Annotated in this window: 43 protein-coding genes and 2 pseudogenes (2 of these 45 only partly in view); 21 read left to right on the top strand and 24 right to left on the bottom strand. The window is 65.3% G+C overall.

Annotated elements, in window-relative coordinates:
• A protein-coding gene (locus ACK56M_RS16545) for an RnfABCDGE type electron transport complex subunit D (protein WP_015270657.1) crosses the window boundary here: on the top strand, window positions 1-434 show its final stretch. 517 nt of this gene lie to the left of the window's left edge; 434 of the gene's 951 nt are visible here — the last part of the coding sequence; its start codon lies off the left edge, out of view; its stop codon occupies window positions 432-434.
• Window positions 435-476: 42 nt separating this feature from the next.
• Here ACK56M_RS16545 and ACK56M_RS16550 read toward each other — a convergent pair whose 3' ends face one another.
• From ACK56M_RS16550 to ACK56M_RS16570, 5 genes are all read right to left on the bottom strand, one after another.
• Window positions 477-2,012, bottom strand: a complete 1,536-nt coding sequence (locus ACK56M_RS16550; protein WP_013972942.1) for a DHA2 family efflux MFS transporter permease subunit — start codon at window positions 2,010-2,012, stop codon at window positions 477-479.
• Entirely contained in the window at window positions 2,009-3,202 is a 1,194-nt protein-coding gene (locus ACK56M_RS16555) for an HlyD family efflux transporter periplasmic adaptor subunit (protein ID WP_039614211.1), read from the bottom strand. The genes ACK56M_RS16550 and ACK56M_RS16555 overlap by 4 nt, the downstream gene beginning before the upstream one ends.
• Window positions 3,203-3,232: 30 nt before the next feature.
• The gene (locus ACK56M_RS16560) at window positions 3,233-3,706 is read right to left on the bottom strand and encodes a MarR family winged helix-turn-helix transcriptional regulator (RefSeq protein ID WP_054573536.1); all 474 of its coding nucleotides are present in this window, start codon (window positions 3,704-3,706) and stop codon (window positions 3,233-3,235) included.
• A 243-nt stretch (window positions 3,707-3,949) separates the two neighbouring features.
• Complete coding sequence (locus ACK56M_RS16565; protein ID WP_054573537.1) at window positions 3,950-4,585, bottom strand: response regulator transcription factor; 636 nt, start codon at window positions 4,583-4,585, stop codon at window positions 3,950-3,952.
• Window positions 4,586-4,591: 6 nt separating this feature from the next.
• Entirely contained in the window at window positions 4,592-5,998 is a 1,407-nt protein-coding gene (locus tag ACK56M_RS16570; RefSeq protein ID WP_100413541.1) for a sensor histidine kinase, read from the bottom strand.
• 194 nt (window positions 5,999-6,192) lie between these two features.
• Between ACK56M_RS16570 and ACK56M_RS16575 the strand changes: the two genes are divergently transcribed.
• From ACK56M_RS16575 to ACK56M_RS16585, 3 genes are all read left to right on the top strand, one after another.
• Window positions 6,193-7,815 (top strand): acyl-CoA synthetase, encoded by a 1,623-nt coding sequence (locus ACK56M_RS16575; RefSeq protein ID WP_015270661.1) that lies wholly within the window; start codon window positions 6,193-6,195, stop codon window positions 7,813-7,815.
• 135 nt (window positions 7,816-7,950) lie between these two features.
• Window positions 7,951-9,720 (top strand): acyl-CoA dehydrogenase C-terminal domain-containing protein, encoded by a 1,770-nt coding sequence (locus ACK56M_RS16580; protein ID WP_015270662.1) that lies wholly within the window; start codon window positions 7,951-7,953, stop codon window positions 9,718-9,720.
• Between the two features lie 268 nt (window positions 9,721-9,988).
• A complete protein-coding gene (locus tag ACK56M_RS16585) occupies window positions 9,989-10,996 on the top strand; it encodes a FecR family protein (protein ID WP_217190129.1) in 1,008 nt (335 codons plus the stop codon).
• Between the two features lie 13 nt (window positions 10,997-11,009).
• Here ACK56M_RS16585 and ACK56M_RS16590 read toward each other — a convergent pair whose 3' ends face one another.
• The gene (locus ACK56M_RS16590; protein ID WP_013972950.1) at window positions 11,010-12,329 is read right to left on the bottom strand and encodes a Na+/H+ antiporter family protein; all 1,320 of its coding nucleotides are present in this window, start codon (window positions 12,327-12,329) and stop codon (window positions 11,010-11,012) included.
• Between the two features lie 833 nt (window positions 12,330-13,162).
• Between ACK56M_RS16590 and ACK56M_RS16595 the strand changes: the two are divergent.
• The 8 genes and pseudogenes from ACK56M_RS16595 to ACK56M_RS16630 all read left to right on the top strand — a co-directional run.
• Window positions 13,163-14,080: pseudogene (locus tag ACK56M_RS16595) on the top strand (chemotaxis protein); the annotation flags it as partial.
• 393 nt (window positions 14,081-14,473) lie between these two features.
• A pseudogene (locus tag ACK56M_RS16600) lies at window positions 14,474-14,986 on the top strand (methyl-accepting chemotaxis protein); the annotation flags it as partial.
• Between the two features lie 105 nt (window positions 14,987-15,091).
• Window positions 15,092-16,108: an ABC transporter substrate-binding protein gene (locus tag ACK56M_RS16605; RefSeq protein ID WP_217190130.1), complete on the top strand. Its 1,017-nt coding sequence runs from the start codon at window positions 15,092-15,094 to the stop codon at window positions 16,106-16,108.
• Window positions 16,105-16,953, top strand: a complete 849-nt coding sequence (locus tag ACK56M_RS16610; protein ID WP_015270666.1) for an ABC transporter permease — start codon at window positions 16,105-16,107, stop codon at window positions 16,951-16,953. The genes ACK56M_RS16605 and ACK56M_RS16610 overlap by 4 nt, the downstream gene beginning before the upstream one ends.
• Window positions 16,954-17,061: 108 nt before the next feature.
• Complete coding sequence (locus tag ACK56M_RS16615) at window positions 17,062-17,925, top strand: LysR family transcriptional regulator (RefSeq protein ID WP_015270667.1); 864 nt, start codon at window positions 17,062-17,064, stop codon at window positions 17,923-17,925.
• Window positions 17,926-18,176: 251 nt separating this feature from the next.
• Window positions 18,177-19,094, top strand: coding sequence for an AEC family transporter (locus ACK56M_RS16620; protein WP_191472574.1), 918 nt, complete (start codon window positions 18,177-18,179; stop codon window positions 19,092-19,094).
• A gap of 35 nt (window positions 19,095-19,129) precedes the next feature.
• Window positions 19,130-19,741 (top strand): cell wall hydrolase, encoded by a 612-nt coding sequence (locus ACK56M_RS16625; protein WP_411958796.1) that lies wholly within the window; start codon window positions 19,130-19,132, stop codon window positions 19,739-19,741.
• Window positions 19,742-19,960: 219 nt separating this feature from the next.
• Entirely contained in the window at window positions 19,961-20,812 is an 852-nt protein-coding gene (locus tag ACK56M_RS16630; RefSeq protein ID WP_015270669.1) for a CAP domain-containing protein, read from the top strand.
• A 151-nt stretch (window positions 20,813-20,963) separates the two neighbouring features.
• On the opposite strand, the gene ACK56M_RS16635 is transcribed toward ACK56M_RS16630, so the two are convergent.
• A complete protein-coding gene (locus ACK56M_RS16635; RefSeq protein ID WP_100413537.1) occupies window positions 20,964-21,938 on the bottom strand; it encodes a GlxA family transcriptional regulator in 975 nt (324 codons plus the stop codon).
• A 106-nt stretch (window positions 21,939-22,044) separates the two neighbouring features.
• Here ACK56M_RS16635 and ACK56M_RS16640 point away from each other — a divergent pair, with 106 nt between their 5' ends.
• Window positions 22,045-22,656, top strand: a complete 612-nt coding sequence (locus ACK56M_RS16640; protein ID WP_004376275.1) for a LysE family translocator — start codon at window positions 22,045-22,047, stop codon at window positions 22,654-22,656.
• A 170-nt stretch (window positions 22,657-22,826) separates the two neighbouring features.
• Here the strand turns inward: ACK56M_RS16640 and ACK56M_RS16645 are convergent, their stop codons facing one another.
• Window positions 22,827-24,026 (bottom strand): MFS transporter, encoded by a 1,200-nt coding sequence (locus ACK56M_RS16645; RefSeq protein ID WP_054573544.1) that lies wholly within the window; start codon window positions 24,024-24,026, stop codon window positions 22,827-22,829.
• A 105-nt stretch (window positions 24,027-24,131) separates the two neighbouring features.
• Window positions 24,132-25,037, bottom strand: coding sequence for a LysR family transcriptional regulator (locus ACK56M_RS16650; protein WP_054573545.1), 906 nt, complete (start codon window positions 25,035-25,037; stop codon window positions 24,132-24,134).
• 117 nt (window positions 25,038-25,154) lie between these two features.
• On the opposite strand from ACK56M_RS16650, the gene ACK56M_RS16655 reads away from it, so the two are divergent.
• The 3 genes from ACK56M_RS16655 (at window position 25,155) to ACK56M_RS16665 (ending at window position 29,561) form a co-directional block, all read left to right on the top strand.
• The gene (locus ACK56M_RS16655) at window positions 25,155-25,505 is read left to right on the top strand and encodes a cupin (protein WP_015270673.1); all 351 of its coding nucleotides are present in this window, start codon (window positions 25,155-25,157) and stop codon (window positions 25,503-25,505) included.
• A gap of 243 nt (window positions 25,506-25,748) precedes the next feature.
• Complete coding sequence (locus ACK56M_RS16660; RefSeq protein ID WP_085720661.1) at window positions 25,749-28,166, top strand: glucose/quinate/shikimate family membrane-bound PQQ-dependent dehydrogenase; 2,418 nt, start codon at window positions 25,749-25,751, stop codon at window positions 28,164-28,166.
• A 126-nt stretch (window positions 28,167-28,292) separates the two neighbouring features.
• Entirely contained in the window at window positions 28,293-29,561 is a 1,269-nt protein-coding gene (locus ACK56M_RS16665; protein ID WP_139657777.1) for a carbohydrate porin, read from the top strand.
• Between the two features lie 123 nt (window positions 29,562-29,684).
• Here ACK56M_RS16665 and argE read toward each other — a convergent pair whose 3' ends face one another.
• Together argE and ACK56M_RS16675 are read right to left on the bottom strand one after the other, a co-directional pair.
• Window positions 29,685-30,845, bottom strand: a complete 1,161-nt coding sequence (argE, locus tag ACK56M_RS16670; protein ID WP_015270676.1) for an acetylornithine deacetylase — start codon at window positions 30,843-30,845, stop codon at window positions 29,685-29,687.
• Window positions 30,838-31,515: a DUF1028 domain-containing protein gene (locus tag ACK56M_RS16675; RefSeq protein ID WP_013972966.1), complete on the bottom strand. Its 678-nt coding sequence runs from the start codon at window positions 31,513-31,515 to the stop codon at window positions 30,838-30,840. Before ACK56M_RS16675 ends, argE begins: the two co-directional genes overlap by 8 nt.
• A gap of 373 nt (window positions 31,516-31,888) precedes the next feature.
• Here ACK56M_RS16675 and ACK56M_RS16680 point away from each other — a divergent pair, with 373 nt between their 5' ends.
• Together ACK56M_RS16680 and ACK56M_RS16685 are read left to right on the top strand one after the other, a co-directional pair.
• A complete protein-coding gene (locus ACK56M_RS16680) occupies window positions 31,889-33,208 on the top strand; it encodes a flavin-containing monooxygenase (RefSeq protein WP_015270678.1) in 1,320 nt (439 codons plus the stop codon).
• Window positions 33,208-33,624 carry a RidA family protein gene (locus ACK56M_RS16685; protein WP_015270679.1) on the top strand — a complete coding sequence of 139 codons (417 nt, stop codon included), beginning with the start codon at window positions 33,208-33,210 and terminating at the stop codon, window positions 33,622-33,624. The genes ACK56M_RS16680 and ACK56M_RS16685 overlap by 1 nt, the downstream gene beginning before the upstream one ends.
• Before the next feature lie 100 nt (window positions 33,625-33,724).
• Here the strand turns inward: ACK56M_RS16685 and ACK56M_RS16690 are convergent, their stop codons facing one another.
• From ACK56M_RS16690 to pgm, 4 genes are all read right to left on the bottom strand, one after another.
• A complete protein-coding gene (locus ACK56M_RS16690) occupies window positions 33,725-36,130 on the bottom strand; it encodes a TonB-dependent siderophore receptor (protein ID WP_411958797.1) in 2,406 nt (801 codons plus the stop codon).
• 66 nt (window positions 36,131-36,196) lie between these two features.
• Window positions 36,197-37,141, bottom strand: coding sequence for a FecR domain-containing protein (locus ACK56M_RS16695; protein ID WP_024087280.1), 945 nt, complete (start codon window positions 37,139-37,141; stop codon window positions 36,197-36,199).
• A complete protein-coding gene (locus tag ACK56M_RS16700) occupies window positions 37,138-37,650 on the bottom strand; it encodes a sigma-70 family RNA polymerase sigma factor (RefSeq protein ID WP_015270682.1) in 513 nt (170 codons plus the stop codon). The genes ACK56M_RS16695 and ACK56M_RS16700 overlap by 4 nt, the downstream gene beginning before the upstream one ends.
• Window positions 37,651-37,728: 78 nt before the next feature.
• Window positions 37,729-39,366 (bottom strand): phosphoglucomutase (alpha-D-glucose-1,6-bisphosphate-dependent), encoded by a 1,638-nt coding sequence (pgm, locus tag ACK56M_RS16705; protein WP_015270683.1) that lies wholly within the window; start codon window positions 39,364-39,366, stop codon window positions 37,729-37,731.
• Between the two features lie 301 nt (window positions 39,367-39,667).
• On the opposite strand from pgm, the gene ACK56M_RS16710 reads away from it, so the two are divergent.
• Both ACK56M_RS16710 and ACK56M_RS16715 read left to right on the top strand, forming a co-directional pair.
• Window positions 39,668-40,315, top strand: a complete 648-nt coding sequence (locus ACK56M_RS16710) for a DUF1345 domain-containing protein (protein WP_280168203.1) — start codon at window positions 39,668-39,670, stop codon at window positions 40,313-40,315.
• 274 nt (window positions 40,316-40,589) lie between these two features.
• A complete protein-coding gene (locus ACK56M_RS16715) occupies window positions 40,590-40,850 on the top strand; it encodes a DUF1652 domain-containing protein (RefSeq protein WP_013972974.1) in 261 nt (86 codons plus the stop codon).
• Here the strand turns inward: ACK56M_RS16715 and ACK56M_RS16720 are convergent.
• The 9 genes from ACK56M_RS16720 to ACK56M_RS16760 form a co-directional block, all read right to left on the bottom strand.
• On the bottom strand, window positions 40,847-42,937 hold the full coding sequence (locus ACK56M_RS16720; RefSeq protein WP_100413478.1) for a putative bifunctional diguanylate cyclase/phosphodiesterase: 2,091 nt from the start codon (window positions 42,935-42,937) through the stop codon (window positions 40,847-40,849). The genes ACK56M_RS16715 and ACK56M_RS16720 overlap by 4 nt on opposite strands.
• 270 nt (window positions 42,938-43,207) lie before the next feature.
• Complete coding sequence (locus ACK56M_RS16725) at window positions 43,208-44,695, bottom strand: efflux transporter outer membrane subunit (protein ID WP_100413477.1); 1,488 nt, start codon at window positions 44,693-44,695, stop codon at window positions 43,208-43,210.
• Window positions 44,692-47,799, bottom strand: a complete 3,108-nt coding sequence (locus ACK56M_RS16730) for an efflux RND transporter permease subunit (protein ID WP_411958798.1) — start codon at window positions 47,797-47,799, stop codon at window positions 44,692-44,694. The genes ACK56M_RS16725 and ACK56M_RS16730 overlap by 4 nt, the downstream gene beginning before the upstream one ends.
• A complete protein-coding gene (locus ACK56M_RS16735; RefSeq protein WP_411958799.1) occupies window positions 47,796-50,894 on the bottom strand; it encodes an MdtB/MuxB family multidrug efflux RND transporter permease subunit in 3,099 nt (1,032 codons plus the stop codon). Before ACK56M_RS16735 ends, ACK56M_RS16730 begins: the two co-directional genes overlap by 4 nt.
• The gene (locus ACK56M_RS16740) at window positions 50,891-52,213 is read right to left on the bottom strand and encodes an MdtA/MuxA family multidrug efflux RND transporter periplasmic adaptor subunit (protein ID WP_015270688.1); all 1,323 of its coding nucleotides are present in this window, start codon (window positions 52,211-52,213) and stop codon (window positions 50,891-50,893) included. Before ACK56M_RS16740 ends, ACK56M_RS16735 begins: the two co-directional genes overlap by 4 nt.
• Before the next feature lie 463 nt (window positions 52,214-52,676).
• Window positions 52,677-53,177: a thiol peroxidase gene (gene tpx / locus ACK56M_RS16745; RefSeq protein WP_015270689.1), complete on the bottom strand. Its 501-nt coding sequence runs from the start codon at window positions 53,175-53,177 to the stop codon at window positions 52,677-52,679.
• A gap of 164 nt (window positions 53,178-53,341) precedes the next feature.
• The gene (locus ACK56M_RS16750) at window positions 53,342-54,622 is read right to left on the bottom strand and encodes a serine/threonine transporter (protein ID WP_137137557.1); all 1,281 of its coding nucleotides are present in this window, start codon (window positions 54,620-54,622) and stop codon (window positions 53,342-53,344) included.
• Window positions 54,623-54,967: 345 nt separating this feature from the next.
• Window positions 54,968-56,164: an aromatic amino acid transaminase gene (locus ACK56M_RS16755; RefSeq protein WP_015270691.1), complete on the bottom strand. Its 1,197-nt coding sequence runs from the start codon at window positions 56,162-56,164 to the stop codon at window positions 54,968-54,970.
• Window positions 56,165-56,389: 225 nt separating this feature from the next.
• A complete protein-coding gene (locus tag ACK56M_RS16760) occupies window positions 56,390-57,415 on the bottom strand; it encodes an Ldh family oxidoreductase (protein ID WP_100413475.1) in 1,026 nt (341 codons plus the stop codon).
• A gap of 143 nt (window positions 57,416-57,558) precedes the next feature.
• Here ACK56M_RS16760 and ACK56M_RS16765 point away from each other — a divergent pair, with 143 nt between their 5' ends.
• Window positions 57,559-57,671, top strand: partial view of a MurR/RpiR family transcriptional regulator gene (locus tag ACK56M_RS16765; protein ID WP_015270693.1) — the start only. The gene runs 760 nt beyond the window's last position; 113 of the gene's 873 nt are visible here — the first part of the coding sequence; its start codon is at window positions 57,559-57,561; its stop codon lies beyond the right edge, outside the window.

Here is a 57,671-nt window from a genome sequence, read left to right on the forward strand (position 1 = left end):
CTCAACTGGCGCAGAACGAGTTCACCCATATCACCCACAATCTTTCGGGGTTCGGCTACATTGCCGGCGGTTTGCTGCTGGCTTCGCTGCGGGTGATCCGTATCGAGATTCCGCTGGCGATGATCGCGAGCACAGTATTGCTGTGCATGGCTGCCGGCCACAGCCTGCAGGAAGCCGTTTACAACCTCAGCCTCGGCGGCTATCTCTTCACCGCCTTCTTCATCGCCACCGATCCGGTCACCAGCCCCGATACCCGCGCCGGTCGCATCCTCTTCGGCGTGACCGTCGGCACGCTGACCGAGCTGATTCGCGAGTTCGGGCTTTACGCCGATGGCCTCTGCTTCGCCGTGCTGGCCGGCAACCTGCTGGTGCCGCAAATCGACCGGTTGGTGCTGCGCATGCAGCGGCCCTGGTACGCAGCAGCGAGTGCCTGACATGGCATTTGGCAAAGAGCCTGGGCCTTGTTCTGGCCCGGCTCAGTGCCCTGCCGACGCCGGCCCCGCCTTGGCGGTAAAGGGCGGTTTGGCGAACCACACCAGCAGGATCAACCCGGCAAACACCCAGGTCATCAGGGTGAAGTAGTCCACCGTCGACATCATGTACGCCTGCCCGTTGAGTATCTGCTCCAGCTGCGCATAGCTCTGCGGGCTGGCCCCGCCCAGCTGCTCCAGGGTATGCCGCGTGGCCGGGTCGAACTGGCTGATGTGCTCGCTCAGGTAGGCATGGTGCTGGTCCGCCCGGCGAATCCAGATCCAGGTGGTCAGCGACGCCGCGAAACTGCCGCCCAAGGTACGCAGGAAGGTCGCCAGGCCCGAGCCATCGGCGATCTGCTGCGGTGGCAGGTCGGACAGCAGGATGCTCAAGGTCGGCATGAAGAACAGCGCAACGCCAATACCCATGAACAACTGCACCAGCGCCACATGCTGGAAGTCCACCTCGCTGGTGAACCCGGCACGCATGTAGCAGCTGCTGCCGATCGCCAGGAACGCCAGCCCGGCCAGCACACGCAGGTCGAAGCGGTGCGCGTACTTGCCCACGAACGGCGACATCAGCACCGGCAACAGGCCGATCGGCGCCACCGCCAGGCCGGCCCAGGTAGCGGTATAGCCCATCTGCGTCTGTAGCCACTGCGGCAGGATCAGGTTGATGCCGAAGAACCCGGCATAGCCCCCTACCAGCACGATGGTGCCCACGCGGAAGTTGCGGTGCGCGAACAGGCGCAGGTTGACCACCGGGTGACGGTCGGTCAGTTCCCAGATCACGAACACCGCCAGGAACACCAGCGAGACCAGGCTTCCGGCAATGATGAACGACGATTCGAACCAGTCCAGATCGTTGCCTTTGTCCAGCACCACCTGCAAGGCGCCAACGCCGATGATCAGCGTCAGCAGGCCGATGTAGTCCATCGGCTGGCGACTGGTGACCACCGGCCGGGTGCGCATCTGCTGGCGGACCACGGCGGCGGCGAACAGGCCGATGGGCACGTTGATGAAGAAGATCCACGGCCAGCTGTAGCTGTCGGTTATCCAGCCGCCGAGAATCGGTCCGGCAATCGGCGCCACCACCGTGACCATCGCCAGCAGCGCCAGGGCCATGCCGCGCTTGGCCGGGGGATAGACGGCGATCAGCAAAGTCTGGGTCATCGGGTACAACGGCCCGGCCACCACACCCTGCAACACGCGAAAACCGACCAGCTCCGGCATCGACTGGGCAATACCGCACAGGAACGAGGCCAGCACGAACAGCAGCGTGGCCCAGATGAACAGCTTCACCTCGCCAAACCGTCGGCTGAGCCAGCCGGTGAGCGGCAAGGCAATGGCGTTGCTCACCGCGAACGAGGTGATGACCCAGGTGCCCTGCTCGTAGCTCACCCCCAGGTTGCCGGAAATGGTCGGCAAGGCCACGTTGGCGATGGTGGTGTCGAGCACCTGCATGAACGTCGCCAGCGACAGGCCGATGGTGGTCAGCAGCAGGCTCGGCGGCGTGAACTGGGCAGCAGCGTTGTTGCTCATCGCTGGGCCGTCTTGCCGGTTGCGCTGTTTTCGTGGATCAGCCGGGCGATCAGGTTGTCAGCTTCGACCAGCTGGCGGTCATACACCTGGGTGGTATAGCTGGCCTGCTGCGGTGGCTGCTGGGCCAAGGTCGGGCCGCTCTGGTCGTGCAGGTCGACCTCGACCACGGTGGACAGCCCGATACGCAGCGGGTGGTCCTTGAGCTGGTCGGGGCTGAGGTGGATGCGTACCGGCACGCGCTGGACGATCTTGATCCAGTTACCGGTGGCATTCTGCGCCGGCAACAGGGCGAAGGCGCTGCCGGTGCCAGCGCCAAGGCTGTCGACCGTGCCGCTGTACCTGACCTCGCTGCCGTACAGGTCGGCGCTGATCTGCACCGGCTGGCCGATACGCATGTCGCGCAGCTGGGTTTCCTTGAAGTTGGCATCGATCCACACCTGGTCCAGCGGGATCACCGCCATGGTCGCGGTACCCGGTTGCAGGCGCTGGCCCAGCTGCACGGTACGCTTGGCAACGTAGCCGGTTACCGGTGCCACCAGGGTGGTGCGGGCATGGTCGAGGTAGGCCTGGCGCAGGTCGGCGGCGGCGGCCATCACCTCGGGGTGCGAGGACACCACGGTGTCGTCGACCAGTGCGCTGCTGGTGCTGAGCTGCTGGCGTGCACTGTTGACGGCGGCCTCGGCCACGCTCAGGTCGTCGCGGGCATGGGACAATTCTTCCGCAGCTATCGCGCCGCTGTCGGCCAGTACCTTGCGCCGGTTGAAGTCCTGGCGGGCCTTGCGCAGCTCGGCCTGGCGGGTTTCCAGCTGGGCCTTGAGCGCGTCGACGTTGCTGTACAACCCGCGCACCTGGCGCACGCTGCGCGCCAGCCTGGCTTCGGCGGCCTGCAAGGCCACTTGGCTGTCGGCCGGGTCGAATTGCAGCAATACCTGGCCGGCGTGGACCAGGTCGCCGTCATCGGCACCGATGCTGGTGACAGTGCCGGTGACCAGCGGGGTGATCTCTACCACGTTGCCGTTGACGTAGGCATCGTCGGTGCTTTCGTGCCAGCGCCCGACCAGGCTGTACCAGGCCCAGGCTCCGACGCCGGCAAGAATCAGCAGCAACACCAGGCCAAGCAGCCAGGCCTTGCGCTTGCGCGACGGTTCGGGCGCGGCGGAGGGAGTCGGGGTGTCTGCGGGAGTGGCCATGGCAATACCTTGGATAATTCGTGACAGGGATCAACGATCGCCGAAGCGGCGGATCGTCAACGGGTCGCCGGCAGCGAGCAGGACCTTGGCCAGCAGGCCTTCCAGGGTCTCGAGCTCTTCGGGTGCCAGCGCGCCGCACAGCTCGTTCATGGCCGCCGCGCCGATTTCCGGCAGGCGGTCAGCCAGGCGCTGGCCATCGGCGGTAAGCGCCAGGCGCACCTGGCGACGGTCGTCGGCGCAACGGTTGCGCACGATCAGTTCCTTCTGCTCGAGGCGGTCGAGCATGCGGGTCATCGATCCGCTGTCCAGGCCCAGGTACCGGCACAGCTCGGCCGGGGTGTCCACCTGGTACTGGGTGACGATGATCAGCACCTTGAACTGCGCGGCGGTGACGCCTTCGGATTCGAGGTGCCAGTCGAGAATGCGGTCCTTCAGGATCGCCGCCCGGCCAAGCAGCATGCCGATGGCGCAGGTCTGGAAGTTTTCGGGAGAGAAATGGGCCATCGGAGACTGCTCGGGTAATTGTGTGGAAATATTACTGCCTAGGCAGTGAATGTCAAAGCTTTGATTAGGTTGCTATGGAAAATTTCATGATTTCTGCCCCTTGCGCCCCCCTGTAGGAGCGGCCTTGTGTCGCGATGGGCCGCAAAGCGGCCCCGCAATTTCTGTTGGGGCACAAAACCTGGGGCCGCTTCGCGCCCCATCGCGACACAAGGCCGCTCCTACAGGGCCATGCGTCAAGGCCTGCTACGGTGTTCGCAGGCCCAGTGCCTCCACCGCCCCGCAGGCAATGGCCATGCCCACCAACTCCGCCAGGCTATCGGCCTGCAACCGCTTCATCACCCGCCCCCGGTACAGGTCCACCGTCTTCACGCTGACGCCCAGCCGTTCGGCAATCTCGCGGTTGTTCAACCCTTGGGCCAACGGCACGAACACGTCGCGCTCGCGCGGGGTCAGGCCATCGATGCGCGCCTGCACCCGGGCCAGCGCCTGGTCGTCCTGGCGTGCCCGCCCGGCGCTTTCCAACGCGGCCTGCACGCTGTCGAGCAGCAACTGGTCGTTGTAGGGTTTCTCGATGAAGTCGCAGGCGCCGGCCTTGAATGCCCGCACCACGATCGGCACATCGGCATGCCCGCTGACGAATATCACCGGCAAACCCAGGCCACGCTCGCGCATCGCCTGCTGCACCGCCAACCCGCCCAGCCCCGGCATGCGCACATCCAGCAGCACACAGGCCGGCCCATCGTCGACGCAGGCGTCGAGAAACGCCTGCCCGCCGGCGAACGGCAAGGCCTGCAAACCCACCGACTGCAACAACCACACCGTCGAGTCCCGCATACCCTGGTCGTCATCGACCACATACACCTTCGCTTGCACCGCCATCTCCCCTTACCCCCTGCTGACCGCCAGGCGGCAGCACAGTACCAGTCCGCCATTGTCACCGGCTCGCGCCCACAGGCTGCCGCCAAAACCTTCGATCAGGCTACGGCTCATGCTCAAGCCCAGGCCCAGGCCGTCGGCCTTGCTGGTGGTGAACGGCGTGAAGATTTCATCCAGGCGCTCGGGCGCCACGCCCGGGCCCTGGTCGGCCACCTCGACCAGCACGCCATCACCATCGCGCGCAGCGCCCAGCAGGATACGGGACGGCCGCTCGCCATGCTGCTCGCGGTTGGCATCGATGGCGTTGCGCAACAGGTTCAACAGCACCTGCTCCAGCAGTACCCGGTCGGCATACACCAAGGGCAGCTGCACGCTCATGCGCAGCTCGACCACTACCTGATCACGCGCGGCTTCCCAGGCGCACAGGCGCATGGCTTCGCCGGCCACCTCGGCCACGTCCAGCGCCTGCAGGCGGCGCGGCCCCTTGCGCAGGAAGGCGCGCAGGCGGCGGATCACTTCGGCGGCATGGGTGGCCTGTTCGCTGATGCGCTGCAGGCCCTGCCCTACCCGCTCTCGGGCCTGCGGGTCGCGCTCCAGGCCCTGCAGGTAACGCTGGCTTGCGTTGGCATAGTTGACCACCGCGGCCAACGGCTGGTTGATCTCGTGGGCAATGCCCGAAGCCAGCTCGCCCAAGGTGGCCAGCCGGGCACTGTGCGCCAGGCTTTCCTGGGCCTCGATGCGCAGGGTGATGTCGCGAGACACGCTGACCACCTCCACCACCGTGCCGGTGTAGGTTTCGCGGATGGCCCGGCTGGCGATCTCGAACCAGCGGTAGCCGCCTGCGGCCTGGCGCACTCGGCAGGTCATGGTGTGGTAGCCGTCCTGGTCCAGGGCGGCGGCGGCCTGGCGCAGCACCTGGCGGCGCTCGCGCGGGTGCAGCAGGGTATGTACGGCCATGCCGCGCAGTTGCTCGGGCCACAGGCCAAGCAGGCGGAATGCTGCCGGCGAAGCATCGAGAAAACGGCCATCGGGGCTATGCCGGGAGATCAGGTCGGTGGTGTTCTCGATGATCAGCCGGTACAGGCGCCGGGCGCGGCTGGCCTCGCGTGCGCCATGACGCTCGTCGCTGGCGTCGCGGCCACGCGCCAGCACCTGCTGGCCCTGGTCGTCAGGGATGAAGCTCCACAGCACGATGCGTTCACCGACCTGCACCTCGACATCGGCGATCGCCCGGCGCTGGCGCAGGCAGGCGCGCACCAGGGCGGCGCAGTTGCCCGGCAGCCAGCTGGCCAGTGCCGGGCCTTCATCGACCCAGGCCTGCAGCGCCGGGTTGAGTGCCAGCGGCCTGGCGTCGCCGGCCAGCATCAGGCTGGGTTGCGGGTCCTTGGCGAGCAAGGGATAGGCAGTGTTGTCCACGGTAGGCGGCTCGTTGTTATAGTAGTTTTACTATATTGCTATAGTCGATATTCCTAATACCATAGCGACTCGCGTAAAACTGCGACAAGGGGAGCGGCCCACCGTCCGCCTCCCTGCACCCTGAACAGAGCTAACAATCAGCCACCGGGGGTCAAGCGCACAGGTTGTGCCTGCCTCCTCTACAGGATTACCGCATGTCGATCTATGCCCAGGGCCTGATGCCCGCTGCCGTCAACCATGTCGCCCTCACCCCGCTGAGTTTCATCGAACGCACCGCTGCCGTATATGGCGATTATCCGGCGGTGATCCACGGTGCCATCCGCCGTAACTGGCAGCAGACCTACCAACGCTGTCGGCGCCTGGCCAGCGCCCTGGTGGGCCGGGGTATCGGCCGTGGCGACACCGTAGCGGTGATGTTGCCCAACATTCCGGCCATGCTCGAAGCCCATTTTGGCGTGCCCATGACCGGCGCCGTGCTCAATACCCTGAACGTACGCCTGGACGCCGAGGCCATCGCCTTCATGCTGCAGCATGGCGAGGCCAAGGTACTGATCACCGACCGCGAGTTCCACACGGTCATCGAGGCTGCCCTGGCCTTGCTCGAGCACCCGCCATTGGTGGTGGATGTGGATGACCCGGAGTACGGCGAAGGCCGTGCGGTCAGCGAACTGGATTATGAAGCGTTCCTCGCCGAAGGCGACCCGGACTTTGCCTGGGAATGGCCCGATGACGAGTGGCAGGCGATCTCGCTCAACTACACCTCCGGCACCACCGGCAACCCCAAGGGCGTGGTCTACCACCACCGTGGCGCTTACCTGAACGCCCTGGGCAACCAGATGGTCTGGGGCATGGGCCATCGCCCGGTGTACCTGTGGACCCTGCCGATGTTCCACTGCAATGGCTGGTGCTACCCATGGACCATCACCGCGCTGGCCGGCACCCATGTGTTCCTGCGCCGGGTCGACCCGCAGAAGATCCTGACCCTGATCCGCGAGCACCGGGTCAGCCACCTGTGCGGCGCGCCGATCGTGCTCAACGCCCTGGTCAACATGCCCGAGGCAGCCAAGGCGGCCATCGAGCACCCGGTGCAGGCCATGGTCGCCGGCGCCGCGCCACCTGCAAAGGTCATCGGCGCAGTGGAAGAGATGGGCATCCAGGTCACCCACACCTACGGCCTGACCGAAGTCTACGGCCCGGTGACCGTGTGTGCCTGGCATGACGAATGGGATGAACTGTCGCTGGAAGAGCGGGCACGGATCAAGTCCCGCCAGGGCGTGCGCTACCCGACCCTCGACGGCCTGATGGTCGCCGACCCGCAAACCCTCGAGCCGGTACCGCGCGACGGCAACACCCTGGGCGAGATCTTCATGCGGGGCAACACGGTGATGAAGGGCTACCTGAAGAACCCCGAGGCTACCGCCGAAGCCTTCCGGGGCGGCTGGTTCCATACCGGTGACCTGGCCGTGTGGCATACCGACGGCTATGTCGAGATCAAGGACCGGCTCAAGGACATCATCATTTCCGGTGGCGAGAACATTTCCACCATCGAGGTCGAGGACGCCCTGTACAAGCACCCGGCGGTACTGGAAGCCGCGGTGGTGGCGCGCCCGGATGAAAAGTGGGGGGAAACCCCGTGCGCATTCATTGCCCTCAAGCCGGGCCGCGAAGACACCCGCGAAGCCGACATCACCAGCTGGTGCCGCGAGCACCTGGCCGGGTTCAAGGTGCCGAAGACCGTGGTGTTCGGCGAACTGCCCAAGACCTCCACCGGCAAGATCCAGAAGTACGTGCTGCGCGACCGGGCCAAAGCCCTCTGATCCAGTGGTGGCCTCTTCGCGGGCATGCCCGCTCCCACAGGGACCGCACCGGCCTCGCACCCTGTGCTTTACCTGTGGGAGCGGGCATGCCCGCGAAGAGGCCAGCCCATGTTTCCATTATTCCAAGAGCCCCCGATGACTACCTACTCCGCCCCCCTGCGCGACATGCGCTTCGTCCTGCATGACGTGTTCAACGCCCCGGCCCTGTGGGCCCGCCTGCCCGCCCTGGCCGAGCGCATCGACGCCGATACCGCCGATGCCATCCTCGAGGAAGCAGCCAAAGTCACCGGCCAGCTGATTGCCCCGCTCAGCCGCAACGGTGACGAGCAAGGCGTGCGCTTCACCGCTGGTGAAGTCACTACACCCGACGGCTTCCGCGAGGCCTGGCACACCTACCGTGAAGGCGGTTGGGTCGGCCTGGGCGGCAATCCTGAACATGGCGGCATGGGCATGCCGAAAATGCTCGGTGTGCTGTTCGAAGAAATGCTCTACGCCGCCGACTGCAGCTTCAGCCTGTATTCGGCATTGAGCGCCGGCAGCTGCCTGGCGATCGATGCCCACGCCAGCGAAACACTCAAGGCCACCTACCTGCCGCCCCTGTACGAAGGCCGCTGGGCTGGCACCATGTGCCTCACCGAACCCCATGCCGGCACCGACCTTGGGCTGATCCGCAGCCGCGCCGAGCCCCAGGCCGACGGCAGCTATCGCATCAGCGGCAGCAAGATCTTCATCACCGGCGGCGAACAGGACCTGACCGAGAACATCGTCCACCTGGTGCTGGCCAAACTGCCGGATGCGCCCACCGGCGCCAAGGGCATCTCGCTGTTCCTGGTGCCCAAGTACCTGGTCGAGGCCGATGGCCGCCTGGGGGCGCGCAACGCCGCCCATTGCGGCTCGATCGAACACAAGATGGGCATCAAGGCCTCGGCCACCTGTGTGATGAACTTCGATGGTGCCGTCGGCTACCTGGTCGGCGAGCCGAACAAGGGCCTGGCGGCGATGTTCACCATGATGAACTACGAGCGCCTGTCCATCGGCATCCAGGGCATCGGCTGTGCCGAGGCGTCCTACCAGAGCGCCGCCCGCTACGCCAACGAGCGCCTGCAAAGCCGCGCCGCCAGCGGCCCGCAGGCACAGGACAAGGTTGCCGACCCGATCATCCACCATGGCGATGTGCGGCGCATGTTGCTGACCATGCGCACCCTCACCGAAGGTGGCCGGGCGTTTGCCGCCTACGTCGGCCAGCAGCTGGACCTGGCGCGCTACGCCGAAGACGCCGGCGAGCGCGAACATGCGCAGCGCCTGGTGGCGCTGCTGACGCCGGTGGCCAAGGCGTTCTTCACCGACAACGGCCTGGAAAGCTGTGTGCTCGGCCAGCAGGTGTATGGCGGCCATGGCTACATTCGCGAATGGGGCCAGGAGCAGCGTGTGCGCGATGTGCGCATCGCGCAGATCTATGAAGGCACCAACGGCATACAGGCCCTCGACCTGCTCGGGCGCAAGGTGCTGGCCGACGGTGGCCAGGCGCTGGCCGGCTTTGCCGCCGAGGTGCGGGCCTTCAGCGTGGATGCGCCGCTGCACCGTGAAGCCCTGCAAGCGAGCCTGGCGCGGCTGGAGGCGACCAGCGCCTGGCTGCGGGCGCGTGCCGGCGAGGATGCCAACCTGGTCAGCGCGGTGGCGGTGGAATACCTGCAGCTGTTCGGGCTGACTGCGTATGCCTACATGTGGGCGCGTATGGCGGCGGTGGCGTTGGCCAAGCGTGACGAGGATGCCGCGTTTCATGGGGCCAAGCTTGCGTGTGCGGAGTTCTTCTTCCAGCGGGTCTTGCCGCGCGGGTTGGGGCTGGAGGCCAGTATCCGGGCGGGTAGTGGCAGCCTTTATGGTTTGGAGGCGGCGCAGTTCTGAGAGACCATGGGGGCGCTTTGCGCCCCATCGCGACACAAGGCCGCTCCTACAGGGGAACGCGATTCCATGTAGGAGCGGCCTTGTGTCGCGATGGGCTGCAAGGCAGCCCCAACGATTTCAGCCTGAATTTACCTGCGCGAAGGGTTCTCAAACGCTGAAAAACCATCACCAATCCGACGAAAACCGGCACAACTGATAGTCATTCGCCATTACCTCGGTTCTCGGGAGCCCTCCAGCAAGGGTAGAATGCGCAAAACCCGGAGCCGCAATGAACCACGACCGCCTCAATCCCAGCCCAGACGATGCCATCACCGACGCCTCCGCGCACTGGTGCATGCGCCTGCACGCCGAAGATTGCTCGGTGGCCGAGCGCGAGGCGTTCGCCCGCTGGCTGGCGGCCGACCCGCGGCATGCCGAGGAATACCAGGCAATGCTGGAAATCTGGCAAACCGCAGACCTGCTGCCGCGCAATGCCACCGTCATCGACTTCAACCCGCCGCTGCAAAAGGCCGCGCGCCAGCGCAACTGGCGGCCGCTGGCATCCGCCGCCGCGATCGCCCTGGCAGTGCTGCCGCTGGCCGGCTGGGTGGGCTGGGAACAAGGCTGGCTGCCCAATCGCTACCAGCACTTCGAAGCTGGCGCGCACATGCAGACCGTGCAGCTGAGCGACGGCAGCACGGTGCAGCTCAACCTCAACACCGAGCTCACCTACCTCAACTACAAGGACCAGCGCCAGGTCACGCTCAAACGTGGCGAGGCGTTCTTCAAGGTGCAGCACGACAGCAGCCACCCGTTCATCGTGCATGCCGGTCGTGGCCAGACCCGCGTCACCGGCACCCAGTTCAACGTGTGGAAGTACCAGGACCAGGTCAAGGTCACCCTGGTGGAAGGTTCGGTACTGGTATCCAGCGACGGCAGCACCGGTGGCTACCGCCTGGGCCCTGGTATGCAGGCCAGCTATCACAAGGGCGACTTCGAGCCGCAACTGGAGCAGAGCGAGGACTACGGCAACAGCCTGGCCTGGCGCGACGGCAAGCTGGTGCTCGACAACCTGAGCCTGGAACAGGCCCTGCCGATAATCAACCGCTACCTCGACGCACCGCTGCTGCTGGCCGACGCCAGCACCGGCCGCATCCGCATCAGCGGTATCTACAACACCCGTGAGGTGGGGCGCCTGGTCAACAACCTGCCCAAGGTGCTGCCGGTCTACCTGACCCGCAGCAAGGACGGCAGCACCGTGCTCAACCGCATCTCGCCGCCGCCCGACAAGGGCTGACGCCCTCCCCGTCTTACAGCGTCATCGCCGCCAACCAGCCGAACGCCAGCAATGGCAGGTTGTAGTGGATGAAGGTAGGCACCACGGTGTCCCAGATATGGTGGTGCTGGCCATCCACGTTCAACCCCGAGGTCGGGCCCAGGGTCGAGTCCGAGGCAGGCGAGCCCGCGTCGCCCAGGGCACCGGCGGTACCCACGATGCAAACGGTGGCCAGCGGGTCGAAGCCCAGCTGCACGCACAGCGGCACGAAGATCGCGGCCAGGATCGGCACGGTGGAGAACGACGAGCCGATGCCCATGGTCACCAGCAGGCCCACCAGCAGCATCAGCAAGGCACCGACGCCCTTGCTGTGGTCGATCCACTGCGCCGAGGTTTCCACCAGGCTGTTCACCTCACCGGTGGCCTTCATCACGTCGGCAAAGCCTGAGGCGGCAATCATGATGAAGCCGATCATGGCCATCATCTTCATGCCTTCGGTGAACAGGTCGTCAGTGTCCTTCCAGCGCACGATGCCCGACAGCGAGAAGATCAGGAAGCCGACCATGGCGCCGATGATCATCGAGTCCAGCCACAACTGGACGATGAACGCCGAGGCAATCGCCAGCCCGGCCACCAGCAGGGTCAGCGGGTTGTACTGCACGCTCACCTGCTCCACCTGCTCGATGCGCGCCAGGTCGTAGTCACGCTTCTTGCGGTAGCTGACGAATACCGCCAGCAACAGGCCAGCCAGCATGCCAGCGGCCGGGATGGCCATGGCGTGGGTGACATTCACGCCACTCACGTCGACACCCGCGCGGGCGACGTTGGCCAGCAGGATTTCATTGAGGAAGATGTTGCCAAAGCCCACCGGCAGGAACATGTACGGGGTTATCAGGCCAAAGGTGATCACGCAGGCGATCAGCCGGCGGTCGATGCGCAGGCGGGTCAGCACGTACAGCAGCGGTGGCACCAGCAAGGGAATGAAGGCGATGTGGATAGGCAGGATGTTCTGCGACGACACTGCCACCACCAGCATCAGGCCCACCAGCAACCATTTGACCTTGCCGCCACTGGCATGGCCCTGGCGGTCGATCATGGCCAGGGCGCGGTCGGCCAAGGCATGGGCCAGGCCGGACTTGGCGATGGCCACGGCAAACGCGCCCAGCAGTGCATAGGACAGGGCTACCGTGGCCCCGCCGCCGAGGCCGCCGTTGAAGGCCTTGAGCGTACCTTCGATGCCCAGCCCCCCCACCAGCCCACCGGCCAGGGCCCCGACGATCAGGGCGATGACCACGTGCACGCGGGACAGGCTGAGTATCAGCATGATGCCGACCGCGGCGATCACTGCATTCATGGTTGGCTTACCTCATTGCGACAGAAAAAAAGCGCGCACTGTGAAGCAGTGGGCAGCAGATGTCAAAAGCGCCATGTTGCGGCGGATTACACGGAGGGCTGAAATTTAAATTGAATGTTTGAATAAAGAAAAAATGGGATGGGCCGATATGGTGGGAAGGCTGGGAGATGCCTGGCTGGAGATTTCTGTCGCCTGTGAGATCGAGCGCCGCCCGCGCGGCGCTTCGCAGCACAAGGCTGCTCCTACATCTGTTTCGGGCCAGTAACGCTTGCGCCAGCGCGTGCGACCGCCTTGTTTGTCCGACACGATATCGAGATGGACGCCAAGGGGCCGAGCGCCTCCACCTCAGGAATAACTGGCCCGAAACAGATGTAGGAGCAGCCTTGTGCTGCGAAGCGCCGCGCGGGCGGCGCTCGATCTCACAGACGACACACATCTCCAGCCAGGCACCTCTCAACCCCGCCCAGCCCCAAAGCCATAACCCTTACTGTCCAAAAAAAGGGATACGCCCCATGCCTTTGCGACAACTTTCCATCCAGTGGAAGATCACCCTGCTCGCCGGTCTCTGCCTGGCCGGCATCGTCACCCTGCTCGTCGGCCTGTCGCTGTATCGCATGGACCACAGCTCGGACCTGGTCAAGGCCAGCAGCATGCAGATGCTGACCGAATCGGCCCAGTCGCGCATCGAGTCGCAGGGCGAGGTGCAGGCGCTGAACATCCGCCGCCAGTTCATGGACGCCTACCAGTACGGCGCCGGTTTCGCCCGCCAGGTGCTGTTCCTGCGCGAGCAGGCGGAAAAGCGCTTTCTCGATGCCTTCGACCTGCGCGAGGACATGACCCGCCAGGTGCGCGCCGCCCTGCAGGCCAACCCTGAACTGCTCGGCCTGTCGCTGGTATTCGAGCCCAACGCCCTGGACAACAAGGACAGCCTGTTCGCCGGCAAGGCAGAACTGGGCAGCAACGAAACCGGGCGCTTCGCCCTGTACTGGTCGCAGCCGCGTGTCGGCCAGCTGACGGCCATGGCCCTGCCCGAACATGACATGGCCAACACCGAGATCGGCCCCAGCGGCCAGCCAGCCAATACCTGGTGGGTGTGCCCGCGCACATCCGGCAAGGTGTGCGTGGTGGAGCCCTACTTCTACGACATCGATGGCCAGCAAGTGCTGATGACCAGCATCGTCTTCCCGCTGGCAGTCGACGGCAAGGTGATCGCCACCCTGTCCATCGACATCAACCTCAACAGCCTGCAGGCCCTGAGCCGGGAGGCCAGCCGCAGCCTGTACGAAGGCCGCACCACGGTCGGCATCCTCAGCCCGGTCGGCCTGCTGGCCGGCTACAGCGCCGATGCCAGCAAGCTGGCCCAGCGCTTCGACCAGGTCGACACCGCCAAGGGTGCCGAACTGGTGCGCAAGCTGGCCGACGGCAAGATGACCATCGTGCACGACCAGCAGCGCCTGAAGGTGCTGGCCGCCTTCCAGCCGATTCCGGATGCCCAGCCCTGGGGCGTGCTGCTGGATGTGCCGGAAAACGCCCTGACCGGGCCGGCCGAAGCGCTGAAACAGGAACTGGACGCGCTGAACACCAGCGGCACCCTGCTGGAACTTGGCCTGGGCCTGGCGGCGGCGATCGCCGGCCTGCTGATGGTGTGGCTGATGGCCCGCGGCGTTACCCGGCCGATCCTCGGCGTGGCAAGCATGCTCAAGGACATTGCCAGCGGCGAAGGTGACCTGACCCGCCGCCTGACCTACCAGAAGCAGGACGAACTGGGCGAACTGGCCGGCTGGTTCAACCGCTTCCTCGACAAGCTGCAGCCGACCATCGCCGAGGTCAAACGCTCGGTGCAGGCCGCCCGTGGCACCGCCGACCAGTCTTCGGCAATTGCCACCCAGACCAGCGCCGGCATGGAGCAGCAGTACCGCCAGGTCGACCAGGTTGCCACTGCCTCGCACGAAATGAGTGCCACCGCCCAGGACGTCGCCCGCAGCGCCGCCCAGGCCGCGCAGGCCGCCCGCGATGCCGACCAGGCCACCCGCGAAGGCCTGGCGGTGATCGACCGCACCACCCACAGCATCGATGCCCTGGCCGCCGACATGAGCAACGCCATGAGCGAAGTGGAGGGCCTGGCGCAGAACAGCGAGAAGATCGGTTCGGTGCTGGAGGTGATCCGCTCGATCGCCGAACAGACCAACTTGCTGGCGCTCAACGCCGCCATCGAGGCGGCCCGCGCCGGTGAAGCCGGCCGTGGCTTTGCCGTGGTCGCGGACGAGGTGCGCAACCTGGCCCAGCGTACCCAGGAATCGGTGGAAGAAACCCGCCAGGTGATCGAGGCCTTGCAGAACGGCACCCGCGAAGTGGTCGGGGCCATGGACAACAGCCACCGCCAGGCCCAGAGCGGCGTGCAGCAGGTTGGCCAGGCAGTCACCGCGCTGCAGCGCATCGGCCAGGCAGTGACGGTGATCACCGACATGAACCTGCAGATCGCCTCGGCCGCCGAGGAGCAGAGCGCAGTGGCCGAGGAGATCAACAGCAACGTGGCGACCATCCGTGATGTCACCGAATCGCTGTCGGGGCAGGCCAACGAGTCGGCGCGGGTAAGCCAGTCGCTGAACAGCCTGGCCAACCAGCAACAGGCGCTGATGGACCAGTTCCGCGTCTGAGTCGCTTGCAGGCCGCTGCCAATCGCGTGCAGCGGCCTTCCTGCCGGGCCTGGAGCCGGTCGTCTACACTTGCGGCAACTCAGTAGCGTCACTCCAAGAGGCCCCATGAAAAAGATTCCGACGCTGCTGGCCGGCCTGCTGCTCGCCGTCGGCCTGGCCAGCACCGACAGCGCCGCCTCCGCAGAACGCACCACGCCCATCCGCTTTGGTGCCATCGGCTGGGAAAGCGGCGCACTCACCACCGAGATCCTGCGCCTGATCGTCGAGCGCGGTTATGGCTACCCCACCGACACCCTGCCCGGCAGTACGGTCAGCATGGAAGTGGCGCTCGCACGCAACGACCTGCAAGTAATCGCCGAGGAATGGGCCGGGCGCAGCCCTGCCTGGGTCAAGGCAGAACAGGCCGGCCAGGTGTTCGCCTTGGGCGACACGGTCAAGAACGCCGAAGAAGGCTGGTGGGTACCGGCCTACGTGATCGAGGGCGATGACGCGCGCAAGCTGAAAGCCGTGGCGCCGCAATTGCGCAGCGTCGAGGACCTGAAACGTTACCCGCAGGTGTTCCGCGACCCCGAGTCCCCCGGTAAAGGGCGCTTTCTGAATAGCCCCAGCGGGTGGACATCCGAAACCGTCAACACCCAGAAACTCAAGGCCTACGGGCTGAATGATCTCTATACCAACTTCCGCAGTGGCTCCGGGGCTGCAATGGATGCCGAAATCGGCTCGGCCATCCGCCGTGGCCAGCCGGTGCTGTTCTACTACTGGAACCCGACCCCTTTGATGGGGCGTTATAAGCTCATACGCCTGCAAGAGCCGCCGTTCGATGCCCAGGCCTGGGCCACCCTCACCGATGCCGGCAACCCCGAGCCCAAGGGCAGCAGCTCGCTGCCGGCCAAGTTGTCGATTGGCGTATCCAAGGCCTTTCGCGAGGGCTACCCGGAGCTGGTGAGCGTGTTCGAGCGGGTCGATCTGCCCATCGACCGACTGAACAAGGCACTGGCCGACATGAGCGAAAAGCGAACGCCGCCCCGCGACGCGGCCCTCACCTTCCTGCGCGATAACCGCGAGGTGTGGAAAGCCTGGTTGCCTGCGGACATTGCCACCAAGGTCGAGGCCAGCCTGTGAGCGGCGGCTTCCCCGAGGCCCTGCAATTCTCCTTTGCCGACAGCGTCAACCGCCTGGTCGACTGGCTGGTACTGCATTACGGCGATCACCTGCGCAGCGTCTCGGACCAGTTGCTGCAACTGCTGGTCGGCCTGGAAACCCTGCTGCGCCTGCTGCCGTGGTGGCTGCTGCTGTTGCTGATCGGCCTGCTTGCCTGGCATGCCAGCCGCAGCGTGCTGCGCAGCGCGGTACTGGTGGCGCTGCTGGCCCTGATCGGCATGCTCGGGTTGTGGGACAAACTGCTGCAGACCATGGCGTTGGTGCTGGTCAGTACCGGCCTCTGCGTGCTGGTGGGCGTGCCGCTGGGCATCCTGCTGGCTGCCCGGCCGCTGGCGAAGCGCTTGCTGTTGCCGGTACTGGATGTGATGCAGACATTGCCGGCCTTCGTTTACCTGATCCCGGTGCTGATGCTGTTCGGCCTGGGCAAGGTGCCCGCCGTGTTCGCCACACTGATCTATGCCCTGCCACCGCTGGTGCGGCTGACCGAACTGGGCCTGAGCCAGATCGACCCTTCGCTGCTGCAAGCCGCCCATGGTCTTGGCGCCAGCCGCTGGCAGCGGTTGCGGCGCATCGCCCTGCCGCTGGCGCTGCCGAGCATCATGGCCGGGCTCAACCAGTCGGTGATGATGGCCCTGTCGATGGTGGTGGTGGCTTCGATGATTGGCGCCCGCGGGCTGGGCGAGGACGTGCTGTCGGGGATCCAGACGCTGAATGTCGGCCAAGGCGTCGAGGCCGGGCTGGCGATCGTCGCCTTGGCCATGGTGATCGATCGGATCAGCCAGGCCTATGGGCGTGGTGTGCGCTGAGAAATATTGCCTCTACCAGCCTCGACTCGCTGTAGGAGCAGCCTTGTGCTGCGAAAGGGCCGGGCCTGACAATGCAGCTCTGTCAGCTTGAAACCGGACCACACCCGCATGTCCCTCAAAGCCCTGCGCACTCTGGTGACCATCGCCCGCCACGGCACCTTCGCCCGTGCCGCCGACCTGCTCAGCCTTACCCCTTCGGCGGTGAGCCTGCACATCAAGACCCTCGAAGACGAACTGCAGGTGAGCTTGTTCGACCGCAGCCGCAGGCAGGTCTCGCTGACCGAAGCCGGCCAGTTGGCGGTGGCCCGCGCCGAGACCATCCTGGCTAGCTATGACGAACTGGCCGACGCCCTGGCCAGCGGCCCGAGCCTGCGCGGCCGCCTGCGCCTGGGGGCGATCCACACGGTGCTGGCGCGGCGCCTGCCCAAAGCGCTGGTGTGGATCAAGGCGCACCATCCGCAGCTGCATGTCAGCGTGGCCTCCGGCATGTCGGCGGAACTGGCGCGACGGGTGGAAGACGGCGAGCTCGATGCGGCGATCACCACCGAGCCGGTCAGCCCCTACCCGCAAAGCCTGGACTTCACGCCGTTGTTCGAAGACCGCTTCTGGGCGATCGCCAGCCCCGACCTGGCCGGGCTAAGCGTGCCGCAGTTGCTGGCCAGCCAGCCGTTCCTGCGCTTCGACAAGCGTGCCTGGGCCGGGCGGCAGATCGAGCAGGAGCTGCGCCGCCAGCATCTGCAGGTGAGCGAGCAGATGGAACTGGACAGCCAGGAAGCGCTGGCGCGCATGGCGGTGATGGGCCTGGGCGTGGCAATCATCCCCATGGCCGATGACGACCTGCAACGCTTGCCACCGGCTACCTGCCTGCCATTTGGCGAACCACAGCTGACCCGGCGCGTGGTGTTGCTGGAGCATGAGAAGAGCCAGCGGCGGCATTTGAGCGCGGTGCTGAAGACTGCGCTGGAGGCGTGAAGGTTCGCAGGGCCTTGTAGGAGCGGCCTTGTGTCGCGAAAGGGCCGCAAAGCGGCCCCGGCAATTTTGTGGCGATGCCGATATCCTGGGGGCGCTTCGCTCCCCTTTCGCGACACAAGGCCGCTCCTACAAGAGCCAGTGTCGACTTCAACCATGCATTTTTCCTCAATGGTCAGTGCAGAAAACAACGTTTTTACAGATCGATCCGCACCCGTAGTCTGTGCTCCGTACCCGACCACGGAACGTCGATCATGCTCCACCTGCTGCTGACTACCCTGCTGCCGATCATCCTGCTGATTGCCCTGGGCACTTTCCTGCGCCTGCGCGGCTTTCTCGCCGATAACTTCTGGCCCGGCGCCGAGCGCCTGAGCTATTACGTACTGCTGCCGTCGCTGTTTTTCCATGGCCTGGCCACCGCCAACCTCGATGGCGTGCCGGTGCTGGGCATGGTTGGCGTGCTGATGCTCTCGACCCTGGCCGGGGCCGTGCTGCTGGTGCTGTACCAGGGCGCCATGAACCACGACGGTGCCGACTTCACCTCGGTGTTCCAGGGCGGCATCCGCTTCAACAACTACATCGGCGCCACCCTTGCAGCGGGTATCTACGGCAGCGCCGGCATTGCCCTGGCAGCGGTGGCCAACGCCGCCATCGTGCCACTGGTCAACCTGCTTTGTGTGCTGGTTTTCGCCCGCTTCAGCGCCCGCCATAGCTCACCGGCCACGGTGTTGCGGGCCATCTTCGCCAACCCCTTGATCGTCGGTTGCGCCGGCGGATTGCTGCTGCGCGCCAGTGGGCTGGGCTTGCCAGCGGGTATCGAACCCACGGTCAAGGCCCTGGGCCAGGCCGCCCTGCCGCTGGGCCTGCTGTGCGTCGGCGCAGCCCTGGGTGGCGCCCGCCTGGGCCAGCAGGTGCGCCCGCTGATGGCGGCGTCGGCATTCAAGTTCCTGGTCATGCCGTTGACCACCTGGGGCTTGTGCCGCCTGCTTGGCCTGGGTGGCCAGGCAGCGGTGGTGGCGGTGCTGTTCCAGGCACTGCCGACCGCGTCATCTTCCTATGTGATGGCCCGGCAAATGGGCGGTAACGCACCGCTGATGGCCACCATCATCGCCCTGCAGACCGTGTTGGCTGCCGCCACCCTGCCTTTGGTGCTGATGCTTGCGCTTGGCTAGACTGTGAACCAGCCCACAGTTCGGGAGCTTGCATCATGCGCCTTTCGTGGATGGTGATCGGCCTGGTTTCGGCCCTGCTCGCAGGCCCCTTGCACGCGGCCGACCCGGCCAAGGCTGCCGTCGCCGAGGACAAGGCCGAGGTACTCGAGGAAAAAGTGGTGAATGACACACCCCCCCCGAAAAAGGCCGAGACCCTCACACCCGGCGAAGCGCAAGCAGTGGACCCGGCCGGCCGGGCGCCGCTGGATGACAGCATCACCTGCCTGGCCCGCACCATCTACTGGGAAGCCAAGGGTGCCGACGCAGAAGACATGGCCGCCGTGGCCAACGTCGTGCTCAACCGCCTGGGCCACGATGGCTTCCCGGATACCATCTGCGGCGTGGTCAAGCAGGGGGTGGAAAGCAAGGCCTGCCAGTTCTCCTGGTGGTGCGACGGGCGCCCGGACCAGGTCGAAGAAGCGCAACGCTACGACATTGCCAAGGAAATCGCGCGCAAGGCGCTCAACCAGCAATTGAGAGACCGCACCGGGGGTGCCTTGTACTTCCATGACCGCAACGTGCGCCCGGACTGGGCCAAAGCCTACCGCCGGACGGCGCAGACCAGGCATTTTCTGTTCTACAAACCGAACCAGGCGGTGGCGCGCTGATAGCCGCCGGGCGCCAGCAAACCGGCAGACAGCGTGGTTCGATAGGAATGATTACCAACTATTCGCACTTTTCAGATGAACAGTGGTCTACTCCCTCTTTTGCCGCCAGCAAAGAATGTTGGCGTTTTCATTGCTTCGCACGAGCCCGGGCCAAAAGCCCCGGGCTTGTGTAGGATGAGCAGCGCGAACCACGACGCTGCCAGTCATAGGGAGATCCACATGCGCGTCCTGTCATCCGTTGCCGCCTTGTCGCTGGGCCTGGTCGTCTCGGCCGGGGCCATGGCTGCCACCGGCGAAGAAGCGCAACTGATCGATTCGATCAATGCCTACCGCAGCAAGGCCCAGCCCTGCGGTGGCGAAGCGTCGTTGGAACTGCCGCCGCTCAACAGCGATACCCGCCTGGCACTGTCGCCAGAGGGCACCCGCGACCTGCAGCAAGCCATGACCCGCGCCGCCTACCCGATGGTCAACGTGCAGGCCATCAGCCTGTCGGGGCCACGTGATGCGCGCGCTGCCATGCATGCCATCGAAGAGAGCTTCTGCCAGGTGGTGCTCGACCCGCAGTTCGTCGATATCGGCGTCAGCCAGGAAGGCCGCGACTGGCGCATCGTGCTGGCCCGGCCGCTGCTCAGTGGTCGCCTGGGCGACTGGCAGGCCGAGGGACAGAAGGTGCTGCAGGAGATCAATGCCGCGCGCAAGGTACCGCGCCAATGCGGTGGCCAGCCCTTCGCCGCCGCCCCTGCGTTGAGCTGGAGCACGGTGCTGGCCGGGGTTGCCGCCAACCACACCCGGGCCATGGCCAACCAGAATTTCTTCGACCACATCGACAAGGATGGCCGCACCCCCGGGGACCGGGCAGAGTTGGCCGGTTACCTGTACCAGCAGATCGGCGAAAACATCGCCGCCGGGCGTGACACCGCGCGCAAGGTGGTCGATGGCTGGCTGGATAGCCCGGGGCATTGCGCGACGCTGATGAACCCGGACTTCCGCGAGCTGGGCGCTGCGTATGCAGTGGACCCGAAGAGTGATGCGGGGATTTACTGGACGGGGTTGTTCGGGACGCCGCAGTAAGCCCGGCTGACGCGCTTTATGTAGGAGCGGCCTTGTGTCGCGAAAGGGGTGCGAAGCGCCCCCAGGATATCGGCATCGCCACAAAATTGCCGGGGCCGCTTTGCGGCCCTTTCGCGACACAAGGCCGCTCCTACAGAGTGCGCGCCGGGCTTCAGGGCGAGATATTGCGGTCACGCAACGCTTGGGCCGTGCAACCAAACCGTCGCCGCACGCACTTGCCCAGGTAACTGGCATCGCCCAGGCCCACTTCATCGGCAATCTGCGCCAGGCTGTGGCTGGAATTGAGCAAACGCCAGCGCGCCTGTTGCAGGCGCATCTCCAGCCACCAGGCCTTGGCGCTCATGCCATGGCTGGCGTGAAACTGCCGGTCCAGCTGGCGCCGGCTGATGCCCAGCTCAGCCGCCAACTGCTCCGCGGTCAACGGCGTACCCAGGTGATGACGCATCAACGCCTGCGCACGCTGCACCTGCCGCCCCTGCCCGGCCCCCAGCTCCAACGAGCGCAAGGCATGGCGGCTATCGCGGGTTTCATCCACCAGCATGTCGGCCAGGCCCTTCAGCGCCCTGGCCCTCCCGCAGGCGCGTGACAACAGCGCGACGGCCAGGTCGATGGCCGCGGTGCCGCCGGCGCAGGTGATGCGGCTACCGTCGATGCAATACAGCTGCTCACTCAGCACCTGCAAATGCGGGAAGGCCGCACGGAATTCGGCTTCGTGTCGCCAGTGCACCACCACCTTGTGCCCCTGCAGCAACCCGCAGGCGGCCAACAGGAAGGCGCCATTGTCGACCCCAACCAGCTTGACGCCAGCCTTGCCAGCCTGCCTCAGCAAGGCCCGGTAGCGAGGCGCCAGCGCGGCAGTGGCCATCGCGTTGCGCCCGCCGAACACCACCAGGTAGTCGAAACTGGCCAGCTCGAGCTGGCCAGCGACGGCCTCGACCTGCACCACCGCGCCACTGCTCGAAGGCACCGGGTCGAGTGTCAGCCCTGCCACGGTCCAGCTGCAGTAGCGCTGCTGGCTGTAGTCCTCGTCGTCGGCGCTGAAACGCAACTTGTCGAGAAAGGCGCCGAACGGCAGCAGGGCAAAATCCGGTAACGGCAAGATCAGCAAGCGGATGTCGGGCAGCATTGGCATCGCGTCCAGAAACGACCATTCAATGTCCGGATCATACCCTTGCCGGCCAAGGTCGGCGCCATAGACTGGCGCCCTCTCCATCAACAAGGCATTCCCCACCATGGCACTCGACACCTGGCTCATCTACCTGCTGGCGAGCATCGGCCTGTCGCTGACCCCAGGCCCCAACAGCCTGCTGGCCCTGACCCACGGCGCCCTGTATGGCGCACGCCGGACGTTGTTCACCATCATCGGCGGGGTGTTTGGCTTCAGCGCCCTGATTGCCTTGGCCATGTTCGGCCTCAGCGCATTGCTGCAGGCCTCGGCCTCGGTGCTGAGCGTGCTCAAGTGGGTGGGTGGCGCCTATCTGGTCTGGCTGGGTATCCAGCTGTGGCGCAGCCCGGGCCTGCACCTGGAACTGACCGCGCAAAGTGCGCGGCTGGGCAATGCCGGCCTGTTCCGCCAGGGCCTGCTGTCGGCCATGGCCAACCCCAAGGTGCTGCTGTTCTACGGCGCTTTCCTGCCGCAGTTCATCGACCCGCAGCGTGGGTTGCTGCTGCAGTTCGTGGTGATGGCGGCGACCTTTGCCAGTGTCGAGTTCCTGGTCGAATACCTGTTGGCACGCCTGGCGTTTCGCATCCGGCCATGGCTGGCCAAGGGCGGCAAGGGCTTCAACCGCTGCTGCGGCAGCCTGTTTGCCTTGATTGGTGTGGCGTTGCCGCTTGGGCGGTAGCACTACGCAAAGGCTGTCGCGATCCCTGTAGGAGCGGCCTTGTGTCGCGAAAGGGCTGCAACGCAGCCCCGGCAATATCAGCAGCGAAGCCGATATCCCGGGGCCGCTGCGCGCCCCATCGCGACACAAGGCCGCTCCTACAGGGATCGCGACAACCTGTGGGCTCGCATTCAACCCCGGCGCGCTTTGGCCAGGAAGATGATCAAGGCCACGCCCGGCAACCCCGCCCCCACCAGCGCCACACCCTGCCAGCCGAACTGGCTGAACACCGCACTGGCCACCGCCGAACCCAGCGCCCCACCCAGGAAGATGCTGGTCATGTACACCGCGTTCAGCCGCCCGCGGCTGGCCGGGTCCAGCGCGTACACTTCACGCTGGCCGATGACCATGTTCATCTGCACCGCAAAATCCAGCAGCACGCCAGTCAGCCCCAGGCCGATCACGCTGTAGCCCGGCACGGTCAGCCCCAGCAACAGTGCCACCGGTGCCAGTAACAACGCCAACAGCGAACCGGCCCGGGCATGCCCGGCATCGGCCAGGCGGCCGGCCATGGGTGCGGCGACGGCGCCTACCGCGCCCACCAGGGCGAATACCGCGATCTGGCTCTGCGACAGGCCATGCTCGGTTGCCAGGGCCATCGGCGCCGCCGTCCAGTACAGGCTGAACGCCGCGAACATCAACGCCTGGTACAGCGAGCGCTGGCGCAGCAAGGGATAACGGCGCAGCAGCGTGAGCAGCGACAGCATCAGCCCGGCATAGCTGGCCTTGTGCTCGGGCACCCGCCGCGGCAAGGTCAGGGCCAGCAGCAGGATGATCGCCAGCATCACCCCGGCAGCGCCAATGAACACCGCACGCCAGCCGAAGTAGTCGGCCACCAGGCTGGACAACGGCCGCGCCAGCAGGATACCCAGCAGCAGGCCGCCCATGATGTTGCCGACCACCCGCCCACGCTGCTGCTCCGGCGCCAGGTGCGCCGCCAGCGGAATGAGCATCTGCACCGCCACGGAACTGAAACCGATCAGCAGTGCATAGCCGAGGAACAGCTGGCCCTGGCCGCTGCTGCTGGTGCCCGCCAGCAGCAGGCTGACGCAGGCCAGCACGGCGGTAGCCACCATCAAGCGGCGGTTTTCCAACAGGTCGGCCAGCGGTACCAGCAACAGCAGGCCCAAGGCATAGCCAAGCTGCGTGAGCGAAACGATGAGGCTGGCATGCTCGGTGGACAGCCCCAGGTCCGGGGCGATCAGGCCGACGATGGGCTGGGCGTAGTAGATATTGGCGACGATCGCGCCGCAGCAGAACGCCAGCAGGGCGACCAGGGCCCGGCTGAGGCCGGTGGCGGCAGGCTGCGCGGCGGCAAGGGAGGGATTCATGCGAGTGTCCTCGGCGATGGCTGGAATATGCCGGCCACCTTACCCAGACGCACTCCTGGCGAGAATCCAGCGCTGGCGCAACAGGGCTTTGCGCACTGCGCAACACTAGGTGCTGCGCTGCAGCAAATTTTCGCAAAAGTCGATAAAGGCGTTCACCCGCCGCGAACCACGATGGTTGGGCAGGTACAGGGCGTTGATGCTGTCATTGGCCGCGCCAGGGCTGGCCTGCCAATCGGGGAACAGCCGCTGCAGGCGCCCGGCCGCCACATCCTCACGCACCAGCCAGTCGGCCAGCAGCGCGATGCCGCTGCCCGCCAGCGCGGTTTCGCGCAGCATGTCGGCATTGGCGCTGCGCAACGGCCCGCTCACGTCCAGTTCCAGACTGTCCTGCCCACGGGCCAGGCGCCAGGGGCGGCCTTTCTGCCCGTAGCGAAAGCGCAGGCAGGCGTGCTCGAGCAGCTGCCGCGGATGCTCCAGCGGGTCACGCCCGGCCAGGTAGCCCGGGCTGGCCACCAGCCAACGCTGGAAGCGACCCAGCTGGCGGCATACCAGCTCGTCATTGGGCGAGGGGTCGCCCAGGCGGATCGACAGGTCATAGCGCCCGTCAAGCAGGTCATCCAGGCGGTCGCTGAGGTCGATGTCCAGCTCCAGAGCCGGATGTTGCGCCAGGAACGGCCCCAGGTGCGGGGCGATGACCCGCCTGCCGAACTCCACCGGCAAGCACAGGCGCAGCACACCGACAGGCTCCTCGCCCCGGTCGGCGACACTGGCATCGGCCTCGTCCAGGGCCTCGAAAATACCCCGCGCGCGCTCGTAATAACGGGCGCCGGCCTCGGTCAGGCTGACCTGGCGCGTGGAGCGGTTGAGCAAGGTGGCGCCCAACGCCGCTTCCAGGGCATCGACCAGGCGCGTCACCGACGATGTCGCCAGCCCAAGCTGGCGTGCGGCGGCAGAAAAGCCTTGGGCATCGACGGTGGCCACGAACATTTTCATCGCCAGGAGTTTGTCCATTTGTTGCCCGTCTTCCAAATCCCGGAAAGTTCTTACAAACAGCGGGGCCGGTCAAGAAGCGCGGCGCGCGGCAATTGCGTCCATAGTGGAACTACCCCCTTCCAAGCGAGGTTTTCCATGATCCCGACCAACCTGCTGACTGCCCTGCCCCCTTGCGACCCAACCAGCTCCGAACGGGTCGACCAACTGCTCAGCCGCCCGGGTGTGCGTGTTGAGCGTATCGTTTCCAGCGGCCAGGCCAGCCCGCCCGGTTTCTGGTACGACCAGGCCGAGGGCGAATGGATCGTGCTGCTCAGTGGCGCCGCCGGCCTGCGCTTCGAGCACGAGAGCCATACCCGCCTGCTGGCGCCGGGCGATTGCCTGGACATCCCGCCGCATTACCGCCACCGCGTGGAATGGACCGCCCCCGGCACCGCCACCATCTGGCTCGCGGTGTTCTACAGCAGCGGCACTCCGTGGCCGACATGAAACGGTGGCCGCCTGTAGGAGCACACCGCCGACCTTCAGACTCAAGCAAAGCCTGAGTGCCCGCTCCATGAATCAGCACGAACACCTCGTAGAATGCAATTTTAATCGCATGATCTAGACTTTTAGCCACACCTTGCAGAGTTCAGCACTGCGACAATCCGCCCCACAAAATTATGTACCAACTTGTTAATTAGCAAGCTAAGAGATTACACTGCGCGCATTCCACCTGCTGAGATCCCTGGCATGAAAGAAACACCGCGCGCCTCTGGCGCCACAAACATCATCCTGGTCGGCCTGGGCGTGATCATCGCCCTGCTCGGCCTCCTCCTGGCTGCGGGCGGCGTCAAGCTGGCCGGCCTGGGCGGTTCCTGGTACTTCCTGATCGGCGGCCTGGCCATGGCCATCGCCGGCGTTCTCATCGCTCGCCGCAAGCCGGCTGGCGCCTGGCTGTACGCGGCGTTCCTGGTCGGCACTGCCATCTGGGCGCTGATCGACGCAGGCCTGGTGTTCTGGCCGCTGTTCTCGCGCCTGTTCATGTTCGGCGCAATCGGCATGGTGGTGGCACTGGTCTACCCGCTGCTGGCCCGTGCCAATGGCACCAGCGCCGGCCGCGGTGCCTATGGCGTTGCCGGGGTGTTGGCCGTGCTGCTGGTGATCGCCGCCGGCAACATGTTCGTCGCCCACCCAAGCGTCGCCCCCACCGGCAAAGGCCCGGGCATGACCCCGGTCGAGGCCGGCAAGGCGCAGAAGGACTGGGCTCACTACGGCAACACCGAAGGTGGCAGCCGCTTCGCCGCGCTGGACCAGATCAACCGCGACAACGTCAACAAGCTGAAAGTGGCCTGGACCTACCGCACCGGTGACGTGGCGCTCAGCGACGGCAACGGCGCCGAAGACCAGCTGACCCCGCTGCAGGTCGGCAACAAGGTGTTCATCTGCACCCCGCACAACAACCTGATCGCCCTTGATGCCGACACCGGCAAAGAGCTGTGGAAGAACGCGATCAACGCCCAGTCCAAGGTCTGGCAGCGTTGCCGTGGCATGGCCTACTTCGACGCCACTGCCGCCATCGCCCAGCCGACCCAGCCGAACAGCTCGCCAATCACCGCGGCCAGCGTACCGGCCGGTGCCAACTGCCAGCGTCGCCTGCTGACCAACACCATCGATGGCCGCCTGATTGCCGTCGACGCCGACACCGGCGAGTTCTGCCAGGGCTTCGGCAACAACGGCCAGGTCGACCTCAAGGCCGGCCTGGGCGATGTGCCGGACTCCTACTACCAGCTGTCCTCGGCCCCACTGATGGCCGGTACCACCGTGGTGGTCGGCGGCCGCGTCGCCGACAACGTCCAGACCGACATGCCAGGCGGCGTGATCCGTGGTTTCGACGTGATCACGGGTGAAATGCGCTGGGCCTTCGACCCCGGCAACCCGGAAGATCGCCAGGCACCGCAGGGCGACAGCACCTATGTGCGCAGCACCCCCAACAGCTGGGCCCCGATGTCCTACGACCCGGCGATGAATACCGTGTTCCTGCCGATGGGCTCGTCGTCCACCGACATCTACGGTGTCGAACGCAGCAAGCTGGACCACACCTATGGCGCTTCGGTACTGGCGCTGGACGCCACCACCGGCAACCAGAAGTGGGTGTTCCAGACCGTGCACAACGACCTGTGGGACTTCGACCTGCCGATGCAGCCGAGCCTGATCGATTTCACCAAGGACGACGGCCAGTCGGTACCTGCAGTGGTAATCGGCACCAAGGCCGGGCAGATCTACGTGCTCGACCGCGCCACCGGCAAGCCGCTGACCCAGGTCGACGAAGTACCGGTCAAGCCAAGCAACATTCCCAACGAGCCGTACTCGCCAACCCAGCCGAAGTCGGTGGGCATGCCGCAGATCGGCGCGCAGACCCTGACCGAATCGGACATGTGGGGCGCAACCCCGTACGACCAGCTGCTGTGCCGCATCGACTTCAAGAAAATGCGCTACGACGGCCTGTACACCGCCCCGGGCACCGACCTGTCGCTGAGCTTCCCGGGTTCGCTGGGTGGCATGAACTGGGGCAGCATTTCCACCGACCCGGTACATGGGTTCATCTTCGTCAACGACATGCGCCTGGGCCTGTGGATCCAGATGATCCCGTCGCAGAACAAGGGCGGTGCCGCTTCCGGTGGCGAAGCGCTGAACACCGGCATGGGTGCAGTACCGCTCAAGGGCACCCCGTATGCAGTGAACAAGAACCGCTTCCTGTCGGTGGCCGGCATCCCGTGCCAAGCGCCGCCATTCGGCACCCTGACCGCCATCGACATGAAGACCCGCCAGGTGGCGTGGCAGGTACCTGTGGGTACTGTCGAGGACACCGGCCCGCTCGGCATCCGCATGCACCTGCCGATCAAGATCGGCCTGCCGACCCTCGGCGGCACCCTGTCGACCCAGGGTGGCCTGGTGTTCATCGCCGGCACCCAGGACTTCTACCTGCGCGCCTACGACAGCAGCAACGGCAACGAAATCTGGAAGGCTCGCCTGCCAGTGGGCAGCCAGGGCGGCCCGATGACCTACGTTTCGCCGAAAACCGGCAAGCAGTACGTGGTGGTCACGGCTGGCGGCGCGCGCCAGTCGACTGACCGTGGCGACTACGTGATTTCTTACGCTCTGCCGTAAGACCGCGTCGCCTTCATCGCCGGCAAGCCAGCTCCCACAGGATCGTGCCACCTGCAAAGGCAGCGCAGACCTGTGGGAGCTGGCTTGCCGGCGATGAGCCCCTGAAAAACAACCTGAGATTCAGCAATGCCATCCGTAATTCGCATCACCCCCACCCTGCTGCTGGCCCTCGCCAGCAGCACCGCCCTGGCCGACGGCGACCTGATGACACGCAGCACCATGACCGGTGACTGGGGCGGCCTGCGTCACCAGCTGGAAGAAGACGGCGTCAGGTTCACCGGCGACTACAGCGGCGAAACCGCCTACAACGCCCACGGTGGTCTGCACCGCTCGGCGCGCTACTCGCAAAACCTGAAACTGGGCGTGCAGTTCGACCTGTCGAAACTGTATGGCCTGGACAACGGCGGCAAGGTCCAGCTGACCATCAACGACCGCCGCGGCAACAGCGCCTCGGAAGACCTGGTGGGCAACCGCCTGCCGATCCAGGAAAACTTCGGTGGCCTGTACACCCGCCTGACCGAGCTGAGCTACGAGCGTACCCTGTTCACCCCGGCGCTCAACGTCAAGCTCGGCTACATGGCCATGGGCAACGACCTCGGCGGCCTGGACAGTGGCATCCTGTGCAACTTCATGAACGCCGGCTTCTGCGGTCACCCGCTGAACATGTCTGGCGGCAGTGGCTGGACCAATTACCCCAATGCCCACCTGGGCGTACGGGTGAAGTACGACCTGTCGCCATCCTGGCAACTGCGTGTGGCGGCGTTCAACGTCGACCCGGAAAGCAACGGCAACTCCAGCCGCGCCTGGCACCTGGGCCCCAAGCACACCACCGGCACCGTGGTACCGGTAGAGCTGGTCTATAAGCTGCAGGGCGAGCTGCCTGGCGAGTACAAACTGGGCTACTACTACGACAGCTCCGACGTGAAGCGCATCGGCAGCGACGAGGAAGTGTCCGGCCGTGGCGGCCACTACCTGCTGGTCGACCAGGCGGTGTGGAACGACCAGGGCTTGCCGGGCCGCAGCCTGCATGCCTTCGGCCAGTACTCGGCGTCGAGCAAGGCCGCCTCGCCATTCACCAAGTGGTATGGCGCCGGCGTGGTGCTGTACAAGCCGTTCGCTGGTCGCCCGAAGGATACTGTGGCCCTGGGCTATGGCCGTGCCGTACCCAACCCGCGTAGCCGCGACGTGCTGGAAGATGCCGCGTTCGATGCCGGGCAGCAGTTCCCCGATATCGACAGCGCCGAGCAGCTGGTCGAGCTGAGCTATGGCTACCAGGCCACGCCGTGGCTGAACCTGCGCCCGGATGTGCAGTACATCATCGAGCCGGGCGCGTTCTCCGGGAAGGACATCGACAACGCGCTGGTGGTTGGCCTGCAGGTCAAGGCTACCTTCTGAAACCTTGATTGGGGCTGCTCTGCAGCCCTTCGCGGGCACGCCCGCTCCCACAGGTGTATCACCGGCTGGCCTGGCGGTGCTGTACCTGTGGGAGCGGGCGTGCCCGCGAAGAGGCCAGCGCAATCAACCCTGCCTGAGGTAATCCACCAACCTCAGCAACATGGCATCACACCCCCGCAACTGCTCGACACTGACGAACTCATCCGGCTTGTGCCCCTGGTTCATGCTCCCAGGCCCGCACACCACAGTCGGGATGCCCGCCTGGTCGAACAGCCCACCTTCGGTACCAAACGCCACGGTACCGAACTCATCCGAACCACTGAGCAACGCCACCAGGCGAGCCGCCTCGCTATCCGCTGGCGTGGCCAGCCCCGGATATGCACTCAACGGCTGCAGGCGAATGGCGCTGGCGGCATTGACCTTGCGCATGCGCGGCAGCAGTTCGGCCTCGGCATAGGTTTGCAACTGGTCGGCCACTGCCTGCGCCTCGAACCCAGGCAAGGCCCGCACTTCGAAATCGAATTCGCATTCCGCCGGCACGATGTTCAGCGCCCTGCCCCCTTTGATCACACCGGTCTGCACAGTGGAGAACGGTGGGTCGAAGCGCTCGTCGTGATGCTCCGGCAACGCCAGGGCATCACCGATATCACCCAGCTTGCCGATCAGCTTCGCCGCATACTCGATGGCATTCACCCCATACGGCGCGTACGCCGAGTGGCAGGCCGCGCCATGTACCTGGCAACGCATCGCCAGCTTGCCCTTGTGCCCCAGCACCGGCTTGAGTTCGGTGGGTTCGCCAATCAGGCACAACCGTGGCTTGTGCGGGCGCTGCTCGAGCGCGGCCAGCATCGAGCGCACCCCCAGGCAGCCGACTTCCTCGTCGTAGGAGAACGCCAGGTGCACCGGCATGCGCAACGGCTGGGCGAGAAACGCGGGTACAGCCGCCAGCACCGAAGCGATGAAACCCTTCATGTCGGCCGTGCCGCGGCCGTACAGGCGCCCGTCGCGTTCACTCAGGGCAAACGGCTCGACTGTCCAGGCCTGGCCGTCCACCGGCACCACATCGGTATGCCCGGACAACACCACGCCGCCAACATCCCGGGGGCCGATGGTGGCGAACAGGTTGGCCTTGGTACCTTCCGGGTTATGGAACAGTTCGCTTTCCACCCCCAGCTCGGCCAGGTAGTCGCGGATGAAGCTGATCAGTTCGAGATTGGAATCCCGGCTGACCGTGGCAAAGCCGATCAGCCTGGCCAGCAGCGCGCGACTGGCAAATTCACTCATCGCCCGGCACCCCGTAGCTTGGCGCGGCAGTCGGGTTGAGGGCGCGGGTGACGTAGTCCTGCATCTGCGGCCGATATGCCTGCCACAGGCCATCGAGCACACCGATCGGGTCTGCTTCGGCCCAGTCCACACGCAGGTCAACCAGTGGCCAGGTCAGTTCGCCGGCAATCTTCAACGCCGCCGAGTGCACAGGCCCCGCCTCGCCACCTGCGGCCATCGCCGCGTGCATGGCCGCCAGCAGGCGGTCGGCCAGATGCCCGCCGGCTTGTTCAAAGGCCTGCACCATCGCCTCGATCACCTGGGTCGAGGCCAACAGGTTGCCTGCCGCCGCACATTGTTCACCGGCCACGGCGTGGTGGGTGCCCAGGGCTTCCTTGCCAGTGAACAGCGCGACCTGGCCATGGCTGTCGATCACCGTGAGCTGGCGATACTCGCTCCAGCCGTTGGCGCTCAGCACCCGGTCCAGCGCAGCGGCAGGCGGCAACTGGCCCTGTTCCAGGGCATCGAGAATCTGCGGGCCCAGCGCTGGCAAGGTGATGTTCTGGGTGGCGACCGCGCCCACACCGGCACGTACCCACGGGCAGCGGGCGCCCACGGCGATGCTCGAAGAGCTGATGGCGATACCGACCTGGCCGGTTTCCTGGCAACGACCGATGATGGAAAAAGTCATGTCATGGTTCCTGTTGTGCTGTGCGATACACGGCATTCTGGGTTGAACCTTTCGGCCGGCGAAACGACCTTTTTCCGAGGGGTTAGGCAGGAAAAAACTTTGCTCTGGCTGAGATCGAGCGCCGCCCGCGCGGCGCTTCGCAGCACAAGGCTGCTCCTACATCTGTTTCGGGCCAATTATTCCTGTCGGCACAGCGCGCGCGGTCCCTTGGCGTCCAACTCGCAAGCCACAGAATCCAGGGCCTTCGCCGTTTTATCGGCAAGCCCCAGCTAAATACTATTTTCGCCATTTCCACGGCATCCCTAGTCTGGCCCCAGGCAACGGCGGTCCTCCAAACCGACCTGACAAAAACCGCCTGAACAAGGGCTCGGACATGACACTGAACAACCTCGAAATCGACACCCTCGTCGTCGGCGCCGGCCAGGCCGGCGTGGCCATGAGCGAACACCTGAGCAAGCTTGGCGTGCCGCACCTGGTGCTGGAGCGCAAGCGTATCGCCGAGGCCTGGCGCACCGGTCGCTGGGACTCGCTGGTGGCCAACGGCCCGGTCTGGCACGACCGCTTCCCGGGGCTGGAATTCAACCTCGACGCCGACGCCTTCGCCGGCAAGGACCAGGTGGCCGACTACTTCGAGCAGTACGTACGCAAGTACAACCTGCCCGTACGCACCGGCATCGAAGTGAAGAAAGTGCTGCGCAACAGCGACCGCCCCGGTTTTACCATCGAAACCAATGAAGGCGTGATTCGCGCCAACCGCGTGGTCGCCGCCACCGGCCCGTTCCAGAAACCGGTAATCCCGGCCATCGCGCCGAAAGACAGCAACCTGCACCAGATCCACTCCGCGGCCTATTACAACCCCGAGCAGTTGCCAGAAGGCGCTGTGCTGGTGGTCGGCGCCGGCTCCTCCGGCGTGCAGATCGCCGAAGAACTGATGCGTGCCGGGCGCCAGGTGTACCTCTCGGTCGGCGCCCACGATCGCCCGCCACGCGCTTACCGCAACCGCGACTTCTGCTGGTGGCTGGGCGTGCTGGGTGAGTGGGATGCGGAAATCGCCAAGCCTGGCCGCGAGCACGTGACCATTGCCGTCAGTGGCGCCCGTGGCGGCCACACCGTGGACTTCCGCGCCCTCGCCCACCAGGGCATGACCCTGGTCGGCCTGACCCAGTCGTTCGAGAACGGCGTGGCGCGCTTCCAGGACAACCTGGTCGAGAACATCAACCGCGGCGACGAAAACTACCTGGCCCTGCTGGATGCCGCCGATGCCTACATCGAACGCAACGGCCTGGACCTGCCGGAAGAGCCCGAAGCCCGCAAACGCCTGGCCGACCCTGAGTGCATGCGCAACCCGCTGCAGCAACTGGACCTGGCCAAGGCCGGCGTCACCAGCATCATCTGGGCCACCGGTTACGGTGTCGACTTCAGCTGGCTGCAGGTAGACACCTTCGACGCCAACGGCAAGCCCCAGCACCAACGCGGCGTGGCCCGCGAGCCGGGTGTGTACTTCCTTGGCCTGCCGTGGCTGTCGCGTCGTGGCTCGTCGTTCATCTGGGGCGTGTGGCACGACGCCAAGCACGTCGCCGGCCACATCGCCACGCAACGCACCTATGCCGCCTACCGCGACCGCGAACAACGCGCAGCGGATGAGCAGCAGCAACCCAAGATCAGCAACGTCAGCACCCTCGGAGCCCACTGATGCCTACTCATACCCGCATCCGCATGTTCAACACCAAGGCCACCTACCCCAACCAGACCCTGGACAACGACCTGTGCCAGGCGGTGCGCGCCGGCAACACCATCTACGTGCGCGGCCAGGTCGGCACCGACTTCGAAGGCAACCTGGTGGGCCTGGGTGACCCACGGGCGCAGGCCGAACAGGCAATGAAGAACGTCAAGCAACTGCTCGAAGAAGCCGGCTCGGACCTGTCGCACATCGTCAAGACCACCACCTACATCACCGACCCGCGCTTCCGCGAGCCGGTGTACAAGGAGGTAGGCAAGTGGCTCAAGGGCGTGTTCCCGATTTCCACCGGGCTAGTGGTGGCCGGGTTGGCCCAGGCCGAGTGGCTGATGGAGATCGATGTGATCGCCGTGGTGCCTGATTCGGTCTGACCGATCGGTTCAACCTGTAGGAGCGGCCTTGTGTCGCGAAAGGGCCGCAACGCGGCCCCAGGATTGATGCGCAACGGAACGCACCCACTTTTAAAATGGGCTAGAAACCCACTGTCGCCGACAGCAGGTAGGTACGCGGCGTAGACAGCGTCAGCCCCGGCTCGCTGTCATCCGAGGCCCCGGCCGAACTCCAGTAGCGGTCGTCCAGCACGTTCTCGACACTGGCACGCAAGGTAACCTGGGCGGAATTCACCTTGAACGCATAACGCGCACCCACGTCGTAACGCTCCCAGCCTTCGATCTGCTTGCTGTTGTTCTGGTCCAGGTACTGCGAGCTCGAGTGGATGCCCCGCGCCGTCAGGGTCAGGCCGTTCACCCCAGGCACATCCCATTCTGCGCCGAGGTTGACGTTGTACTCGGGCGTGGCCGGCGCGCGGTTGCCATCGTAGGCGCCACCGATGGTGTCGGTCAGTTCGCTGTCGATATACATCACCCCGCCCAGCACACGCACGCCTTGCACGGGCTCGCCGAACACGCTCAGTTCGATACCGCGGTTGTCGCGCTTGCCATTGGGGCCGAACACCCGCGATATGGGGTTGGTTTCATAGGCGGGCTGGCGGATGCGGAAGGCACTGGCGGTAAAGGCGACCTTGCCCAGGTCGTACTTGGCCCCCACCTCGACCTGGCGGCTGGTGAACGGCGGGAAGATCTGGTCTTCGTTGACCGATGTCGACGGCGCAATCTTGCCCTGGCTCAGGCCCTCCATGTAGTTGGCATACAACGACAGCTGGTCGGTAACCTTGAGCAGCACGCCGCCCGAGGGCGACACCTTCTCTTCATCGTAGGCGGTATCCCCCTTGATGCCGTCGCTCCAGTCATCCACCTGCACCCGCTGCCAGCGCGCCCCAAGGGTCAGCAGCAGGCGGTCGTCGAAGAAGCCCAGGGTGTCGGCCAGGGCCACGCCGGAAAAGCGGTTTTCCGTGTACACCTCAGGATCGATGCGGGTTGGCGTGCCCGGTGTCGGCGTGGCCACCGGGTGGTAGAGGTTGCTGGGCGCCGAGGCATAGCGGGCGCCGCCGTTGGTGAAGTCCATGTAGAAGTAGGTGGCGGCCAGGTTCAGCTCGTGGCTGACCGGCCCGGTATGGAACCAGTTGCGCACGCCGGCCATGGCGGTACGCACGGTTTCATCCCGGGTGAAGTCGCGCGGCTGCACGGTGAAGTCGCCGGCATCGTTGCTGATCGACACGTTGTGGCGCAGGAAGTCATGGTTGCTCTTGCGCGCGCCGACCGCGCCATAGGCCAGCAGCGACTCGCTGATATCGTACTCGGCATGCAGCGCACCGAAGGTGTCGTTGGTGCGCGCCTTGCTCCAGGCCTGGGCGTAATTGTGGCGTACGTCGTTGGCATCCGGCACCTTGGCATTGGCACCGACCAGCACCCGCTCCTGCGGTGCATCGGTATCGCGCTCGGTATGGCCAAGGTCCGCCGAAAGCCGCAGGCGCTCGCCACGAAAGTCCAGGCCCAACACCGCCATTTCACGTTCGACTCGCTGGTGGTCCCATTCGGTATCGCCCGCCTGTTTCACGCCATTGAAGCGCACGCCGAACTGCTGGCCTTCGCCAAAGCGCCGACCAACGTCCACCGCACCGCCTGCCTGGCCGGCCGAGGCATAGCTGCCGGTAAACTCGGTGAGCGGCTGGTCGCCGGCTCGCTTGGGCTGCACATTGATGCCGCCGCCGACACTGCCTCGCGGCGAAATGCCGTTGATCAGCTGGCTGGGGCCTTTGATGATGTCGACCCGGTCAGCCATTTCCATGTCGATCGAGTAGGTCGGCAGGATGCCGTACAGGCCGTTGTAGGCCACATCACTGTTGAACAGGCTGAAGCCGCGAATGGTGAACTGCTCGAAGCGCCCACCCGCCGGGTTGGTGGCGCGTACCGATGGGTCGCTGGCGATCAGCTCGCCCAAGGTTCGCGCCTGCTGGTTCTTCACCAGTTCGCTGGTGTAGCTGGTGATGCTGAACGGGGTTTCCATGAAGTCGCGCGTGCCGAGCAGGCCCTGTGAACCCTGACGGGCCACCTGGCCACCGGCATAAGGTTGCGTTTCGTTGCCTGCGGCCAGGCCACCGACGATGCTGGTCGGGGCGATTTCAAGCGCACCACCCGCCTGGGGTGCCGGCATCAATGTGAAAGCGCCCTCGCCCACCGGCAGCAACTGCAGGCCGCTGCCGCGTAGCAGCTGGGTGAAGCCTTCGTCGACGCTGTAGCTGCCGGACAGGCCATTGCTCTGCCGGCCGTTGACCAGCGCCGGGTCCAGCGACAGGCTGACCCCGGCCTGGTCGGCAAACTGGGTAAGTGCCGCACCCAGGCTGGCGGCTGGCACCTGATAGCTGCGCCGGGCAGGTTCATCGGCCCAGGCCGGTGTACACAACAACAGGCTCATGGCGAACAACGGATGTGCCGCACGCGCCAGTGGACGCAGGCGGCTGGACATGACAACAGGCATTGAACAAGGCTCCCCTTTATTTGCTCCTACCGGTAATGACCGGTGAGCGAAAAAAAGGGGACAGCCTCATGCGCGATTTTCCCGCGCGGCCAGGCTCACCCAGTAACGCGTGCGCGTGTGCACCTGCAACGGCAGGCTGGCGGCGAGCAAGGCCAGCACCCGGTCGGTGTCGTCGAGGCGGAACGTACCGGTCACGCGCAGGGCCTCCAGTTCGGGCGCCCAGCGCAGCACGCCGGGGCGGTACCTGCGCAGCTCGTGCAGCAGCTCGCCCAAGGGGCGATCCTCCAGCCGCAGTACCCCTTCGCGCCAGCCCAGCAGCCATGCGTCCAGGCCGGTGACAGGGCCAACCCCGGCCACTTGCAGGCTGGCCTGCTGCCCGGCCTGCAGCAGCAGCGCCGGGCCTTGCCGCGGCTGCAGGTTGGCCGTGCCCTTGAGCACCGATACCCGGCAAGCCTGATCGACCAGGCGCAAGCACACCTCACCAGCATCCAGCGCGACCTGGCCATAGGGCACCTGCAACGTCAGGCTCAGGTTGCCGGGCAACCTGACTGCCACTTCGCCACGCAGCAATGTCAGGCGACGCGCGCCCAGGTCGATATCCACCGCACTGTCGGTGTTCAACTGCACGAATGTACCATCGCTCAGCAGCACCTGCCGGCGCTCCCCGACTGCGGTGCGCATGTCGGCGGCCCAGGCCTCCAGCGGCAGTTCGCGGCTTGCCAGCCAGGCCGCCGGCAACAATGCAGCCACGCCCAGGGCCTGCTTGAGCAGCGCCCGACGGCCGCTATCCGGGCGGTCCAGGGTGGCCATGGCCAATGCGCCGGGTAGCGCGGAAAAGCGCTGGCGCAACAGCAGTGCCTTTTGCCAGGCGTGTTCGTGCAAGGTGCTGCTGGTGCGCCATTGTTCCAGGCGCTGCAGGTCACCCTCGCTGGCAGCGCCAGAGTCCACCAGTGCCAGCCAGCGCGCGGCGGCCTGCAGTGCCTCGCGGGTTTCGGGGGAATGGCTGGTCATTGCAGTTCGGCCAGCAGGCAATGCTCGTAGGCCTGCGCCATGTAGCGTTTGACCGAGCGCTCGCAAACGCCCAGGCGCTTGCCGATCTCGGCATAGCCCAGGCCCTCCAGCTGGCTCCAGAGAAAGGCCTTGCGTACCGGCACCTTGAGGCCGTCGAGCAACTCGTCGAGGGCTTGCAGGGTTTCCAGCAGTACCCAACGCTGCTCTGGCGAGGGCACATGCTGCTCGGGCAACTGCGCCAGTGCATCGAGGTAGGCTTGTTCCAGGCTACGCCGCTGGTGGAAGTTGCTCAGCAGGCGCTTGCCCACGGTCAGCAGGTAGGCACGCGGTTCGCGAATGTCTGCCAGCGGCTGGGCGCTGGCCAGGATACGCAGGAAGGTATCCTGGCTGAGGTCGGCGGCATCCCAGGCATTGCCCATGCGCCGCCGCAGCCAGGTTTCCAGCCAGCCGCGGTGTTCCCGGTACAGGGCAGGCAGGCTATGCTCCGGTGGCGGCGCGGCGTCGATCATGGGGAAGGCCCTGCGGTGGTGTAAATAAGATTAATTCTAATTTACAGCGCACCACAGAACCAAGCGGTTTGTTACCAGTCAGGCAATCGCCGCATCCACCAGCACTTGCGCTTCCTGCACCAGGCGCTGCAGGTGCGCCTCGTCGATGAAGCTTTCGGCGTAGATCTTGTAGATATCCTCGGTGCCCGACGGGCGTGCGGCGAACCAGCCATTGGCGGTCATCACCTTCAGCCCGCCGATCGCCTGGCCGTTGCCCGGCGCATGGCTGAGGATCTGCACGATCGGCTCACCCGCCAGCTCGGTCGACTTCACCTGCTCCGGCGCCAGCTTGCTCAGCAAAGCCTTCTGCCGGGCATCGGCCTTGGCTTCGACACGGGTGGCGAACGGCTTGCCCAGCGCCTCGGTCAGGTCGGCGTAGGCCTGGCTCGGGTTGCGCCCGGTGCGGGCGGTCATCTCGGCAGCCAGCAAGGCCGGGATCAGCCCGTCCTTGTCGGTGGCCCAGACCGAGCCATCGCGGCGCAGGAACGAAGCCCCCGCACTTTCCTCGCCACCAAAGCCCAGCGTGCCGTCGAACAGGCCCTGGGCGAAGAACTTGAAGCCCACCGGTACTTCGTACAGTTCACGGCCCAGGCGCTGGGTGACGCGATCGATCAGGCCACTGGACACCACGGTCTTGCCGACGGCGGCATCGCTGCGCCATTGCGGGCGGTGGCGGTACAGGTAGTCGATGGCCACGGCCAGGTAGTTGTTCGGCTGCAGCAGGCCATCGGGGGTGACGATGCCATGGCGATCGTGGTCCGGGTCGCAGGCGAAGGCCACGTCGAAGCGTTCGCGCAGGCCGATCAGGCCCTGCATGGCATAGGGCGAAGACGGGTCCATGCGGATCTGGCCGTCCCAGTCGACAGTCATGAAGCGGAAGGTCGGGTCGACCTCGGTGTTCACCACTTCCAGGTCGAGCTGGTAATGCTTGGCGATCGCCGACCAGTAGCGCACCCCTGCCCCGCCCAGCGGGTCGACGCCCAGGCGCAGCTTGGCAGCGCGGATGACGTCGAAGTCGATGACGTTTTCCAGGTCGGCCACGTAGTTGCTCACGTAGTCGTGACGCTGGGTGGTGGATGCCTGCAGCGCCTGGGCATGGTCCATGCGCTTGACGCCCGCCAGGTCAGCAGCCAGCAGTTCGTTGGCCTTGGCCTCGATCCACTTGGTCACGTCACTGTCGGCCGGGCCGCCATTGGGCGGGTTGTATTTGAAGCCACCGCTTTGCGGCGGGTTGTGCGACGGGGTGATGACGATGCCGTCGGCCAGGCCCTGCTCGCGGCCACGGTTATGGCAGAGGATGGCATGGGAAACCGCTGGTGTTGGCGTGTATTCGTCGTCCTTGGACAGCATTACCTGCACGCCATTGGCAGCCAGCACTTCCAGGGCGCTGGCGGTAGCCGGTGCCGACAGTGCGTGGGTGTCGGCGCCGATGAACAGCGGGCCATCGATGCCCTTCTCCTGGCGATACAGGCAGATGGCCTGGGTAATGGCCAGGACGTGGTACTCGTTGAAGCTCAATTCAAGCGAAGTGCCACGGTGCCCCGAGGTGCCGAAGGCCACCCGCTGGGCCGCCACGGCAGCGTCGGGGCGGCCGGTGTAGTAGGCGGTGAGCAGTCGGGGAATATCGACCAGCACGCTGGCCGGAGCCGGCTTGCCTGCCAAAGGACTGAGCGTCATGCAGAAACCTCGAGTTCAACGGATGTTGGTGTTGGAGCGTGCAGTGTACTGAGAGTTGCAATGCCGCGCGATGGGCGGCAGCAAAGAAACATCAGGCCACGTAGCCCGCTTTTTGTAGGAGCGGCCTTGTGTCGCGATAGGGGTGCGAAGCGCCCCCAGGATCTTCGCACCTCCAGGAATTGTCGGGGCCGCTTTGCGGCCCTTTCGCGGCACAAGGCCGCTCCTACATGGACCGCGCATGCCGCTCATCTGCCTCATGACGGTCTAGAGTAGAAACCATGCACCCCGCAAAAGAGACCCCATGGCTTTCTACCGCCTGACCCACACCCACCCGCGCCTGAGCATCGCCACTTTGGTCGGCCTGCTCGGCGCCTGGCTGATCCCCGCCAGCGACAGCGTGCAGCACATCCTCGCCGGTTGGAACCTTGGCGTATGGCTATACCTGCTGCTGGTGCTCTACCTGACCTTGAGCGCCAATGCGGAAAAGGTACGCAAGGTCGCCCGCGTCGAAGACGAAAACGCCGGCCTGGTCCTGCTCACCGTGTGCATCGCCGCCATCGCCAGCCTCGCCGCCGTCACCCTGCAACTGGTGTCCAGCCGTGGCCTGCAAGGCACGGCGCTGGTCGTGCACTACCTCTACACCGGCCTGACCGTGGCCGGCTCCTGGCTGTTGATCGGCTGCATTTTCAGCCTGCACTATGCGCGGCTGTTCTATACCGGACAAAACCACGAACCGCCGCTGCGCTTCGCCGATGGCGAACGCAACCCCGATTACTGGGACTTCCACTACTTCTCGTTCACCATCAGCGTGGCGGTACAAACCTCCGACGTGGGCATCGCCGGGCGGGAGTTGCGGCGGGTAGTGCTGGCACATTCACTAGTGGGGTTCGTATTCAACACGGCGATCCTGGGATTCACCATCAACATCGCTGCCGGGTTGCTCGGCTGATCACACCGCTCGTCCGAAAACATCGCGCGGCAAATTCGATCAAATTGGCAGCACCTGGCGGGTTATCTGCCGTCAACATGCCAGGAAAACGTTTGCCTTGCGGGCCTGCGCAAAATGCCGTCCAAGACAAAGCTGTGACGTCTGTCATGCATCAGTGAATTTGTCTTATTGGCCGCCGAGAATAGTGCGTGACAGGTGCTATGGTTACCTTCCCGGCGGCCGCATCGATGTGGCCACCCGCTCACCACGTCCAGGTACGGACAAGGAGGCTGGCATGAACAAGATGACGTTCCCCAACGCCTGCCAGGTGATGCGCTGGCATTTCCACCCGCTGGGCTTCGAAGCCAGCATGGATGCGCCACGCAGCATGGTCGCGCGGCTGTTCGACCGCGCCACCGGCGAAACCCTGCTGGCGATCGCAGGCATTCCCTGCTCGGCAATCATGGCCGCCGCCGACGTAGAGCGCATCATCGAGGCCGTCGAGGCGGAGATGGATACCTTCATGCCCGCCTTCACCTTGCGCGACGCGGTCTAGCCCGCTGCGGTGCTTTCCTGGCGCATGGCCTGCAACTTGCCCATGAACTGCTCGGCCGGCACCGGCTGGCCCAGCAGGTAGCCTTGCAGCGAATCGCAGCCCAGGCGGGTCAGGAAGTCCTGCTGCCTGTCAGTCTCCACCCCTTCAGCAACGATGCGCAGGCCCAGCGCCTGGCCCAGCGCCACGATAGCCGAAACGATCGCCGCATCGTCGCTGTCCTGCTCCAGGTCGCGCACGAAACCGCGGTCGATCTTCAGCTCGTTGGCCGGCAGGCGCTTGAGGTACATCAGGCTGGAATAACCGGTGCCAAAGTCATCGATGGACAGGTCCACGCCCATGTCGGACAACCGTTGCAGCACCGTCAGGCTGGCATCGGCGTCGTGCATGGCGGTGGTTTCGGTAATTTCCAGGGTCAGGCAGTTGGCCGGCAGGCTGTTCTGCTGCAGGGCCCGGGCCACGCTCTCGACCAGCCCGGCATGGCAGAACTGGATGGCCGACAGGTTCACCGCCATGCGCCAGCCGTGGTGCCCCTGGTCCAGCCACTGGCGCATCTGGCGGCAGGCCTCGATGAGCACCCATTCGCCAATGGGGATGATCAGACCGGTCTTTTCCGCCAGGCCGATGAAACGGTCGGGCAGCAACAGGCCCTGCTGAGGGTGCTCCCAGCGCAGCAAGGCCTCGGCACCGATCGGCTGGCAATTCTGGGCGTCGAACTTGGGCTGGTAGTGCAGGCGGAACTGGCGCTGCTCCAGGGCCTGGCGCAGGTCCTGCAGTAGCTGCAGTTGCTGGCGGGCGTTGCTGTTCATCGACGCGTCGAAGAAGCTGTAGCCATTCTTGCCGGCGCTCTTGGCGTGGTACATGGCAGCGTCGGCATTGCGCAGCAGCTCATGCTGGTCCAGGCCATTGCCCGGGTACAGGACGATGCCCAGGCTCGCTGTCAGCTGCAGGTCATGCTCGGCCACGCGGAATGGCCGTGACACCAGGTTGACCTGCTTGACCGCCACATCCATGGCATCGTTCGGCTCGCGCAGCTCCACCAGCAGCACGAATTCGTCGCCGCCGATGCGCGCCAACGTGTCCTGGCTGTGCAGATGCCCGCGCAGGCGCGCCGCCACGGCCTTGAGCAGCAAGTCGCCGATGTGGTGGCCGAAGGCATCGTTGACTGGCTTGAAGCCGTCCAGGTCGATGAACATCAGGGCAAAGCAGCCGCCCTGCTCCGCTACCTTGGCAATGGCCTGCTCGATGCGGTCGGCCAGCAACGTACGGTTGGGCAGGTCGGTGAGCGTGTCGTGCAGGGCCAGCTGGGTCAGTTCCTGGTTGGCCAGGGTCAGCGAACGGGCCAGCTCGGCGGTGCGTGCCTCCAGGCGGGCATCCAGTACCGAGGTGAGCAAGGCCACCGCCAGTACCGCCAGCGTGGTGATCAGCACCAGGTAGACCAGGCCGTCGCCTTGCAGGCCTCCCGCTGCCAGCGCACCGCAGAAGCTGCCTTCGGGGAAATTCGCCGCGGCCATGCCGGTGTAGTGCATGCCGACGATGGCAACGCCCATCACCACCGCCGCCAGGCCGCGAATCTGCCTCACATAAGGAGTATGCGCGCGCAGCCGGAAGGCGATCCACAACGCCGCTGCCGAGGCGGCCACGGCAATCAGCAGCGAGGCCCCGAACAGCGTCGGGTCATAGTCGATGCCCGGCAGCATGCGCAGCGCGGCCATACCGGTGTAGTGCATGCAGGCAATGCCGGTGCCCATGATCAGCGCACCAAACCCCAACTGCAGCCAGGGCAGGCTCGGCTGGCTGACCAGCCACAAGGCAAAGCCTGAAGACAAGACGGCGATCAGCAGCGAGAACGCGGTCAGGGCAAGGTCGTAGCCCAGGTCGATGGGCAGGCTGAAGGCGAGCATGCCGATGAAATGCATCGACCATACGCCGATGCCCATCGCCAGCGCGCCACCCCCCATCCACAGCCAGGCAGCCCGGCCTTTGGCCGTGGCGATGCGGCCGGTCAGGTCAAGGGCGGTATAGGACGCCAGGATCGCCACGCACAGCGAAATCAACACCAGCGAAGAGGAGTAGCTACCGATCAGCATCGAGAGTTCCAGCGGGGCGGGAGGCCCGGAAAAAGCTGACGATTGTACTCAAGGTCAGGCGAAACGCACGGGGTTTTTGCGAATGGGAATGGATCCAAAGACTGCGAGGGCCTGGACGCATGCGCGGTAGCTGTAGGAGCGGCCTTGTGTCGCGATCGGGCTGCGAAGCGGCCCCAGCGATCTGTGCTTGTACACAAAGTTCTGGGGCCGCTCTGCGGCCCGATCGCGACACAAGGCCGCTCCTACAGAGGTACGCGTCTGCGGGTCGCTTCAATCCTGCTCGGCGAAGGCTTGCCCGGCATCCCAACCACCACCCAGGGCAGCAACCAGCTGCACGCTGGCCACCAGGCGCCCTTGCAGCAGGTTCAACACACTGCGCTCGTTGCTCAGCGCCGTGGTCTGCACGTTGACCACATCCAGGTAGCCGATCAGCCCGGCGCGGTACTGGTTCTCGGTCAGGCGCAGCGACTCGCGGGCAGCATCCAGTGCCTCCTGGCGCACCACCGCCTCATCGCCATACACCTTCAACTGCACCAGCAGGTTTTCCACTTCCTTGAACCCGTCGAGCACGGTCTGGCGGTACTGCGCCACGGTCTGGTCATACACCGCCACCGTGCGGTCCACCTCGGCACTGCGCTTGCCGGCGTCGAACAAGGTCAGCGCCAGTTGCGGGCCCACCGACCAGTAGCGGTTGGGCAGTTCGATCCAGTTGCTGAAGCTGCTGCTGGAGTAACCGCCACTCATGCTCAGGCTCAGGTCCGGGAAGTAGGCCGCCCGCGACACGCCGATGTTGGCGTTGGCAGCCATCACGTTGCGCTCGGCCGCAGCGATGTCCGGGCGTCGCTCCAGCAACTGCGAAGGCAAGGCCACCGGAATTTGCGGCAGCGCCGGAATGGATTTGCTGTCGGCCAGGGCGAAGTCCGCCGGGGTCTTGCCCAGCAACACGGCAATGGCGTTCTCGAACTGTGCACGCTGCCAGACCAGGTCGATCAGGTCGGCCTGGGTGCTCTTGAGCTGGGTACGCGCCTGGGCCACTGCATCCGGGCCGGCGACGCCAGCGCGATACTGGTTTTCGTTCATCCGCAGGGAACGTTCATACGCTGCCACGGTGGCTTCCAACAGGCGTTTCTGCTCGTCGATCACCCGCAACTGCAGGTAGTTCTGCACCAGTTCCGACTGCTGGCTGAGGCGGATCGAGGCCAGGTCGGCCAGGCTGGCTTCGGCACTGGCTTCGTTGGCGTTCAGGGTCTCGCGCAGCTTGCCCCACAGGTCGATTTCCCAGCTGACGCCGAGCTGGGCGTTGTAGGTGTTGCGAATGCCGCTGCTGTTGTTGGACAGGCTCGAGCTGGAGCTACCGGTGCCCTGGGCCGAGCGGTTCTTGCTGACGCTCAGGTCCAGGCTGGGGAACAGTGCCGCCCGGCTGCTGCGCACCAGCGCCTGGGCCTGGCGGTACTGGGCCTCCGATTGGGCCACGGTCTGGTTGCTGCGGTTGAGCTCTTCGACCAGTGCATTGAGCCCGGCATCGCCGTAGATTTCCCACCAGGCGCCGCGGGCGATGGCATCGGACGGCGTGGCCTGGGTCCAGCCTTCGGCGTGCTTGAACTGCGCCGTGCTGCTCAGTTCCGGGCGGTGGTAGTCCGGGCTCAGGGTGCAGGCGCTGAGCAAGGCGACGCACAACCCGGCGCCGAGCAGGCGCGAGCCACGCCCACGGGTCAGCGTCTGCAGGGCACGGTGAAGTGGGGTCTGGGCAAAAGTCATAGCGGGGTTTCCAGGGCGGCGTCGGTGCGCACGCCACGCCAACGGTTGAAACGGTGACGCAGGCGGTCCAGGTACAGGTAGACCACCGGTGTCGTGTAAAGGGTGAGGACCTGGCTGAACACCAGGCCGCCAATGATGGTCAGGCCCAGAGGCTGGCGCATTTCCGCGCCTTCGGCGCGGCTCAGCAGCAGCGGCAAGGCACCGAGGATGGCCGCCAGGGTCGTCATCAGGATCGGCCGCAGGCGCAGCAGGCAGGCCCGGCGGATCGACTCTTCCGGTGTCAGGCCCTGGTGGCGCTCCAGCTGCAAGGCCAGGTCGATCATCAGGATGGCGTTCTTCTTCACCACGCCGATCAGCAGGAACAGCCCCAGCAGCGAGATCAGGCTGAACTCGCCGCCGGTGACGTACAGCGCCAGCAAGGCACCCACGCCGGCCGAGGGCAGTGTCGAGAGGATGGTCAGCGGGTGAATGTAGCTTTCGTAGAGGATGCCCAACACCAGGTAGACCAGCACCAGCGCGCCAAGGATCATCAGCGGCTGGCCTTCCTGGGTCTTGGCGAAGGCATCGGCGGTACCACCAAGCTTGGCAATCACTTCCTCGGGCAAGCCCAGCTTGGCCACCGCACGCTCCAGCGCCGCCATGGCCTGGTCGGGGCTGTAGCCTTCGGCGACGTCGAAGGCGATGCTTTCGGCGGCGAACTGGCCTTCGTGGCTGACCCGGTCGTTGGCCAGGCTGTTCTCGTAGTGGGCGATGGTCGACAGCGGTACGCGGGCACCGTCGGCGGTAATCACCTGTACCTGCTCGAGGGTGCTCGGGTCCCAGGCGTACTTCGGGTTGATCTCGAGCACTACCTGGTACTGGTTGAGGCTGTCGTAGATGGTGGAGATCTGCCGCTGGCTGTAGGCGTTGTTCAGCACCGTGGTGACCATGTCCATGTCGATGCCCAGGCGCTTGGCCTGGTCACGGTCGACCACCAGGGTCACCTGCTGGGTGCCGGCACCGTCGCGGGCGTCGATGGCAGTCAGTTGCGGCAGTGCACGCAGCGCCGCCACCACTTTCGGGAACCATTCGCGCAGGGCCGCCAGGTCTCCGCTCTGCAGGGAGTACAGGTACTGCGAAGAGGTCTGGTCACGGCCACCACCGCCCAGTTGCAGGTCCTGGTCGGCCATCAGGAACAGGCGCCCGCCGGGTACCTTGGGCATTTCCTTGCGCAGGCGTTCGATCACCTTCTGGGCGTCGAGCTTGCGCTCGCTGATCGGCTTCAGGCGCACCAGCACAAAGGCATTGTTGGTCCCGCTGTTGCCACCGATGAAGCCGGCAACGCTCTGCACTGCCGGGTCGGCCAGCAAGGCGCGGCGGTAGATTTCCATTTTCGGTTGCATGACGCTGAACGACAGGCCATCGTCGCCACGGATGAAGCCTATCAGCTGGCCGGTATCCTGCTGCGGCATCAGCGTCTTCGGCACCACCACGTACAGGGCGATGTTGATGCCGATGGTGGCCAGCAGGCTGATCAGCGTCAGGCGTTTGTGGCGCAAGGCCCAGCCCAGGCTGCGGTCATAGGCATCGACCATGCGCTGGTGCAACTGTTCGCTCCAGCGCTGCAGACGTGTCGGCTCGGCCTGGTGCGGTTTGAGCCAGCGGGCGCACAGCATCGGCGTGAGGGTCAGCGACACCACCAGCGACACGATGATCGCCGCCGCCAGGGTGATGGAGAACTCCTGGAACAGGTTGCGCACGATGCCACCCATGAACAGGATGGAGACGAATACCGCCACCAGCGACACGTTCATCGACAGCAAGGTGAAACCCACTTCCTTGGCGCCCAGGAAGGCCGCTTTCATAGGTGGTTGGCCGTCCTCGATGTGCCGGGATATGTTCTCCAGCACCACGATGGCATCGTCCACCACCAGGCCGGTGGCGAGGATCAGCGCCATCAGCGACAGGTTGTTGAGCGAGAACCCGCACAGGTACATGACCGCGAAAGTGCCCACCAGTGACACCGGCACCGCCAGGCTGGGGATCAGCGACGCCCGCAGGCTGCCGAGGAACAGGTAGACCACCAGGATCACCAGCACCACGGCGATCAGCAGGGTGTGCTCGGCTTCCTTGAGGGTGGCCTTGATCACTGGCGAACGGTCCATGGCCACGTTCAGTTGCACGCTGGCCGGCAGCAGCGACTGCAGGGCCGGCAACTGCGCCTTGATCTGGTCGACCGTTTCAATGATGTTGGCGCCTGTCTGGCGGTTGACCACCAGCAGCACCGCGCTCTGGTCATTGAAGAAGCCGCTGTTGTAGCGGTTCTCGACACCGTCGGTGATGGTCGCCACGTCGGAAAGGCGCAGGATGGTGCCGTTCTGCTGGCGGATCACCACAGGCTCGTAGTCCTTGGCGCTTTCCAGCTGGTCATTGGCGCGCACCTGCCAGTTGCGCTCGGCGTCCTCGACAAAGCCCATCGGCCGGCGCTGGTTGGCGTTGGACACGGCAGTACGTACTTCATCCAGCGACAGGCCGTACTGGTTGAGCAATTGCGGCTCGACAGCAATGCGCACCGCCGGCAGCGAACTGCCGCCGATCTGCACCTCCCCTACCCCGGGCACCTGGGCCAGGCTCTGCGACAGGATGGTGTCGGCCAGGTCGTACAGCTGGCCCTTCTGCAGCACGTCCGAAGTCAGCGACAGCACCATGATCGGTGCCTGCGACGGGTTGATCTTCTTGTAGGTGGGCATGCTGCGCATACCGCTGGGCAACAGGTTGCGGGTGGCGTTGATCGCCGCCTGCACCTCGCGCGCCGCACCGTCGATGTCGCGGCCCATCTCGAAGCCGATGATCACCCGTGTGGAGCCCTGGTTGGAGCTGCTGGTCAGGGTGGTCACGCCGGCAATGCTGCCCAGCTTGCGCTCCAGCGGCGTGGCCACGGTGGACGCCATCACTTCCGGGCTGGCGCCTGACAGGTTGGCCGACACCAAGATTACCGGGAAGTCCATCTGTGGCAGCGGTGCCACCGGCAGCAGACCGAAGCTGACCCCGCCCAGCAGCATGATCGCCAGGCTCAACAGCATCGTCGCAACCGGGCGACGGATGAAAGGACCGGACAGGTTCATGCCTCGGCCTGCTTCACGTCAGTGGCCGGGCGCCAGCGGCGGGCCAGGCGGTCGAAGTACAGGTAGATGACCGGGGTGGTGAACAGCGTCAGCACCTGGCTGACCAGCAACCCGCCGACCATCACCAGGCCCAGCGGCTGGCGCAGCTCGGCACCGGAACCGGTGGCGAGCATCAGCGGCACGGCGCCGAACAGCGCGGCCAGGGTAGTCATCAGGATCGGCCGGAAGCGCAGCAGCGCCGCCTGGTAGATGGCATCGCGCGGGCTCATGCCCTGCTGGCGCTCGGCCTCGAGGGCGAAGTCGATCATCATGATCGCGTTCTTCTTGACGATGCCGATCAGCAGGATGATGCCGATGATGGCGATCATGCCCAGGTCGTTGCCGCTGATGAGCAAGGCCAGCAAGGCGCCGACCGCTGCCGACGGCAGGGTCGAAAGGATGGTCACCGGGTGGATGTAGCTCTCGTACAGCACGCCCAGCACGATGTACATGGTCACCACCGCCGCCAGGATCAACAGCAAGGTGCTCGACAGCGATGCCTGGAAGGCCTCCGCCGCGCCCTGGAAGCGAGTCTGCACGCCCAGCGGCATGCCGATGTCCTTCTGCACCTGCTCGATCACCTGCACCGCCTTGCCCAGCGAAGCGCCGTGGGCCAGGTTGAACGACAAGGTCACCGCCGGGAACTGGCCAATGTGGGAAATGGCCAGCTGGGCCTGGCGCTGCTCGATGCGTGCCAGCGCCGACAGGCGCACCTGGCCGCCATCGGTGGCCTTGACGTGGATCGACTCCAGCGCCTGCGGGCCGATCACCGCCGCATCCTGCGACTGCAGCACCACGCGGTACTGGCTGGCCTGGGTGTAGATGGTCGAGATCTGACGCTGGCCGAAGGCGTCATACAGGGCGTTGGTGATTTGCGACACGCTGATGCCCAGGCGCCCGGCCATGTCGCGGTCGATCACCAGGTACACCTGCAGGCCCTTGTCCTGCAGGTCGCTGGCCACGTCGGCCAGTTCCGGGCGCTGCTGCAGCGCCTGCACCAGCTTGCCGCTCCACTGCGCCAGCAGGTCGGCGTCGGGCGACGAGAGGCTGAACTGGTACTGGGTCCGGCTGACCCGGTCCTCGATGCTCAGGTCCTGCACCGGCTGCATGAACAGGCGGATGCCCACCAGCCGATCGACTTGTGGCTGCAGGCGGTTGATCACCTCGCTGGCAGTGACATCACGCTCGCCATGGGGTTTGAGGTTGATCAGCAGGCGGCCGCTGTTGAGCGTGGCGTTGTCGCCATCGACGCCAATGTAGGACGACAGGCTCTGCACCGCCGGGTCCTGCAGGATCACCTTGCTCAGCGCCTGCTGGCGTTCGCTCATGGCGGCGAACGAGGTGGACTGCGGCGCTTCGGAAATGCCCTGGATCACCCCGGTGTCCTGTACCGGGAAGAAGCCCTTGGGCACCACCATGTACAGGAATACGGTGAGCGCCAGGCTGGCCACGGCCACCAGCAGCGTCAACGGCTGGCGCTTGAGCACCCACTGCAGGGCGCTACCGTAGTGCCTGATCAGCCAGTCGATCCAGGCGCCACTGGCGCGGTAGAACCGGCCCTGTTCCTCTTCCCTGGGCTCGCGCTTGAGCAGGCGCGCGCACATCATCGGCGTGAGGGTCAGCGATACCACCAGGGAAATCAGGATGGCCACCGCCAGGGTGATGGCGAACTCGCGGAACAGGCGGCCGACCACATCGGCCATGAACAGCAGCGGGATCAGTACCGCAATCAGCGAGAAGGTCAGCGAGATCAGGGTGAAGCCGATTTGCCGGGCGCCCTTGAGCGCCGCCTGCATGGGCGACTCGCCCTCCTCGATGTGCCGGGAGATGTTCTCCAGCATGACGATGGCGTCGTCGACCACGAAACCGGTGGCGATGGTCAGGGCCATCAGGGTCAGGTTGTTGACCGAGAAACCGGCCAGGTACATCACGCCGAAGGTGCCGATCAGCGACAACGGTACGGCGATCGACGGGATGAGCGTGGCGCTGAAACGGCGCAGGAAGACGAACGTGACCATTACCACCAGGGCGATGGCGATCAGCAGTTCGTGCTGCACGTCCTTGACCGCGGCGCGGATGGTCTGGGTGCGGTCGGTGAGCACCGACACATCGAGGCCGGCCGGCAGGTTGTCGGTGATCGACGGCAGCAGGGCCTTGATGCGGTCGACCACTTCGATGACGTTGGCGCCCGGCTGGCGCTGGATGTTCAACAGCACGGCGTGGTTTTCGTTGGCCCAGGCAGCCAGGCGCTCGTTTTCGGCGCCGTCGACGATTTCTGCAACATCCTTCAGACGCAGAGGCGCGCCATTGTTGTAGGCCAGGATCAGGTTGGCGTATTCCTCAGGGGAACGCAGCTGGTCGTTGGCGTCGAGCATCGACACCCGGGTCGGGCCGTCGAAGTTGCCCTTGGGCTGGTTGACGTTGGAAGCGCCGATCAGGGTGCGTACGTCCTCCAGGTTCAGGCCGTTGGCGGCCAGGGCATCGACGTTGACCTTGATCCGCACCGCCTGGCGCTGGCCACCGGCGATGCTGACCATGCCAACACCGCTGATCTGTGCGAGCTTCTGTGCCACACGGGTATCGACCAGGTCGTTGAGCTTGGGCAGCGGCATGGTCTTGCTGGAGATGGCCAGGGTCAGCACCGGGGTGTCGGCCGGGTTGACCTTGTTGTACACCGGCGGCGCCGGAAGGTCGCTGGGCAGCAGGTTGCTGGCGGCGTTGATCGCGGCCTGCACCTGTTGCTCTGCAACGTCCATGTTCATGTCGAGGTTGAAGCGCAAGGTCAGCACCGAGGCGCCGCCGGAGCTGGTCGAGGCCATCTGCTCCAGGCCTGGCATCTGGCCGAACTGACGTTCGAGCGGCGCGGTAACCGCGCTGGTCATGACCTGCGGGCTGGCGCCTGGGTACAGGGTCATGACCCGGATGGTCGGGTAATCCACCTGCGGCAACGCGGAAACCGGCAACAGCTTGTAGGCGATCAGGCCGGCCAGGACGATGGCCAGCATGCTCAGCGTGGTGGCAACCGGCCGCAGGATGAACAGACGCGAGAGGTTCATGCGCCCGCCTTGCCTGCTGCGCTACCAGGCTGTGCTTCACCGGGCTGCACATCGCCAGTGCTTGCCGAACCCTTGCCTTCCTGGCCTTGCAGGTGCTGGCCCGGGGTGGTCGGCACCTGCGAGCTGTCTTCGACAACTTCCACCTTGGTGCCTTCGCGCAGGCGGTCGGTGCCTTCCAGCACCAGGCGGTCGCCGGCCTTGAGGCCCTCGAGAATGACGCTGTTCTCGCCGTCGCTGGCGCCGACCTTGAGCTTGCGGATGTTGACCGTGTTCTGGTCATTGACCACATAGGCGAAGGAGCCGTCATTGCCGAACTGGATGGCCGCCGCCGGGGCCATGGTCACCTGCTTGAGGGTGTCGGCCAGCAGGCGCACGTTGACGAACTGGTTGGGGAACAGGGCCAGGTCCTTGTTCTCGAAGCGGCCCTTGAACTTGAGGGTGCCGGTGGTGGTGTCGATCTGGTTGTCGATGCTGCCCAGCACGCCGGTGGACTGCAGCTTGCTGTCACTGCGGTCCCAGGCCTCGACCGGCAGACTGGCGCCGCTGCGGTAGCGTTCCAGCACGGTGCTCAACTCGGTTTCCGGCAGGGTGAAGGCAACGCTGATCGGCTCGGTCTGCGTGATCACCACCAGCGCGGTGGTGTCGTTGGCCGCCACCAGGTTGCCCAGGTCGAGCTGGCGCAGGCCTACGCGGCCGTTGATCGGCGCGCGGATCTGGGTGAAGTCCAGGTTCAGGCGGGCGTCATTGACCTGCGCCTGGTTGGTCTTCACCAGCCCCTGGAACTGTGCCACCTGCGCTTCGGCGGTGTCGAGGGTTTGCTTGGCGATGCTGTCTTCGGCGTACAGGCCTTTATAGCGGGCCAGGTCGACCTGGGCGTTCTTCAGTTGCGCCTGGTTCTGCGCCAGGGTGCCCTCGGCCTGCTGCAGGGCAATGCGGTACGGGCGCGGGTCGATTTCGGCGAGCAGGTCGCCGGCCTTGACCTGCTGGCCTTCCTTGAAGTGGATCTTGACCAGCTCGCCAGCCACGCGGCTGCGCACGTTGACGGTGTTGGTGGCGGTGACTGTGCCCAGGGCCTTGTAGTACAGCGGGAAGTCGCCCACCCGCACCGGCTCGACGCGCACCGGCACCGGGTCGCTGGAGCCGCCGAAGCCCGGGCGACCGCCCATCATGCCCATGCCCTTGCCACCGCGCCCGCCACCGGCTTCTTTATGCGCAGGCGTCGCTGCGGGCCACAGCCACCAGGCCAGTGCAGCCACCAGCAGCAGGATCAGCAGGCCGACGAGCCAGCGACGAGGGGAGCGGGAATTGGACACTTGCATGGGTTGAACGAACCTTGTTCGGAATGACGGCTTGGGGAGAATGAACGATAAGCACTGGCATCGTTTTAGCAAAGCGCCTTTACCAGAGGTTTACCTTTGCCTGACGTTGCCAAGGGGTTGAACTTTAAATGAAAACGGCCCGGAAAGCGTTCCGGGCCGTTTACAGGGTGTTGCCTGGAGCGGTGGGTGGCGGGCTGAAGGGTTTCGGCTGCCTGTGTCGGCCCCTTCGCGGGTAAACCCGCTCCCACAGGTGCAGTGCACTACCTGTAGGAGCAGCCTTGTGCTGCGAAGGGGCCGGCACGGCAAAAGAGACTCTGTGGCAGTAATGGCCTCTTCGCAGCACAAGGCTGCTCCTACATAGGTACCGCGCAGTCCTGAAGCATTGTGCAGTACCGGTGGGAGCGGGTTTACCTGCGAAGAGGCCGGCACAGGCGATCGACGCCCGCCCTGCCCCACACAACTCTTACTTCAGCACAGCCAGAGCTGCGTCGTAGTTCGGCTCATCAGCGATTTCGCCAACCAGCTCGCTGTGCAGCACCTTGTCGTTTTCGTCCAGCACCACCACGGCACGGGCAGCCAGGCCGGCCAGCGGGCCATCGGCGATGGCCACGCCGTAGTTTTCGAGGAACTCGCGGCCACGCAGGGTCGACAGGTTCTTCACGTTGTCCAGGCCTTCGGCGCCGCAGAAGCGTGCCTGGGCGAACGGCAGGTCGGCGGAGATGCACAGCACCACGGTGTTGGCCACATCGTTGGCCTGGGCGTTGAACTTGCGCACGGAGGTAGCGCAGGTCGGGGTGTCGACGCTCGGGAAGATGTTCAGCACCTTGCGCTTGCCGGCGAAGTCTTTCAGCGACTTGTCAGCCAGGCCTTCACCGACCAGGGAGAAAGCCGGAGCCTGGGCGCCGGTTTTCGGCAGCTCGCCGTTGACCTGAACCGGGTTGCCTTTGAGAGTCACTTGAGCCATGACGAAATCCTTATGCGGGTTTGAAAAGGACACTGAGTTAAGCATGAAGGCGGCCGGGTGCCTATGGGGGCAGTGAAATTGTTCTATTACCGGACAATTCTTGTGGACAAAAAAATGCCCGGGTGGCTACAAGCGCCCCGGGCATTACTTTTGCGGATGGCGTATCAGCCCAGCAGGCCGTATACCACCGAGGTCAGCGCAACCAGGCCGACCACTACCACGAACACGTTGGAGGCAGCACCGCTGTACTTGCGCATGGATGGCACGCGGCGAATGGCGTACATCGGCATCAGGAACAGCAATACCGCGAGGATGGGGCCACCGAGCGACTCGATCATGCCGAGGATGCTCGGGTTGAGGGTGGCGACAATCCAGCACACCACCAGCATCAGCGCGGCAACCACCCGGTCCAGGGTCTTGGCCGCCGGGCGTGCACCGGCCTTGGTGATGATGCCCTTCAGGCCTTCGCTGGCGCCGATGTAGTGGCCGAGGAACGACTTGGCAATGGCCACGAAGGCGATCAGCGGTGCAGCGAACGCGATGGTCGGGTTGCTGAAGTGGTTGGCCAGGTACGACAGGATCGACAGGTTCTGCGCCTTGGCCTCGGCCAGCTGGGCGCTGCTCAGGGTGAGCACGCAGCTGAACACGAAGAACAGCACCATCACCACCATCAGCAGGTGGGCACGGCGCAGGATCTGGCCGCTACGCTCATCGGCATGCTCGCCGTAGCGGCGCTTCTGGTCGACGGCAAAGGCGGAGATGATCGGCGAGTGGTTGAACGAGAACACCATCACCGGAATCGCCAGCCACAGGGTGTGCAGGAAGGCCGAAGCTGGTGGTACCTGGGTGGCGCTGTCGAGAATGCCACCGGTCCAGTGCGGCACCAGGTACAGGCCCAGCAATGCCAGGGCGACGATGAACGGGTAGACCAGCAGGCTCATGACCTTGACCGTGGCCTGCTCCCCGCAGCGCACGATGGCCAGCAGGCCGAGAATCAGCACGAACGACAGGATGGCCCGTGGCGGCGGCTGCATGTGAAGCTGGTGCTCCATGAAGCTGGACACGGTGTTGGTCAGCGCCACGCTATAGATAAGCAGGATCGGGAAGATCGCGAAGAAGTACAGCACGGTGATCGAGGCGCCGGCGGTAATGCCGAAGTGCTCCCTGACCACTTCGGTGATATCGCCGTCATTGCGCCCGGAAAGGACGAAACGGGTCAGCCCGCGGTGAGCGAAATAGGTCATAGGGAAGGCCAGCATGGCCAGGATCAGCAACGGCCAGAAGCCGCCAAGGCCGGCGTTGATCGGCAGGAACAGGGTTCCGGCGCCGATCGCTGTGCCGAACAGGCCCAGCATCCAGGTGGTGTCGTGACGCGACCAGCTGCCGAGGGTGGCGGGGGTCGATTCTGCAAAGCGTTGTTCAACGCTTGGGGCCTGCTCATTCATTCCGGGTGAAGCTCCACTCGCAAGACTGCAACAGGCTGAGAATGGCGAAATAGACGTTTCGCCCAACTCAACCGAAAAAGGGAGCGCGATTGTGCACGGAAAGGTTGCACTTGCGAAGCCCTTTTCCGAGGAGCGGTTGCACTTGTCTTTACAAGCGGGTTGTGCCCGTGGACTGGAGGAGGGATTTGACAGGTGTAGGAGCGGCCTTGTGTCGCGAAAGGGCCGCAAAGCGGCCCCGGCAATATTCGCGGCGAAGTTGCAAACGTTGGGGGCGCTGCGCCCCCTTTCGCGACACAAGGCCGCTCCTACAAAGGCCGCGCCCCACAGAAGCGGCCTGGTACGGTGTTACTTCTGGACGGCGGCGAAGGCTTCGGCAACCCGTTGCAGGTTGGCCGGACGCAGGCCGGACATGCATACGCGGCCGCTGTCGATCAGGTACACGCCGAACTCGTCACGCAGGCGGCGCACCTGCTCGACGCTGAAGCCGGTGTAGCTGAACATGCCGCGCTGGCGCAGGAAGAACTGGAAGTCCTGGCCTGGCAGCAGCACGGCCAGGGCATCGACCAGCGCCTGGCGCATGTCGAGGATACGTTTGCGCATCACTTCGACTTCCTCGGCCCACTGGGCATTGAGGGCGGCATCGCCGAGCACGCCAGCAACCAGCTGGGCGCCGAAGTTGGGCGGGCTGGAGTAGTTGCGGCGCACGGTAGCCTTCAGCTGGCCGAGCACGCTCTGGGCAGTGGCTTCATCGTCGCAGACCACCGACAGGCCGCCGACACGCTCGCCGTACAGCGAGAAGATCTTCGAGAACGAGTTGCTGACCAGGCACGGCACGCCGGCGCGGGCCATTTCGCGGATGGCGTAGGCGTCTTCCACCAGGCCTTCGGCGAAGCCCTGGTAGGCGATGTCGAGGAACGGGATCAGTTGGCGTGCCTTGACCACTTCAACCACCTGTTGCCACTGGTGCTGTTCCAGGTCGGCGCCGGTGGGGTTGTGGCAGCACGGGTGCAGCAGCACCACGCTGTTGGCCGGCAGGGTCTGCAAGGTGGCCAGCATGCCGTCGAAGTCCACGCCACGGGTGGCCTGGTCGAAGTACGGGTAGGTGTGCACCTTGAAGCCGGCGCCTTCGAAGATGGCGCGGTGGTTGTCCCAGGTCGGGTTGCTGACCCAGACTTCGGACTGCGGGAAGTAGCGCTTGAGGAAGTCGGCGCCGACTTTGAGGGCGCCGGAACCGCCTACGGTCTGCACGGTGGCCACACGCCCGCCGGTAACAGCCGGGTGATCGGCACCGAACAGCAGCGCCTGGATCGCCTGGCGGTAGCTGGCCAGGCCTTCCATCGGCAGGTACAGAGAGGCTTCGTGGTCCTGGCCGGCGATGCGTTTCTCCACCGCATCCACAGCCGCCAGTTGCGGCACCACGCCGGCCTCATCGTAGTACAGGCCGATACTCAGGTTGACCTTGTCGGCGCGCGGGTCGGCCTTGAAGGTTTCCATCAACGAGAGGATCGGGTCGCCGGCATAGGCATCGACATGTTTGAACACAGCGTGCAGCTCCTTGGATCAGGACAGTTCGAAAAGGCAGCCCTGAGCATACCCGGAGTGCGGGCTCAGGAACATCAACTATTGTGCAAGGTTGTCTATGCAACATTGCATGGCTGAGGATTGGTGCTGGATTCTTCGCGGGCATGCCCGCCCCCACAGGTACTGCACAGGTCTCAAGGGCGGTGCTATCACTGTGGGAGCGGGCGCGCCCGCGAAGAGGCCGGGTCAGCCAAGCAGCTCTTTCAGGCCTTGCAATTCCTGCTCGGTCAACGCCACCCCCTCCTCCTCGGCCACCTCGCGCTCGCGGTAACGCCGCTCGCCCGGCATGCGCGTCAGCCCTACCGCCTGCATCTGCTCGACCAGTTCGCGGCTGCGCTGGGCAAACCGCTCGCCCTCGGCCTTGTTCGGGTCGATGACGATGATCAACTGCCCGGTCCACGGCGTCTTCGCCCCCGGGTGCCCCGACCAGTCGAACTCCCAGGAAAAATTCCCGCCGGTCAGCGCCGCCGCCAGCAACTCGACCATCATCGACAAGGCCGAGCCCTTGTGCCCGCCAAATGGCAGCAAGGCGCCGCCTTCCAGAATCGCCTTGGGGTCGGTGGTCGGCTCGCCATTGGCATCCACACCCATGCCCTGCGGCAATTGCTGGCCAGCACGCGCGGCAATCTGCACGTCGCCATGGGCCATGGCGCTGGTGGCCATGTCGAAGACGATCGGGTCATGTTCGGCGCAAGGTGCGGCAAAGGCGATGGGGTTGGTGCCGAACAGCGGCTTGCGGGCGCCGTGCGGCACCACGCAGGTCATGCTGTTGACCACGCTCAGGGCTACCAGGCCTTCGTCGGCGAAAGGCTCCACATCCGGCCACAGCGCGGCGAAGTGGTGCGAGTTGTGGATCGCCAGCACGGCGATGCCAGCGTTGCGCGCCTTCGCCACCAGAAGTTCACGGGCCGCCGCCAGCGCCGGCTGGGCGAAGCCGCCTGCGGCATCGACGCGAACATAACCGGGCGCCACGTCGCTGACCTTCGGCGTGGCCTGGCCATCGACCCAGCCGCTGGCCAATGTCGAAACATAGCCGGGCATGCGGAACACCCCATGGCTATGGGCACCATCGCGCTGGGCGCTGGCGCAGTTGTGGGCCAGCACCCGGGCCACGCTTTCGCTGCAGCCATGGCGCTGGAAAATGCTCTGCAACAGGCCCTGCAGCTCGGTAAAAGGCACACGCACGACGGTGCTGGTGGAAGGTGCGGACATCTGAAGCTCCTTGTTGGAATTGGAATGGCTACAGCGTTGCAACGACAAAAACTTTCCTGCATGTGACAGCTATCTGTCAAATGTTGACTTGATGACAGAAAACAGCCATTTTCTTTCGCAAGCCTTACCCCTGGAGCCGCAGCATGAGCCAACCGATCAAGCAACGCTTGGAAAACAGCCTCGAAGGGGCCGCTGCTTCGGGCCGCAAGATCGCCACCTACATGCTCGCCAATCTGCAGGAACTGCCGTTCCAGAC

The organism is Pseudomonas sp. s4, assembly GCF_046764235.1.
GTDB classification, from domain to species: Bacteria; Pseudomonadota; Gammaproteobacteria; order Pseudomonadales; family Pseudomonadaceae; genus Aquipseudomonas; species Aquipseudomonas asiatica.

Excerpts from the sequence above, each read along its gene's own strand:
- ACK56M_RS16650 (WP_054573545.1), bottom strand. The coding sequence starts at position 25,037 with ATGGACAAACTCCTGGCGATGAAAATGTTCGTGGCCACCGTCGATGCC.
- ACK56M_RS16590 (WP_013972950.1), bottom strand. The coding sequence starts at position 12,329 with ATGAATGCAGTGATCGCCGCGGTCGGCATCATGCTGATACTCAGCCTG.
- ACK56M_RS16720 (WP_100413478.1), bottom strand. The coding sequence starts at position 42,937 with ATGCTGATCGGTAGCTACTCCTCTTCGCTGGTGTTGATTTCGCTGTGC.
- ACK56M_RS16605 (WP_217190130.1), top strand. The coding sequence starts at position 15,092 with ATGAAAAAGATTCCGACGCTGCTGGCCGGCCTGCTGCTCGCCGTCGGC.
- argE (WP_015270676.1), bottom strand. The coding sequence starts at position 30,845 with ATGAGTGAATTTGCCAGTCGCGCGCTGCTGGCCAGGCTGATCGGCTTT.
- ACK56M_RS16580 (WP_015270662.1), top strand. The coding sequence starts at position 7,951 with ATGACTACCTACTCCGCCCCCCTGCGCGACATGCGCTTCGTCCTGCAT.
- ACK56M_RS16655 (WP_015270673.1), top strand. The coding sequence starts at position 25,155 with ATGATCCCGACCAACCTGCTGACTGCCCTGCCCCCTTGCGACCCAACC.
- ACK56M_RS16730 (WP_411958798.1), bottom strand. The coding sequence starts at position 47,799 with ATGAACCTGTCCGGTCCTTTCATCCGTCGCCCGGTTGCGACGATGCTG.
- ACK56M_RS16625 (WP_411958796.1), top strand. The coding sequence starts at position 19,130 with ATGCGCCTTTCGTGGATGGTGATCGGCCTGGTTTCGGCCCTGCTCGCA.
- ACK56M_RS16615 (WP_015270667.1), top strand. The coding sequence starts at position 17,062 with ATGTCCCTCAAAGCCCTGCGCACTCTGGTGACCATCGCCCGCCACGGC.
- ACK56M_RS16675 (WP_013972966.1), bottom strand. The coding sequence starts at position 31,515 with ATGACTTTTTCCATCATCGGTCGTTGCCAGGAAACCGGCCAGGTCGGT.
- ACK56M_RS16560 (WP_054573536.1), bottom strand. The coding sequence starts at position 3,706 with ATGGCCCATTTCTCTCCCGAAAACTTCCAGACCTGCGCCATCGGCATG.
- ACK56M_RS16550 (WP_013972942.1), bottom strand. The coding sequence starts at position 2,012 with ATGAGCAACAACGCTGCTGCCCAGTTCACGCCGCCGAGCCTGCTGCTG.
- ACK56M_RS16620 (WP_191472574.1), top strand. The coding sequence starts at position 18,177 with ATGCTCCACCTGCTGCTGACTACCCTGCTGCCGATCATCCTGCTGATT.
- ACK56M_RS16725 (WP_100413477.1), bottom strand. The coding sequence starts at position 44,695 with ATGACTTTTGCCCAGACCCCACTTCACCGTGCCCTGCAGACGCTGACC.
- ACK56M_RS16750 (WP_137137557.1), bottom strand. The coding sequence starts at position 54,622 with ATGAATGAGCAGGCCCCAAGCGTTGAACAACGCTTTGCAGAATCGACC.
- tpx (WP_015270689.1), bottom strand. The coding sequence starts at position 53,177 with ATGGCTCAAGTGACTCTCAAAGGCAACCCGGTTCAGGTCAACGGCGAG.
- ACK56M_RS16635 (WP_100413537.1), bottom strand. The coding sequence starts at position 21,938 with ATGCTGCCCGACATCCGCTTGCTGATCTTGCCGTTACCGGATTTTGCC.
- ACK56M_RS16575 (WP_015270661.1), top strand. The coding sequence starts at position 6,193 with ATGTCGATCTATGCCCAGGGCCTGATGCCCGCTGCCGTCAACCATGTC.
- ACK56M_RS16645 (WP_054573544.1), bottom strand. The coding sequence starts at position 24,026 with ATGAATCCCTCCCTTGCCGCCGCGCAGCCTGCCGCCACCGGCCTCAGC.
- ACK56M_RS16585 (WP_217190129.1), top strand. The coding sequence starts at position 9,989 with ATGAACCACGACCGCCTCAATCCCAGCCCAGACGATGCCATCACCGAC.
- ACK56M_RS16685 (WP_015270679.1), top strand. The coding sequence starts at position 33,208 with ATGCCTACTCATACCCGCATCCGCATGTTCAACACCAAGGCCACCTAC.
- ACK56M_RS16710 (WP_280168203.1), top strand. The coding sequence starts at position 39,668 with ATGGCTTTCTACCGCCTGACCCACACCCACCCGCGCCTGAGCATCGCC.
- ACK56M_RS16695 (WP_024087280.1), bottom strand. The coding sequence starts at position 37,141 with ATGACCAGCCATTCCCCCGAAACCCGCGAGGCACTGCAGGCCGCCGCG.
- ACK56M_RS16660 (WP_085720661.1), top strand. The coding sequence starts at position 25,749 with ATGAAAGAAACACCGCGCGCCTCTGGCGCCACAAACATCATCCTGGTC.
- ACK56M_RS16700 (WP_015270682.1), bottom strand. The coding sequence starts at position 37,650 with ATGATCGACGCCGCGCCGCCACCGGAGCATAGCCTGCCTGCCCTGTAC.
- ACK56M_RS16735 (WP_411958799.1), bottom strand. The coding sequence starts at position 50,894 with ATGAACCTCTCGCGTCTGTTCATCCTGCGGCCGGTTGCCACCACGCTG.
- ACK56M_RS16760 (WP_100413475.1), bottom strand. The coding sequence starts at position 57,415 with ATGTCCGCACCTTCCACCAGCACCGTCGTGCGTGTGCCTTTTACCGAG.
- ACK56M_RS16715 (WP_013972974.1), top strand. The coding sequence starts at position 40,590 with ATGAACAAGATGACGTTCCCCAACGCCTGCCAGGTGATGCGCTGGCAT.
- ACK56M_RS16640 (WP_004376275.1), top strand. The coding sequence starts at position 22,045 with ATGGCACTCGACACCTGGCTCATCTACCTGCTGGCGAGCATCGGCCTG.
- ACK56M_RS16690 (WP_411958797.1), bottom strand. The coding sequence starts at position 36,130 with ATGCCTGTTGTCATGTCCAGCCGCCTGCGTCCACTGGCGCGTGCGGCA.
- ACK56M_RS16565 (WP_054573537.1), bottom strand. The coding sequence starts at position 4,585 with ATGGCGGTGCAAGCGAAGGTGTATGTGGTCGATGACGACCAGGGTATG.
- ACK56M_RS16680 (WP_015270678.1), top strand. The coding sequence starts at position 31,889 with ATGACACTGAACAACCTCGAAATCGACACCCTCGTCGTCGGCGCCGGC.
- pgm (WP_015270683.1), bottom strand. The coding sequence starts at position 39,366 with ATGACGCTCAGTCCTTTGGCAGGCAAGCCGGCTCCGGCCAGCGTGCTG.
- ACK56M_RS16665 (WP_139657777.1), top strand. The coding sequence starts at position 28,293 with ATGCCATCCGTAATTCGCATCACCCCCACCCTGCTGCTGGCCCTCGCC.
- ACK56M_RS16740 (WP_015270688.1), bottom strand. The coding sequence starts at position 52,213 with ATGCAAGTGTCCAATTCCCGCTCCCCTCGTCGCTGGCTCGTCGGCCTG.
- ACK56M_RS16630 (WP_015270669.1), top strand. The coding sequence starts at position 19,961 with ATGCGCGTCCTGTCATCCGTTGCCGCCTTGTCGCTGGGCCTGGTCGTC.
- ACK56M_RS16555 (WP_039614211.1), bottom strand. The coding sequence starts at position 3,202 with ATGGCCACTCCCGCAGACACCCCGACTCCCTCCGCCGCGCCCGAACCG.